The organism is Microbacterium sp. CR_7 (genome assembly GCF_041954755.1).
Classification (GTDB): Bacteria; Actinomycetota; Actinomycetes; order Actinomycetales; family Microbacteriaceae; genus Microbacterium.
In genome coordinates, this window is the sequence record NZ_JAVAYF010000002.1 from 112,441 (window position 1) to 169,142 (window position 56,702).

Annotated in this window: 51 protein-coding genes and 1 pseudogene (1 of these 52 running past the window's edge); 30 read left to right on the plus strand and 22 right to left on the minus strand. The window is 69.7% G+C overall.

Going from position 1 to position 56,702, the window contains the following annotated elements; genetic code table 11:
- Positions 1-32: 32 nt before the first annotated feature.
- From RAC81_RS03810 to RAC81_RS03825, 4 genes and pseudogenes are all read left to right on the plus strand, one after another.
- Positions 33-950 (plus strand): annotated as a pseudogene (locus RAC81_RS03810) (carbohydrate ABC transporter permease).
- 1 nt (position 951) lies between these two features.
- Positions 952-1,842, plus strand: coding sequence for a carbohydrate ABC transporter permease (locus RAC81_RS03815; RefSeq protein ID WP_375081090.1), 891 nt, complete (start codon positions 952-954; stop codon positions 1,840-1,842).
- A 65-nt stretch (positions 1,843-1,907) separates the two neighbouring features.
- The gene (locus RAC81_RS03820) at positions 1,908-3,263 is read left to right on the plus strand and encodes an ABC transporter substrate-binding protein (RefSeq protein WP_375081091.1); all 1,356 of its coding nucleotides are present in this window, start codon (positions 1,908-1,910) and stop codon (positions 3,261-3,263) included.
- 61 nt (positions 3,264-3,324) lie between these two features.
- Positions 3,325-5,073 (plus strand): beta-galactosidase family protein, encoded by a 1,749-nt coding sequence (locus RAC81_RS03825; RefSeq protein WP_375081092.1) that lies wholly within the window; start codon positions 3,325-3,327, stop codon positions 5,071-5,073.
- Positions 5,074-5,145: 72 nt separating this feature from the next.
- Here the strand turns inward: RAC81_RS03825 and RAC81_RS03830 are convergent, their stop codons facing one another.
- Positions 5,146-5,646: a GAF domain-containing protein gene (locus tag RAC81_RS03830; protein ID WP_375081093.1), complete on the minus strand. Its 501-nt coding sequence runs from the start codon at positions 5,644-5,646 to the stop codon at positions 5,146-5,148.
- Positions 5,647-5,667: 21 nt separating this feature from the next.
- Positions 5,668-6,165, minus strand: coding sequence for a metallophosphoesterase family protein (locus RAC81_RS03835; RefSeq protein ID WP_375081094.1), 498 nt, complete (start codon positions 6,163-6,165; stop codon positions 5,668-5,670).
- Positions 6,166-6,305: 140 nt separating this feature from the next.
- On the opposite strand from RAC81_RS03835, the gene RAC81_RS03840 reads away from it, so the two are divergent.
- Positions 6,306-7,766 carry an MFS transporter gene (locus tag RAC81_RS03840; RefSeq protein ID WP_251586030.1) on the plus strand — a complete coding sequence of 487 codons (1,461 nt, stop codon included), beginning with the start codon at positions 6,306-6,308 and terminating at the stop codon, positions 7,764-7,766.
- Between the two features lie 61 nt (positions 7,767-7,827).
- On the opposite strand, the gene RAC81_RS03845 is transcribed toward RAC81_RS03840, so the two are convergent.
- Positions 7,828-8,454, minus strand: a complete 627-nt coding sequence (locus tag RAC81_RS03845; protein WP_375081095.1) for an HAD family hydrolase — start codon at positions 8,452-8,454, stop codon at positions 7,828-7,830.
- Between the two features lie 119 nt (positions 8,455-8,573).
- Between RAC81_RS03845 and RAC81_RS03850 the strand changes: the two genes are divergently transcribed.
- Positions 8,574-8,780 (plus strand): AsnC family protein, encoded by a 207-nt coding sequence (locus tag RAC81_RS03850; protein WP_375081096.1) that lies wholly within the window; start codon positions 8,574-8,576, stop codon positions 8,778-8,780.
- A gap of 74 nt (positions 8,781-8,854) precedes the next feature.
- Positions 8,855-10,741: an ABC transporter ATP-binding protein gene (locus RAC81_RS03855; protein WP_375081097.1), complete on the plus strand. Its 1,887-nt coding sequence runs from the start codon at positions 8,855-8,857 to the stop codon at positions 10,739-10,741.
- A gap of 239 nt (positions 10,742-10,980) precedes the next feature.
- Here RAC81_RS03855 and RAC81_RS03860 read toward each other — a convergent pair whose 3' ends face one another.
- Entirely contained in the window at positions 10,981-12,843 is a 1,863-nt protein-coding gene (locus RAC81_RS03860) for a phosphoenolpyruvate carboxykinase (GTP) (protein WP_375081098.1), read from the minus strand.
- A 109-nt stretch (positions 12,844-12,952) separates the two neighbouring features.
- On the opposite strand from RAC81_RS03860, the gene RAC81_RS03865 reads away from it, so the two are divergent.
- Positions 12,953-14,395 carry a helix-turn-helix domain-containing protein gene (locus tag RAC81_RS03865; protein WP_375081099.1) on the plus strand — a complete coding sequence of 481 codons (1,443 nt, stop codon included), beginning with the start codon at positions 12,953-12,955 and terminating at the stop codon, positions 14,393-14,395.
- A gap of 107 nt (positions 14,396-14,502) precedes the next feature.
- Here the strand turns inward: RAC81_RS03865 and RAC81_RS03870 are convergent, their stop codons facing one another.
- The 5 genes from RAC81_RS03870 to RAC81_RS03890 all read right to left on the minus strand — a co-directional run bounded on the left by RAC81_RS03870 (position 14,503) and on the right by RAC81_RS03890 (position 19,772).
- On the minus strand, positions 14,503-15,561 hold the full coding sequence (locus tag RAC81_RS03870) for a winged helix DNA-binding domain-containing protein (protein ID WP_375081100.1): 1,059 nt from the start codon (positions 15,559-15,561) through the stop codon (positions 14,503-14,505).
- 47 nt (positions 15,562-15,608) lie between these two features.
- Positions 15,609-17,057: a glyceraldehyde-3-phosphate dehydrogenase gene (locus RAC81_RS03875; RefSeq protein ID WP_375081101.1), complete on the minus strand. Its 1,449-nt coding sequence runs from the start codon at positions 17,055-17,057 to the stop codon at positions 15,609-15,611.
- A gap of 188 nt (positions 17,058-17,245) precedes the next feature.
- A complete protein-coding gene (locus RAC81_RS03880; RefSeq protein ID WP_375081102.1) occupies positions 17,246-17,803 on the minus strand; it encodes a hypothetical protein in 558 nt (185 codons plus the stop codon).
- Positions 17,804-17,872: 69 nt separating this feature from the next.
- Positions 17,873-18,811 (minus strand): N-acetylmuramic acid 6-phosphate etherase, encoded by a 939-nt coding sequence (murQ, locus tag RAC81_RS03885; RefSeq protein WP_375081103.1) that lies wholly within the window; start codon positions 18,809-18,811, stop codon positions 17,873-17,875.
- A 52-nt stretch (positions 18,812-18,863) separates the two neighbouring features.
- A complete protein-coding gene (locus tag RAC81_RS03890) occupies positions 18,864-19,772 on the minus strand; it encodes an N-acetylglucosamine kinase (RefSeq protein ID WP_375081104.1) in 909 nt (302 codons plus the stop codon).
- Between the two features lie 66 nt (positions 19,773-19,838).
- Here RAC81_RS03890 and RAC81_RS03895 point away from each other — a divergent pair, with 66 nt between their 5' ends.
- Positions 19,839-20,699 carry a MurR/RpiR family transcriptional regulator gene (locus tag RAC81_RS03895; RefSeq protein WP_375081105.1) on the plus strand — a complete coding sequence of 287 codons (861 nt, stop codon included), beginning with the start codon at positions 19,839-19,841 and terminating at the stop codon, positions 20,697-20,699.
- 70 nt (positions 20,700-20,769) lie between these two features.
- Here RAC81_RS03895 and RAC81_RS03900 read toward each other — a convergent pair whose 3' ends face one another.
- Positions 20,770-21,954, minus strand: a complete 1,185-nt coding sequence (locus tag RAC81_RS03900) for a DUF998 domain-containing protein (protein WP_375081106.1) — start codon at positions 21,952-21,954, stop codon at positions 20,770-20,772.
- Between the two features lie 79 nt (positions 21,955-22,033).
- Between RAC81_RS03900 and RAC81_RS03905 the strand changes: the two genes are divergently transcribed.
- On the plus strand, positions 22,034-22,687 hold the full coding sequence (locus tag RAC81_RS03905; RefSeq protein WP_375081107.1) for an HAD-IA family hydrolase: 654 nt from the start codon (positions 22,034-22,036) through the stop codon (positions 22,685-22,687).
- A gap of 199 nt (positions 22,688-22,886) precedes the next feature.
- Positions 22,887-24,452, plus strand: a complete 1,566-nt coding sequence (locus tag RAC81_RS03910; RefSeq protein WP_375081108.1) for a DUF222 domain-containing protein — start codon at positions 22,887-22,889, stop codon at positions 24,450-24,452.
- Between the two features lie 19 nt (positions 24,453-24,471).
- Here the strand turns inward: RAC81_RS03910 and RAC81_RS03915 are convergent, their stop codons facing one another.
- Positions 24,472-24,909 (minus strand): Lrp/AsnC family transcriptional regulator, encoded by a 438-nt coding sequence (locus RAC81_RS03915; protein WP_375081109.1) that lies wholly within the window; start codon positions 24,907-24,909, stop codon positions 24,472-24,474.
- 151 nt (positions 24,910-25,060) lie between these two features.
- Between RAC81_RS03915 and pdhA the strand changes: the two genes are divergently transcribed.
- The 8 genes from pdhA (at position 25,061) to paaZ (ending at position 35,320) form a co-directional block, all read left to right on the plus strand.
- On the plus strand, positions 25,061-26,185 hold the full coding sequence (pdhA, locus tag RAC81_RS03920) for a pyruvate dehydrogenase (acetyl-transferring) E1 component subunit alpha (protein ID WP_375081110.1): 1,125 nt from the start codon (positions 25,061-25,063) through the stop codon (positions 26,183-26,185).
- A gap of 61 nt (positions 26,186-26,246) precedes the next feature.
- Positions 26,247-27,275, plus strand: a complete 1,029-nt coding sequence (locus tag RAC81_RS03925; protein WP_375081111.1) for an alpha-ketoacid dehydrogenase subunit beta — start codon at positions 26,247-26,249, stop codon at positions 27,273-27,275.
- Complete coding sequence (locus RAC81_RS03930; RefSeq protein ID WP_375081112.1) at positions 27,272-28,705, plus strand: dihydrolipoamide acetyltransferase family protein; 1,434 nt, start codon at positions 27,272-27,274, stop codon at positions 28,703-28,705. The genes RAC81_RS03925 and RAC81_RS03930 overlap by 4 nt, the downstream gene beginning before the upstream one ends.
- A gap of 182 nt (positions 28,706-28,887) precedes the next feature.
- Complete coding sequence (locus tag RAC81_RS03935; protein ID WP_375081113.1) at positions 28,888-30,207, plus strand: MFS transporter; 1,320 nt, start codon at positions 28,888-28,890, stop codon at positions 30,205-30,207.
- Positions 30,208-30,317: 110 nt separating this feature from the next.
- On the plus strand, positions 30,318-31,508 hold the full coding sequence (locus RAC81_RS03940; RefSeq protein WP_375081114.1) for a thiolase family protein: 1,191 nt from the start codon (positions 30,318-30,320) through the stop codon (positions 31,506-31,508).
- On the plus strand, positions 31,508-32,284 hold the full coding sequence (locus RAC81_RS03945; RefSeq protein ID WP_375081115.1) for an enoyl-CoA hydratase/isomerase family protein: 777 nt from the start codon (positions 31,508-31,510) through the stop codon (positions 32,282-32,284). Before RAC81_RS03940 ends, RAC81_RS03945 begins: the two co-directional genes overlap by 1 nt.
- Positions 32,285-32,340: 56 nt before the next feature.
- Positions 32,341-33,207: a 3-hydroxyacyl-CoA dehydrogenase family protein gene (locus RAC81_RS03950; protein WP_375081504.1), complete on the plus strand. Its 867-nt coding sequence runs from the start codon at positions 32,341-32,343 to the stop codon at positions 33,205-33,207.
- A gap of 31 nt (positions 33,208-33,238) precedes the next feature.
- Positions 33,239-35,320 (plus strand): phenylacetic acid degradation bifunctional protein PaaZ, encoded by a 2,082-nt coding sequence (gene paaZ, locus RAC81_RS03955; RefSeq protein ID WP_375081116.1) that lies wholly within the window; start codon positions 33,239-33,241, stop codon positions 35,318-35,320.
- A gap of 109 nt (positions 35,321-35,429) precedes the next feature.
- Here paaZ and RAC81_RS03960 read toward each other — a convergent pair whose 3' ends face one another.
- From RAC81_RS03960 to RAC81_RS03990, 7 genes are all read right to left on the minus strand, one after another.
- Positions 35,430-36,032: a TetR/AcrR family transcriptional regulator gene (locus tag RAC81_RS03960; RefSeq protein ID WP_375081117.1), complete on the minus strand. Its 603-nt coding sequence runs from the start codon at positions 36,030-36,032 to the stop codon at positions 35,430-35,432.
- A gap of 58 nt (positions 36,033-36,090) precedes the next feature.
- Positions 36,091-37,344 carry a phenylacetate--CoA ligase PaaK gene (paaK, locus tag RAC81_RS03965; RefSeq protein ID WP_375081118.1) on the minus strand — a complete coding sequence of 418 codons (1,254 nt, stop codon included), beginning with the start codon at positions 37,342-37,344 and terminating at the stop codon, positions 36,091-36,093.
- 126 nt (positions 37,345-37,470) lie between these two features.
- Positions 37,471-37,848, minus strand: coding sequence for a hydroxyphenylacetyl-CoA thioesterase PaaI (gene paaI / locus RAC81_RS03970; RefSeq protein ID WP_375081505.1), 378 nt, complete (start codon positions 37,846-37,848; stop codon positions 37,471-37,473).
- A gap of 230 nt (positions 37,849-38,078) precedes the next feature.
- Complete coding sequence (locus RAC81_RS03975; RefSeq protein ID WP_375081119.1) at positions 38,079-38,834, minus strand: HPr family phosphocarrier protein; 756 nt, start codon at positions 38,832-38,834, stop codon at positions 38,079-38,081.
- On the minus strand, positions 38,834-39,478 hold the full coding sequence (dhaL, locus tag RAC81_RS03980) for a dihydroxyacetone kinase subunit DhaL (protein WP_375081120.1): 645 nt from the start codon (positions 39,476-39,478) through the stop codon (positions 38,834-38,836). Before dhaL ends, RAC81_RS03975 begins: the two co-directional genes overlap by 1 nt.
- Before the next feature lie 4 nt (positions 39,479-39,482).
- Complete coding sequence (gene dhaK / locus RAC81_RS03985) at positions 39,483-40,475, minus strand: dihydroxyacetone kinase subunit DhaK (protein ID WP_375081121.1); 993 nt, start codon at positions 40,473-40,475, stop codon at positions 39,483-39,485.
- A 164-nt stretch (positions 40,476-40,639) separates the two neighbouring features.
- Positions 40,640-42,784, minus strand: coding sequence for a DEAD/DEAH box helicase (locus RAC81_RS03990; RefSeq protein ID WP_375081122.1), 2,145 nt, complete (start codon positions 42,782-42,784; stop codon positions 40,640-40,642).
- A 106-nt stretch (positions 42,785-42,890) separates the two neighbouring features.
- Between RAC81_RS03990 and RAC81_RS03995 the strand changes: the two genes are divergently transcribed.
- From RAC81_RS03995 to RAC81_RS04030, 8 genes are all read left to right on the plus strand, one after another.
- Positions 42,891-43,310, plus strand: a complete 420-nt coding sequence (locus RAC81_RS03995) for a pilus assembly protein CpaE (protein WP_375081123.1) — start codon at positions 42,891-42,893, stop codon at positions 43,308-43,310.
- A gap of 106 nt (positions 43,311-43,416) precedes the next feature.
- The gene (gene paaA / locus RAC81_RS04000) at positions 43,417-44,391 is read left to right on the plus strand and encodes a 1,2-phenylacetyl-CoA epoxidase subunit PaaA (protein WP_375081124.1); all 975 of its coding nucleotides are present in this window, start codon (positions 43,417-43,419) and stop codon (positions 44,389-44,391) included.
- Positions 44,391-44,696: a 1,2-phenylacetyl-CoA epoxidase subunit PaaB gene (gene paaB / locus RAC81_RS04005; protein ID WP_375081125.1), complete on the plus strand. Its 306-nt coding sequence runs from the start codon at positions 44,391-44,393 to the stop codon at positions 44,694-44,696. The genes paaA and paaB overlap by 1 nt, the downstream gene beginning before the upstream one ends.
- A 155-nt stretch (positions 44,697-44,851) precedes the next feature.
- Positions 44,852-45,634 carry a 1,2-phenylacetyl-CoA epoxidase subunit PaaC gene (gene paaC, locus RAC81_RS04010; RefSeq protein WP_375081507.1) on the plus strand — a complete coding sequence of 261 codons (783 nt, stop codon included), beginning with the start codon at positions 44,852-44,854 and terminating at the stop codon, positions 45,632-45,634.
- On the plus strand, positions 45,628-46,137 hold the full coding sequence (gene paaD / locus RAC81_RS04015) for a 1,2-phenylacetyl-CoA epoxidase subunit PaaD (protein WP_375081126.1): 510 nt from the start codon (positions 45,628-45,630) through the stop codon (positions 46,135-46,137). The genes paaC and paaD overlap by 7 nt, the downstream gene beginning before the upstream one ends.
- Positions 46,138-46,153: 16 nt before the next feature.
- On the plus strand, positions 46,154-47,356 hold the full coding sequence (paaE, locus tag RAC81_RS04020) for a 1,2-phenylacetyl-CoA epoxidase subunit PaaE (protein WP_375081127.1): 1,203 nt from the start codon (positions 46,154-46,156) through the stop codon (positions 47,354-47,356).
- 9 nt (positions 47,357-47,365) lie between these two features.
- On the plus strand, positions 47,366-48,136 hold the full coding sequence (locus RAC81_RS04025) for an enoyl-CoA hydratase/isomerase family protein (RefSeq protein ID WP_375081128.1): 771 nt from the start codon (positions 47,366-47,368) through the stop codon (positions 48,134-48,136).
- Positions 48,137-48,199: 63 nt separating this feature from the next.
- On the plus strand, positions 48,200-49,723 hold the full coding sequence (locus RAC81_RS04030) for an ATP-dependent DNA ligase (RefSeq protein WP_375081129.1): 1,524 nt from the start codon (positions 48,200-48,202) through the stop codon (positions 49,721-49,723).
- A 19-nt stretch (positions 49,724-49,742) separates the two neighbouring features.
- On the opposite strand, the gene RAC81_RS04035 is transcribed toward RAC81_RS04030, so the two are convergent.
- Positions 49,743-50,252, minus strand: coding sequence for a phosphoribosyltransferase (locus RAC81_RS04035; RefSeq protein ID WP_251586105.1), 510 nt, complete (start codon positions 50,250-50,252; stop codon positions 49,743-49,745).
- A 162-nt stretch (positions 50,253-50,414) separates the two neighbouring features.
- Between RAC81_RS04035 and RAC81_RS04040 the strand changes: the two genes are divergently transcribed.
- The 3 genes from RAC81_RS04040 (at position 50,415) to RAC81_RS04050 (ending at position 53,712) form a co-directional block, all read left to right on the plus strand.
- The gene (locus tag RAC81_RS04040) at positions 50,415-52,151 is read left to right on the plus strand and encodes a thiamine pyrophosphate-binding protein (protein WP_375081130.1); all 1,737 of its coding nucleotides are present in this window, start codon (positions 50,415-50,417) and stop codon (positions 52,149-52,151) included.
- A gap of 80 nt (positions 52,152-52,231) precedes the next feature.
- Positions 52,232-53,083 carry a PhzF family phenazine biosynthesis protein gene (locus tag RAC81_RS04045; protein WP_375081131.1) on the plus strand — a complete coding sequence of 284 codons (852 nt, stop codon included), beginning with the start codon at positions 52,232-52,234 and terminating at the stop codon, positions 53,081-53,083.
- A gap of 194 nt (positions 53,084-53,277) precedes the next feature.
- Positions 53,278-53,712, plus strand: a complete 435-nt coding sequence (locus tag RAC81_RS04050; protein ID WP_375081132.1) for an NUDIX domain-containing protein — start codon at positions 53,278-53,280, stop codon at positions 53,710-53,712.
- A gap of 80 nt (positions 53,713-53,792) precedes the next feature.
- Here the strand turns inward: RAC81_RS04050 and RAC81_RS04055 are convergent, their stop codons facing one another.
- From RAC81_RS04055 to RAC81_RS04065, 3 genes are all read right to left on the minus strand, one after another.
- Complete coding sequence (locus RAC81_RS04055) at positions 53,793-54,173, minus strand: VOC family protein (protein WP_375081133.1); 381 nt, start codon at positions 54,171-54,173, stop codon at positions 53,793-53,795.
- Between the two features lie 358 nt (positions 54,174-54,531).
- Positions 54,532-56,397 carry an FAD-dependent monooxygenase gene (locus RAC81_RS04060; RefSeq protein WP_375081134.1) on the minus strand — a complete coding sequence of 622 codons (1,866 nt, stop codon included), beginning with the start codon at positions 56,395-56,397 and terminating at the stop codon, positions 54,532-54,534.
- Between the two features lie 5 nt (positions 56,398-56,402).
- Positions 56,403-56,702, minus strand: partial view of an MFS transporter gene (locus RAC81_RS04065; RefSeq protein ID WP_375081135.1) — the final stretch only. The gene runs 1,080 nt beyond the window's last position; the window shows 300 of its 1,380 coding nt (coding positions 1,081-1,380); its start codon lies beyond the right edge, outside the window; the stop codon is at positions 56,403-56,405.

Consider the following 56,702-nt stretch of genomic DNA (forward strand, 5'->3'; position numbering starts at 1 on the left):
GTGCGCCCCCGTTTCTCTCAGAAGGCCCGTCGATGACGACTCAGAACTCCGCGGTGATCGCCGATCACGGCATCCGCCGGCGCGAGAAGCGCGACTGGAAGGGATGGGCGTTCGTCGGCCCGTTCATGATCGTGTTCGCGCTGGTGTTCCTCGCCCCGCTCGCCTACTCCGTCTACCTGAGCTTCTTCCAGGAGAAGCTGATCGGAGGCACCGCGTTCGTCGGCCTCGACAACTACGTGCGCGCGCTCACGGACTCGCAGTTCTGGGAAGCGTTCCTCCGCGTCCTGCTGTTCCTCGTCGTCCAGGTGCCGATCATGCTCCTGCTCGCCCTCGCGGCGGCGCTCGCCTTGGACAGCGCACGTCTGCGCGGGGCGTCGTTCTTCCGCATCCTGATCTTCCTGCCGTAGGCGGTGCCGGCCGTCGTGGCCGTGCTGATGTGGGGGTACATCTACGGCGATCAGTTCGGACTCACGAGCAACATCAACGATCTCCTCGGCGTCGACGCCATCACGCCCTTCGCGAAGGAGTGGATGCTGGTCTCGATCGGCAACATCGTCACGTGGGAGTTCGTCGGCTACAACATGCTGATCTTCTACTCCTCGTTGAAGACCATCCCGACCGAGATGTACGAGGCCGCGGCACTGGACGGCGCCGGTGCATGGCGGACCATCTTCTCGATCAAGATCCCCTCGGTGCGCGGCGGCCTGGTGATCGCGACGATCTTCTCGATCATCGGCAGCTTCCAGCTGTTCAACGAGCCGAACATCCTGCGACCGCTCGCCCCCAACGTCATCACCACGTACTTCACCCCGAACATGTACGCGTACAACCTGTCCTTCGCCGGGCAGCAGTTCAACTACGCCGCCACCGTCGCCATCATCATGGGCGTCATCACCGCGGCGATCGCCTACGTCGTGCAGCTGCGCGGCTCGAAGTCGGAGGTGCGCTGACATGGCACTCCCCCTCGCCCGCACCAGCGCGAAGCGCCACGACCCGCTGAACCCGCGACGGTCGAAGATCCTCCTCATCGTGATGATCGGGTACGCGCTGTACACCCTGATCCCGCTCATGTGGCTGCTGTTCAGCGCGACCAAGACGCAATCCGGGCTCTTCAGCTCGTTCGGACTCTGGTTCGCCGACGACTTCGCGTTCGTCGACAACCTCGTGGCGACGCTCACCTATCGCGACGGGATCTTCCTGCGCTGGCTCGGCAACACGCTGCTCTACGTCGTCGTCGGCGCGGGCGGAGCGACGCTGCTCGCGACGATGGCCGGGTACGGGCTGGCGAAGTTCCGCTTTCCCGGCCGCCGCGCGGTGTTCGCGATCGTGCTCGGCGCGGTCGCCGTGCCCGGTACCGCGCTCGCGGTGCCCACCTTCCTGCTCTTCAGCGAGCTCGGGCTGACGAACACCCCCTGGGCCGTGATCATCCCCTCGCTGATCAGCCCGTTCGGCCTCTATCTGATCTGGGTGTTCGCCTCGGAGTCCGTTCCCACCGAGCTGCTCGAAGCCGCCCGCATCGACGGCGCGGGCGAGTTCCGCACCTTCTTCACCATCTCGATGCGGCTGCTGGCACCCGGCATCGTCACGGTCGCGCTGTTCACGGTCGTGGCGACGTGGAACAACTACTTCCTGCCGCTGATCATGCTCTCGGATCCCGACTGGTACCCACTGACCGTCGGCCTGAACCAGTGGAGCGCGCAGGCCATCGGCGCCGGCTCCCAACCGATCTACAACCTCGTGATCATGGGCTCGCTGCTCACGATCATCCCGATCGTCATCGCCTTCCTGCTGCTGCAGCGCTTCTGGCAGTCAGGTCTCACCGCCGGAAGCGTCAAGCAATAGCCTCCGGCACCCTCCGCACCCGAAAGCCGGTCCGACGCTGGACCGCACCCTGAAAGGACACAGCAATGAAGCACCTTCCCTCCCCCGCCGCGCGCCGCACCGTCGCGGTGCTCGCGGCCGGCACCGTGGCCGCGCTCGCACTGGCCGGTTGCAGCACGGGTGGCGACGCAGGGTCCGGCGCAGCCGGCGACGGGTCGTTCGACTCCGTGGAGGCGGCGCTCGAGAAGGGCGGCGAGATCACGTACTGGTCGTGGACGCCGTCGGCCGAAGCCCAGGTCGAGGCCTTCGAGAAGGAGTACCCGAACGTGAAGGTGAACGTGGTCAACGCGGGCACCAACAACGAGGAGTACACCAAGCTGCAGAACGCCATCAAGGCGGGTTCGGGCGCGCCCGATGTCGTGCAGGTCGAGTACTACGCCTTCCCCCAGTTCGCACTGACCGACGCCTTCGTCGACCTCTCGCAGTTCGGGTTCTCCGACTTCGAGGACGACTACACGGCCTCGACGTGGAACTCCGTCACCGACGGCGACGCGATCTACGGCCTGCCGCAGGACTCCGGCCCGATGGCGATGTTCTACAACAAGGCGGTCTTCGACGCCGCCGGCGTCGCCGTGCCGACCACGTGGGACGAGTACTACGAGGCGGCCAAGGCGATCCACGCGAGCAACCCCGACGCCTACATCACGAACGACACGGGCGACGCGGGCTTCGCGACGTCGATGATCTGGCAGGCCGGCGGTGAGCCGTTCGCGACCTCCGGGACCGACGTCACGATCGACCTGCAGGACACCGGTACGAAGAAGTGGACCGAGAACTGGAACCGCCTGGTCGAGGAGGGTCTCGTCGCCCCGACCAGCAGCTGGAGCGACGAGTGGTTCCGGGCCCTCGGCGACGGCAGCATCGCCACGCTCGTGATCGGCGCGTGGATGCCGGGCAACCTCATCTCGGGCGCCCCTGACGGCGCCGGCGACTGGCGCGTGGCGCCGATGCCGACGTACGACGGCACTCCGGCGACGGCTGAGAACGGCGGCGGCGGCCAGGCCGTCACCAAGCAGAGCGAGAACCCGGCGCTGGCCGCCGGCTTCCTGTGGTGGCTGAACAACTCGGAGGAGAGCATCTCGATCTTCCTCGAGTCCGGCGGCTTCCCCTCGACGACCGCGGAGCTCTCCAGCGAGGAGTTCCTCGCCGACGCACCCGAGTACTTCGGCGGCCAGAAGATCAACGAGGTGCTGGCGGCCGCGGCCGGCGACGTCGTCGACGGGTGGAGCTACCTGCCCTACCAGGTGTACGCCAACAGCATCTTCGGCGACACGGTCGGCCAGTCCTACCAGAACGGCACCGACCTGAACGACGGTCTCGCGTCCTGGCAGGAGGCGCTCACGCAGTACGGCGACGAGCAGGGCTTCACCGTCAACAAGTAACACCGCCGAGGGCCGGGCGGGGATCCTCTCCGTCCGGCCCTCCGACCGAAAGCACCGCAACGTGACCTCCTTCTCCATCGGCGAGACCGACTTCCTCCGCGGGGGCGAGCCCCACCGCGTGATCTCCGGCGCCATCCACTACTTCCGCGTCCACCCTGATCAGTGGGCGAACCGCATCCACAAGGCTCGTCTGATGGGCCTCAACACCGTCGAGACCTACGTGGCCTGGAACGCGCACGAGCCTCGGCGCGGTGAATGGGATGCCACGGGGTGGAACGACCTCGGCCGATTCCTCGACCTGATCCAGGCGGAGGGGATGGACGCGATCGTGCGCCCCGGCCCGTACATCTGCGCGGAGTGGCACAACGGCGGGCTGCCCACCTGGCTGACGGCGGGCGAGCGAGAGCTCCGCTCGTCGGAGCCGACGTTCCTCGCGGACGTGAGCGAGTACCTCCGCCGCGTGTACGAGATCGTCGCTCCGCGGCAGATCGACCGCGGCGGACCGGTCGTCCTCGTGCAGATCGAGAACGAGTACGGTGCCTATGGAGCGGACTCCGCCTACCTCGAGGCCCTCGTCGCCCTCACCCGAGAGGCGGGCATCACCGTGCCGCTGACGACGGTCGATCAGCCGACCGATCGGATGCTGGCGGACGGCAGCCTCCCGACACTGCACAAGACGGGATCGTTCGGATCCCGCAGCGCCGAGCGACTCGCGACGCTCCGCGCTCACCAGCCGACCGGCCCGCTGATGTGCTCGGAGTTCTGGGACGGCTGGTTCGACTGGTGGGGCGGCGTGCATCACACGACCGATGTGGCCGCGGCCGCAGCGGACCTCGACGCCCTGCTCGCCGCGGGCGCGTCGGTGAACATCTACATGTTCCACGGCGGCACGAACTTCGGTCTCACGAACGGCGCCAACGACAAGGGCCGCTATCTGCCGATCGTGACGTCGTACGACTACGACGCACCACTGGACGAGGCCGGCGAACCGACGGCGAAGTTCCACGCGTTCCGCGAGGTGATCGCCCGATACGCTCCTGTGCCTGACGAGGTGCCCTCGGGCTCGGCTCCGGCCCCCGAGTTCTCCGCACCGCTCCGCGCGGTCGGTCCATGGACGGATGCCGCGGCGACCGCGGCGCCGACCGGTGCCCCCGCGACGTTCGACGCCCTTGAGCACGCCAGCGCTCTCGTCCGCTACGACGTGCCGCTGCCCGAGGGCCGTGGCGGCCTGTTGACGATCGACGAGGTGCGCGACCTCGCCTGGGTGAGCGTCGACGGGCAGCCGGTCGGCACCCTGTCGCGCACCCGCCACGACCGCGCGATCCGCATTCCGGACGGGCAGGTGCTCAGCATCCTCGTCGAAGATCAGGGGCGGGTGAACTACGACCACAGGCTCGGCGAGGAGAAGGGGCTGGTCGGCGCGATCACGCTCGACGGCGTCGCCCTCGGCGGATGGCGGTCGACTCCCCTCGACGTCGCGGCGATCGCCGCACACGTGGGGCACTCCACCGTCGACGGGATGACACCCGTCGAGCCGTCTGCCGGACCGATGGCGTGGGTCGGCGAGTTCGACCTCGCGTCACCGACCGATCTGTTCCTCGACACGGATCGCTGGGGCAAGGGGTACGCCTTCGTCAACGGTCTCTTCCTCGGGCGGTACTGGCGCAACGGTCCGACGCGGACTCTGTACGTTCCCGCACCCGCCACGACGGCCGGAACGAACCGGGTCGTGGTGCTCGAGCTCGAGCAGCTGCTGGATCCCCGGGTGGAGTCCGTCGCTCGCGCCGAACGGGGCGACGTCGAGGAGTAGGTCTGCACGCACGGTCAGCGGCGGCCGGGACTCTCCGCTCGCTCGACGACCCGTAGAGAGGCAGGCGCCCGCTCAACCGCCGGCGACCGCGTCCCAGACCGCCTGCGTCGGTGCGCTGACGCTCGTGGCGCGGATCCGCTGCCAATTGCGACCGCCTCGGCCGAACGCGGCCCGAACATCCGGCGGCACCATCTCGTCGGCGATGGGTTCCGCGAGCCAGTCGCACGCGCGGACGTGCACGAGGTCCACGGCATCGGCTGCGTCGTCGGTGTCATACGCCCAGGGTCCGACGAGGCGGCCGAGATAGGTCAGACCGTCGACGTCTCTCGTCCAGACGAAAGCACCCATCGGCGCCTTCGCGAACCTCTCGATACGCCACGCCAGTCGGATGCCGGACTGCGCGTCAGCCTCCGTCAGCGCATCCTCCAGCGAGCGGGGAGCAGGGTGCAGCCTGCCGCCGATCCCGCAGACTCCGAGCGCGAGCGCCCGCTCCGTCCCCGCCCCCTGCGGAACCGCATCGTCGCGCGATCTCATCGGCGCGCGGTAGACGGGGGTCTCCTCGATGGCTGCCATGCCCCCGACCCTACGGCTCCCTCACGCGATCGGCACCAGCGTCGCCTCGATCCCGGCCCCGTCGATCGCCACCGTCATCATCGTGCAGACGGGCTGACGACGGCGGTCTGTGGGCGAGCCGGGGTTGAGCAGCCGCATCCCGGAGGGAGCGACCGTGTCCCACGGGATGTGCGAGTGGCCGAAGACCAGCAGATCGGTCTCGGGGAACGCCTCGTCCATGCGCTGCTCGCGTCGCGCGGCCTGACCGGTCTCATGGATCATCGCGACGCGCACCTCCTCGACCTCGAACCGTGCGACCTCGGGGAGCCGCTCGCGCAACTCGGGCCCGTCGTTGTTGCCGTGCACGCCGTAGAAGACGCGCGCCCGCTCCTCGATCAGATCGAGGGTCGGCAGATCGACCCAGTCCCCCGCGTGCGCGACGATATCCGCATCGTCGATCGCCCGCAGGACCGCGTCGGGCAATCGGCGAGCGCGCTTCGGCACATGGGTGTCGGCGAGCAGCAGCATCCTGGTGGTCATCGGCATCCTTCCGCGGGGTGTCCCCCGACTCTACGCACGTCGATCTCGGCAGCCGACCGCCGTGCGCGCCCAGGAAACACTCAGGAAGGCGTAGGATCGCCCGGTGCGCGGTATGCCGTCGCACGGATCTAAGGAGCAGCATGAGTACGTCCACAGCGCCCGCGAATCCACGCTCGCGGGTCATCACCGCCAGCCTCGTCGGCACCACGATCGAGTTCTACGACTTCTACGCGTACGCCACCGCCGCCGTGCTCGTCTTCCCCGTCCTCTTCTTCCCGACGGGCAACGACACCACGTCCCTCCTCTCGTCGTTCGCCGTCTTCGGCGCCGCCATGGTCGCGCGCCCGATCGGCGCCGTGGTGTTCGGCCACTTCGGCGATCGGTTCGGTCGCAAGGCCACGCTGGTCGCGTCGCTGCTGACGATGGGGATCGCGACGTTCGTGATCGGTCTGCTCCCCACCTTCCAGCAGATCGGGTGGTGGGCCGCTCTGCTGCTCCTCATCCTGCGCCTGTTCCAGGGCTTCGCTCTGGGCGGCGAGTGGTCGGGCGCCGCGCTCGTGGCCACCGAGAACGCCCCGGCGGGCAAGCGCGCCTGGTACGGCACGTTCCCGCAGCTGGGCGCTCCACTCGGGTTCATCATCGCGAACTTCCTCTTCCTCGCGATCAACTGGCTGCTCCCGCACGCCGAGAACCCGGCGCTGAAGTCCGAGGCGTTCCTGTCGTGGGGCTGGCGGATCCCGTTCCTGTTCTCGGCCGTCATGGTCATCATCGGCCTGTGGGTGCGTCTCAAGCTCGTCGAGTCCGACACGTTCAAGAAGGCCGAGAAGGTCGGGGCGATCCGCAAGCTCCCGCTCGCGACCGTGTTCCGTCACCACTGGAAGGCGCTGATCCTCGGCACCTTCATCATGCTGGCGACGTACGTGCTGTTCTACCTGATGACGAACTTCACGCTCGCATACGGCACCAAGCCCGCGTCGCTGGAGACGGCATCCGCCGCCGCGCAGGCGGCCGCCGAGGCCGCGGGCAAGGACTTCGACGCATCGGCGTTCGCCGCCCAGTTCTACCCCGGCCTGGGCTTCGGTTACACCGACTTCGTGCTCATGCAGATCGTGGGCGTCGTGTTCTTCGGAATCTTCACGCTGCTGTCGGGTCCGATCGCCGACGCGGTCGGCCGCCGCAAGCTGCTGCTGTGGGTCACGGGGCTCATCATCGTGTTCGGCCTCACGTTCAACGCGTTCCTGCTGCCGGCGATGGACCCGAAGTTCACGGGCGCGCTCGCGCAGGCGTTCCTCGTGTTCGGCTTCATGCTCATGGGAGCCACGTTCGGCCCGATGGGCGCGCTGCTGCCGGAGCTGTTCCCGACGAACGTGCGCTACACGGGGTCTGCGATCTCGTACAACGTGTCGTCGATCCTCGGCGCGGCGGTCGCTCCGCTCATCGCCGTGTGGCTGTGGGAGCTCGGCGACGGCGCTCCCTGGCTCGTCGGTCTCTACCTCTCGGTGATGGGCGTGCTGACGTTCATCGCCCTCGTGCTCTCGCCCGAGACGAAGGACACCGACTACGAGTCCGACCTGGGAGTCGCCGCCGCCGTCGAGCTCTGACGGAGGCTCTCTGCGAACGGCCGCATCCCTGATCGGGGTGCGGCCGTTCCGCGTATCCGGCTCAGTCTCCGGCGAGGAAACCCTCGATCGCCGCGATCGTCGCCGCATTGTCACGGTGCAGGATCCCGCGGATGCCGACGGCGGCTGCCCCGTCGATCGCGAACCGGTGGTCGTCGATGAAGAGCACCTCTGCCGGATCGGCGTCGAGCGCCCGCAGTGCGCGGAGGTACGCCTGCGGCTCGGGCTTGGCCACGCCCAGCTCGTGGCTGTAGCAGATCGGGTCGAAGATCGACGCGAAGCCGAAGCGGCGCCCCTCCTCTTCGCGCGCTCCGTCGGCGGAGTTGGAGAGGATCGCGGTCCTCGCTCTCCCGCGAAGCGAACGGGCGTACTCGATCAGCTCGTGATTGCCCGTGCCGCAGTAGGCATCCCAGAAGTCGGCCCGGATGGCGGAGCGCTGCTCGTCGTCGAGGTCGAGGGCTCGGGCCAGCTCGGCCCAGAATGCGCCCTCCGTGCCGACGGTCAGGTCGATCCGCGGGAGGTCCGCCGTGGCGAGCCGCGCGTCGAGATCGTGCCGCATGAGGCCAGAGACCCCGCGCACGCGCTCCCACCATTGCTCCTGCCAGCTGTCATCGTCCACGACCTCCAGCACTCCCCCGATGTCGAACAGGATCCACGGCTTCTTCGGCATCCGCACACCCTATGCGATGCGTCTGCCAGCCCTCATTCGTCAATGAATGTTGACAATTCATCGCGCGTCAACGAAGATTGACGCTGGCGCCATCCCCACATCACTCGTCGGAGGTTCTCATGTCACTCACGACCGCCCACGCGCTCGAAGACCGCGGCGAGCCGATCGCGGAACTGCACCGACTCGCGACACTCCGCACCGAGATCGCCCGCGCCGAAGAGGCCGAGGTCCGCCGCGCGCGCAACCTCGGTTACTCCTGGCAGGCGATCGCCGGCGCACTCGGCGTGAGCAAGCAGGCCGCCCACCGGCGGTTCGGCAGCCGCTGACGCACAGCCCACCCACAGAATCCCGACCGGCACGAAGTACGGTCGGAGTACCCCCTTTCAGAACGAGGTCACGCATGTCCAGCACGGCGACGTCACGCCGACGCGGACGGGGCGCACCGCAGGACGGTCCGCGCGCCACCTTCCGCCAGCTCCTCCCCTTCCTCTTCGAGCACAAGCGCACGCTCATCGTCGTCGCGATCCTCAGCGTGTTCGGCGCCGCGACGTCGCTCGTGCAGCCCCTCCTCGTCGGCCGGGTCATCGAGGCCGTGCAGTCCGACGCGGGGATCGGCATCCTCGTCTGGCTGCTCATCGGGTTCGTGATCGTCTCGTCGATCATCTCCGGCTACCAGCACTACCTGCTGCAGCGCACCGGCACCGCGGTCGTGTACTCGAGCCGCCGCAAGCTCATCGCGCGCATCCTGCATCTGCCGATCAGCGAGTTCGACGCGCGCCGCACCGGCGACCTGGTCTCGCGCGTCGGCACCGACACGACGCTCCTGTACGCCGTGCTCACTCAGGGACTGGCGGATGCCGTCGGCAGCGCCCTGCTCTTCCTCGGCGCTCTCGTCGCGATGCTCGTGATCGATCCCGTGCTGCTCCTGCTGATCGTCGTGGTCATCGGCACGTCGGTCGTGGGCGTCACGCTCCTCAGCGGGCGGATCCGCACGGCATCCACCGCCCAGCAGGAGAAGGTCGGAGAGCTGGCGTCCGGCGTCGAACGGGCCGTGGGGTCGATCCGCACCGTTCGGGCATCCGGTGCGACCGAGCGCGAGACGGAATCCGTGTCGAACCTGGCCTCCGAGGCGTACGGCATCGGCGTGCGGATCGCGAAGATCTCGTCACTGGTCGTCCCCATCGCCGGTGTAGCCCTGCAGCTGTCGCTGCTCGTGGTGCTCGGCGTCGGGGGCTTCCGCGTCGCCGACGGAGCGATCACGATCGCCTCCCTCATCACGTTCATCCTGTTCCTGTTCATGCTCGTGATGCCGCTCGCGACGACATTCGGCGCGATCACGTCCGTCAATCAGGCGCTCGGGGCGCTCGGCCGCATCCAGGAGGTCCTGGATCTGCCGACGGAGACCCAGCAGGATGCCGAGATCGCCGCCGCCGTGACGCGCGACGAGGCCGACCCGAGCGCGCCCGCGATCGAGTTCCGCGACGTGCGCTTCCGATACCCCGAGAACGTCCTGGCTGCACGCGCTGCCGCAGAGAAGGAGGCACGGACGCTGCTCGCTGACGCTCACCTCGACCCGACGTCCGAGGCGCTCGCGGCGCGCTCGGACCACGAGGTGCTCCGAGGTGTCTCGTTCTCGGTCCCGCGTGGCGCACGCGTGGCGCTCGTGGGGCCCAGCGGCGCCGGCAAGAGCACGATCCTCTCGCTCGTCGAGCGGTTCTACGACCCTACGGGCGGGTCCGTCCGCCTGTACGGGCACGACGCACGCACCTATCCGCGCCACGAGCTGAGGGCCCAGTTCGGCTATGTCGAGCAGGATGCGCCGACCCTCGCCGGCACGCTCGCCGACAATCTGCGGCTCGCCTCCCCTGATGCCTCGGATGCCGATTGCGAGCGGGTCCTTCGGGCCGTCAACCTCGGCGACGTGCTCGAGCGCAGCCCGCTCGGTCTGCAGGCCCCGGTGGGCGAGGACGGCGTGATGCTGTCGGGCGGCGAGAGGCAGCGACTCGCGATCGCACGCGCGCTGCTGACGGATGCACCGATCCTGCTGCTCGACGAGTCGACGTCGTCGCTCGACGGCGTGAACGAGCAGCGGATGCGGGAGGCCATCGGCGCCGTGTCGACCGACCGCACTCTCGTCGTGATCGCGCACCGCCTCTCGACCGTGGTCGACAGCGACCTCATCGTGGTGCTGCAGGACGGCGTCGTGGTGGGCCAGGGCACGCACGCCGAGCTCGTGGAGCAGGTGCCGCTGTACCGCGACCTCGCGCGGCATCAGCTGCTGGCGTAGGGACTTCCCCCGCGCCCGAGATCAGGAACATCGCTCCAGATCAGGATGATCCGCCGAGCATCGTCCTGTCCTCAGGCGATCCTCCTGTTCCCAGGCCGGGGCCGCGCGCAAACGCGAGGGCGGGATGCCGGAGACCACTCAGCCATGGGTTCGTCTCTGACTTCCCGCCCTCGCGGGTCCGGGGTCCTCCTGGGTGGAGGAGTGTAGGACGCCGGCTCCCCCGAACCGGCGCCCGGCTCTCACGCCTTGTCGAGGCGGTAGCGCAGGGAGGCGAGCTCGGCGCGCAGCGCTGCGGGCACCCTGTCGCCGAACGTGTCGTAGAACTCCTCGGTGAGGTCGGCCTCGGTCTTCCACGCCTCCGGGTCGACCGTGAAGAGCTCTTCGAGGTCGGCCTCGGGCACGTCGATCCCGTCGAGGTTCAGGTCCTCGATCCGGGGCAGGCGGCCGATGGGGCTGTCGACGGCGGGCACGTCCCCCGAGATGCGGCGGATGATCCAGTCGACGACTCGCGAGTTGTCGCCGAACCCGGGCCACAGGAACCGGCCGTCCGAGCCACGGCGGAACCAGTTCACCTGGAAGATGCGCGGTGCGCGGTCGAAGCGGAGTCCGCGACCGACCTTGAGCCAGTGTCCGAAGTAGTCGGCCATGTTGTAGCCGCAGAACGGGAGCATCGCGAACGGGTCGCGGCGCAGCTCGCCCACCTTTCCTTCGGCGGCGGCGGTGCGCTCCGACGAGATGTTCGATCCGAGGAAGACACCGTGGGTCCAGTCGGTCGCCTCGACGACGAGGGGGACATTGCTCGCGCGGCGTCCGCCGAAAAGGATGACATCGAGCGGCACGGCCTCCTCCCAGTCCTCGGAGATCTGCGGGCACTGCGCCGCCGACACCGTGAAGCGGGAGTTGGGGTGCGCGGCGGGGCGTCCGGAGTCCGGCGTCCACGCATTGCCCTCCCAGTCGATGAGGTCGGCCGGCGCGTTCTCGGTCAGCCCCTCCCACCAGACGTCGCCGTCGGGACGCAGGGCGACGTTCGTGAAGATCGTGTTGCCCCACAGCGTCTCGACCGCGGTGACGTTGGTCGACTCCCCGGTGCCCGGCGCGACGCCGAAGAAGCCGGCCTCGGGGTTGATCGCCCAGAGGCGTCCGTCCTCGCCGGGGCGGATCCACGCGATGTCGTCGCCGAGGGTTTCGACGCGCCAGCCCGGGATCGTCGGACGCAGCATCGCGAGGTTCGTCTTGCCGCACGCCGAGGGGAACGCGGCGGCGACATGGTACGCCTTGCCGGTCGGGTCGATCACGCGGATGAGCAGCATGTGCTCCGCGAGCCACCCCTCGTCACGGGCGATGACCGAGGCGATGCGCAGCGCGAAGCACTTCTTGGCCAGGATCGCGTTGCCGCCGTATCCGGAGCCGAAGGAGTAGACCTCGAGCGTCTCGGGGAAGTGCACGATGTACTTGTCGTCGTTGCACGGCCACTCGACGTCCGGCTCGCCCGCTGCGAGCGGCGCGCCGACGGAGTGGACCGTCTTGACCCACGGGGCGCCCTCGGCGATCTGCCGGGTGACCGCGTCGCCGACGCGGGTCATGATGCCGATGGAGGCTACCGCGTAGGCGCTGTCGGTGATCTGAACCCCGATGTGCGAGAGGGGTCCGCCGACCGGTCCCATCGAGAACGGCACGACGAACATCGTCCGTCCGCGCATCGACCCTTCGAAGATCTCGGTCATCTTCTCGCGCATCTGCGTGGGGTCGGCCCAGTTGTTCGTGGGGCCGGCATCCTCTTCGCGCTCGGAGGCGATGTACGTGCGACCCTCGGTGCGGGCGACGTCGCTCGGGTGCGAGCGGGCGAGGTACGAGCCGGGACGCCACTCGGGATTGAGCTTGATGAGCTTGCCCTCGCTCACGAGGCCGCGCAGCAGCCAGTCGTTCTCGGCGCGCGACCCGTCGACCCAGTGGATCGAGTCGGGCTGCGTCAGCGCGGCGATCTCGTCGACCCAGGCGGACAGCTCCTTCATCGCGGGGGTGTCATAGGTCGGTGCCGTCCCGAACGTGCGCACGGGTGCGACGGATGCTGCACGAGGGGTGAAGACTTCGGCGATCGCCATGACTGCTCTCCTTATGAAGTGGGCGTTGCATCCATCTTCAGGGGGTTGGCGCGCCACTTTTCGACGATTCATCCGATAAGAATCGATCTTCTTTCGCTAGTATCAAGGAATGGCACCCTCCGGCATTCATCTGGCCACTCTCGGTCACCGCATCCGGCACCACCGGCTCGAGAACGGGTTCACGCTCGACGAACTCGGCGCGCTGGTCGGCGTCGCGGGTTCGCAGCTCAGCCTCATCGAGAACGGCAAGCGAGAACCGAAGCTGTCGCTGCTGCAGGCGCTGGCGCAGGCGACCGGCACAGAGGTGACCGACCTGATCTCCGGCGAGCCGCCCAACCGCCGCGCCGCACTGGAGATCGAGTTGGAGCGGGCGCAGGAGAGCCCGGTGTTCCGACAGCTCGGCGTCGCTCCCGTGCGTGTGACGAAGGGCATGAGCGACGAGACCATCGAATCGCTGCTCGGTCTGCACCGCGAACTGCAGCGTCGAGAGCGCGAGGCGATCGCGACCCCGGAGGAGGCGCGCCGCGCCAACACCGAGCTGCGGCTGAGGATGCGGGCCCAGCACAACTACCTCGGCGACATCGAGAAGCTGGCCGAGAAGCAGCTGCGGTCGGCCGGACACGTGCAGGGCGCTCTCACCCACCGCACGGTGAGCATCATGGCCGAGAAGCTCGGCTTCGAGCTCATCTACGTGAACGACCTCCCCCACTCGACCCGGTCGGTGACCGATCTCGAGAACGGTCGGATCTACCTGCCGCCGGCGTCGATCCCCGGCGGCCACGGCCTGCGCTCGATGGCGCTGCAGGCGATGGCTCATCGCCTGCTCGGCCACACCCCGCCGACCGACTACGCCGACTTCCTGCAGCAGCGGCTGGAGATCAACTACTTCGCCGCGTCGTGCCTGATGCCGGAGACCGCGGCGGTGGCGTTCCTGCAGCAGGCGAAGAAGGACCGCAACCTCGCGGTCGAGGACTTCCGGGATGCGTTCGGAGTGACCCACGAGGCGGCGGGGATGCGGATGACGAACCTCATGACGCAGCACCTCGGCATGTCGCTGCACTTCCTTCGGGTGGACGCGACGGGCGCCATCACCCGCGTGTACGAGAACGACGGCCTCCCCCTGCCGATGGACGTCACCGGCTCGGTGGAGGGGCAGCGGGTGTGCCGTAAGTTCCAGGCGCGGAGCGCATTCACCCAGCAGAACCGCACCACGGAGCATCACCAGTACACCGATACGCCGTCCGGCACGTTCTGGTGCTCGACGCAGACCGGGTCGTCGACCGACGGCGAGTTCTCGGTGACGGTCGGCGTGCCGTTCGACGACGCGCGGTGGTGGCGGGGGCGCGAGACCTCCGACCGGGCCACATCGAGCTGCCCCGACGAGGCGTGCTGCCGCCGCCCTCCGGCCGACCTGGCCGAGCGCTGGAACGGCAAGGCGTGGCCCAGCGCCCGCGTGCACACGCACATGTTCTCGCCGCTCCCCCGCGGCGCGTTCCCGGGCGTCGACGACAACGAGGTGTACTCGTTCCTGGGGCGGCACGCAAGCGAGTGACGGTCCCCTCCGGCGAGCAACTCCGGTACTCGTTCCTGGGGCGGCACGCGAGCGAGTAGTCCCGGGCTCCGCTCGCTGCCCGAGCGCGTACTCCGGGTCCTCCCCCTCTACTTCCCGACGAACCTCGCGAACCGCGCGAGCGCGTCGCGCACGGCATCCTCGTCCACCGACTGCCGACCCGGGTCGTCGAAGAGCTCGGGTGGGGTGCCGAGGGATGCGGCGGCGTGCGTCCAGCATCCGATCACCTGCCCGTCGGCGACGAGGGTCGCGCGCACCATGCCGTTCTTGCCGGGTCCCACTGCCGCGAGGTGCTCGGGGGCGCACACCGCTGTGCGGTCGGCGTAGGAGATGTAGTACTCGTCGAAGGCTCCGAGGGCGATGACGGATTCAGCCCGGCCTGCACGGCGCGGGCGGTCCGCCGCGAGGAAGACCCCCTCCTCGACCTCGGTCACCCGCCCGTCGGCGCGGTCGCGGGCCTCTCGTGACAGGCCGAGGGTCAGTCCCGACCACCACGCGAAATCTGCGACCGTCGCCGGTCCGTGCCCGTCGATGTAGCGGACGAACAGTTCGGCCAGCGGGTCGTCGGGGGCGGCGTGCTCGCGGATGTGACCGTCGACGAGCACGAATCGCTGCTCGCGCGTGATGCCGTCTCGTGCGACGACCGGCCCCTGGCACAGCAGACCGATCAGGGTCAGCTCGCTCAGCAGGTGGATGCCGCGCTGCCCGCTGGGGTCGACCCCGACGCCGGCGAACACCTCGAACATCTCGGACCTCGTGAGTCCGCCGTCGCGCAGCCGCGGCACGACCGCCGCTGTGACGACGTCGATCATGGCGTCGTCGATGCCGAGGTCGCGGCGGCGCCCCGCCGCCTGCTGGCGTTGCCGCTGCGCAGTGACCGACAGCACCCAGCCGAGGTCGCGCGCGGGGATGATGTGCAGGGTGCCGCGCATGGTCCACGCGCGCACAAGCTCGCCTCGGTCGAACGCGGCGTCGACCGCGGCGAGGGTCGGCTCGCCACGGGTGCGTGAGGCGAGCGCCCAGCGTCCTGCCGTGAAGTCCTGGCTCTGCACGGCCAGCATGTGCGCGGCCGCGTCGGTCACGGTGCGCGCCGGGGCCGTGAGGCGATGCGAGCGGAGGCGCTCCGTCAACAGGGTCGCGGTCTTCATGTCCCCATCATGGCCGGGACCTCCCCCGCAATGGGAGAACTCGGGAGTCAGCCGTGCAGCGTGACCTCGCGACGCGCGGGGAGCACGACGGGGTGCGATCCGGCCATGACCTCGAGCACGCGGATGACCTGGCAGGAGTAGCCGTACTCGTTGTCGTACCAGACGTACAGCACGACGTCGTGGTCGTTCGCGATGGTCGCGAGTCCGTCGACGATGCCGGCGCGGTGGGATCCGACGAAGTCCGTCGAGACGACCTCGGGGCTCTCGACGTAGTCGATCTGCTGGCGCAGCTTGGAGTGCAGCGAGACGCGGCGCAGGTAGTCGTTGAGTTCGTCCTTCACGGCAGGGCGCTCGAGCGTGAGATGAAGCACGGCGAGCGAGACGTCGGGCGTGGGCACGCGGATCGCCGATCCGGTGAGCTTGCCCTCGAGTTCGGGCAGCGCACGGGCCACGGCCTTGGCCGCCCCGGTCTCGGTGATGACCATGTTGAGCACGGCCGAGCGTCCTCGACGATCGCCGCTGTGGAAGTTGTCGATCAGGTTCTGGTCGTTCGTGAACGAATGCACGGTCTCGACGTGCCCGCGCACGATGCCGTAGGCCTCGTCGACCGCCTTGAGCACCGGCGTGATGGCGTTGGTGGTGCAGGAGGCCGCCGTGACGATGCGGTCGTCGGACGTGATCGTCTGGTCGTTGATGCCGTGCACGATGTTCTTCAGCGCGCCCTTGCCCGGCGCGGTGAGCAGCACCCGAGCGACGCCGGTCGACTCGAGGTGGCGGCTCAGCCCGGCCTCGTCGCGCCAGCGTCCCGTGTTGTCGACCACGATCGCATCGTGGATGCCGTGGGCCGTGTAGTCGATCGATGCGGGGTCGTCGGAGTAGATCACCTGGATGCGGGTGCCGTTCGCGATGATCTGCTCGGCCTCCTCGTCGACGGTGACGGATCCGGCGAATCGTCCGTGCACGGAGTCGCGCAGCAGCAGCGAGGCGCGCTTGACGAGGTCGTCGGCCGAGCCGCGCCGCACGACGATCGCGCGCAGCCGCAAGCCGCTGCCGCCGCCGGTGTGGGCGATGAGGATGCGGGCGAGCAGCCGGCCGATACGGCCGAAGCCGTACAGCACGACGTCGGTGGGCTCGGCGGCCGTCGCGCCGATCGCGGGGGCGAGCGCCTCCGCGAGGTGGTCGGCGAGCGACGCACCGCTGTCGCGGTGACCCTCGACGAGGCGCGCGACGTCGAGGGAGGATGCTCCGGGCGCGAGCGCGTGGATCGCCTCGATGACGGCGAGCGTGTCCTCCAGCGCGAGCTCCTCGTGGCCGAGTTGGGCGACGCGGTCGTGCATCTCGACGATCCCGGTGGCCGAGAGTCCCACGAGGCGGTGGCCGTGCAGCGAGGTGACCACGTCGCGGTCGCGCTTGAGGGCTCCGATGAGCGGGATCATCCGCTCGGCGAGCTCTTCGCGCGCGGTCCAGGCGTCGTGGGATGCGGCGGTGTCGTTCATCTGCGTCCTTGCATGTGTGAGCGCGCCGAGGTCGCCGGCGCGCGGAATTGCCGGGTGAGCTTCGGGGGATGCCACCAGGGTACGGTGCGGGTGCGAAGTCGGAGAAATCGGGATGCCGGCCGCTGCGCGGTTCACCCGGCTCGGCGGAGTACGCCGAGCAGCAGCTCAGCGACGAGCGCGGCGACCGCTCACATCGCGAGGCAGAGCAGGGCGACGCCCGCGGCCATCGACCACGATTCCACGCCGAGCAGCGTGCGGGTGCGGCGGTCGGAGGACGGGCTGACCACCTGCTGCGACACGATCGTCCAGAGCACGACGCCGATGACGCCGACCACCCCGACGAGGGACAGGATGCCGGTGAACTGCGGGCCGTGATCGTGGTACCCGACGGAGGCGGCGACCTCGCCGGCTCCTGCACCCGCACCCACCCCTGCACCTGCCGTGTCCCACAGGCAGATCGCCAGCACGAGCGAGACCACGGCGCGATGGAAGCACATCGGAGCGGCACGGAGTCCTCGCACTCCGATCGTGCCCGCCATCGCCGACAGCAGTAGCAGCACGCCGAGGATCATGTGCGACAGGGCTCCACCGCCGAGCACGGCCAGTGCGATGAGGGCCGACGCCCGCAGCAGCGCCATCTGGCGCACCTGCCAGGGCACCCGCCGCCACGCCGCGAGGCATGCCGCCCCGGACACGAGTCCCGCCAGGGCCAGCAGCCACGGCGCACCGGGGACGAGGGGATCCACGGGATGATCCTACGGGCGCCGAGCCCCGGTCGCCCCCGCCCGCGCTCTCAATCCACGAGACGCGCGCGATCAGTGGGTCAATGCGGCGATCGCCACACGCAGGATGCCGTCGGCGTTGACAAGCGCGGCGCGCGCGGCATCCGGCTCCGCCCCCGTGGTGAGGATGAGGATGGCGAGCTTGACGGAGCCGTCGGCCGCGGCGAGCGCCGACGACGCCTGGGCGACGTCGGCGCCGGTGAGCTCGGTGACCGTACGGATCGACCGCGCGTGCAGCTTCTCGTTCGTGGCGAGGAGGTCGACCATGACGCCGTGGTAGGTCTTGCCGAGGTTGATCATCGACAACGTCGTGAGCATGTTGACGACGAGCTTCTGCGCGGTTCCCGACTTGAGGCGGGTCGAGCCAGAGATGAACTCCGGGCCGGTGACGACCTCGATCGCGATGTCGGCGACCGCACCGATCGCCGACTCCGCGTTCGAGGCGATCGCGACGGTGAGCGCGCCGATGCCGCGCGCGTACTCCAGTCCGCCGATGACGTACGGGGTGCGACCGGAGGCCGAGATGCCGACCACGGTGTCGCGCTCGGTCACGTTCAGCTCACGGAGCGATTCGCCGGCCGCACGGTCGTCGTCCTCCGCGTTCTCGACGGCGGATCGGATCGCGGTCTCGCCGCCGGCGATGAGGCCGACCACCATCGAGGGGTCGGTGCCGAACGTGGGCGGGCACTCGCTCGCGTCGAGCACGCCGATGCGTCCGGCGGTGCCGGCGCCGATGTAGATGAGCCGTCCGCCGCGGCGGAACCGCGCGGTGATGCCGTCGACGGCCGCGGTGATCTCGGCGCTGCGGTCAGCGACCGCAGTCGCCACGCGCTGGTCTTCGGCGTTCATGCGCCGCACGAGCTCGGCGGTGCCGAGCAGGTCGAGGTCTCCGCGTTCGGTCGACGACGCTTCGGTGCCGAGGGCGGAGAGCTCGTCGAGCAGGGCGGACAGTCGCTGGGCTTCAGTGGGCACGGTGTGCGGACCTCTCGGGGATGGGGTGCGGGAGACTTCGTGGGCCTCGGGTTCAGCCGGCACGGTGCACGTACCTCTCGTGCGGGAGCGGGGCGTCGAGGCCCGTGCGCTCGGCGATGAGCACGGCGCCGTCGAGGGCATCGCCTGCGGCATCGACGGGTTCCCGGCCGGCCGCGCGCAGGGTTCCGTCGAGGCGTTCGCGGAACCAGCGGTGCTGCGTGAGCCCGCCGTGCAGGGCGACCCGGGTGGTGTGTGCGGCAGCCGCGACGGCGGAGTCGACGAGCAGGCGCGCGCCTTCCACGGCGATGTCGCGTGCGACGAGATCACCGTCGGCGGCGGCGTCGAGCACGAGAGGCGCGAGCGTGGCGAGCCTGCGGGCGAGCGGGGAGTCCTGTGCGAGCCACCGCTGAGTCTCGTCGAGGGAGCCGATCGCCGCCGCGACGCGATCGGAGAGGACGGTGGGCGCGATGAGTCCGACCGAGGCGCGGAGCGCGGCGCGCAGGGCCTCGCGACCGAACCAGGATCCGCTGCCGAAGTCTCCGACCTCGGGCCCCCAGCCGTCGACGAGACGGATGCCGTCGGCGTCGACGCCGAGGGCTGCAGCTCCCGTGCCGGCGATCAGGAGCACTCCCACTCCCCCGCCGAGCGCACCGACGTGGGCGGAGACGACGTCGGAGGTGACGGCGACCGGGACGTCGAGCCGAGCGTGCAGCCGCTGCGCGAGCTCGGATGCCGCGGTCGGCGCCGCCCACGCGCCGGCGGCGCCGACCGAGACGGCCTCGTAGCCCGTGATGTCGGAGGTCAGCGGGAGGATGGCGGCGACCGCGGCGTCGAGTCCGCCCGCGGCGGCGAGTCCGGGCGCCCCGACGCCCTCGACCGTCACGCGGCGCTCGAGCCCCGCGAGCACGACTCGGCAGCGCGACTTGCCGAGGTCGACGGCGAGCACGGAGAGGTCAGGCATGAAAATAGTGTACGCATAAGCCGTTAGTCATGAAAGAATTGTTCACGAGTTGGTTGGCGGAGAGACATGAGCATTCAGACGCGCATCGCGGGAGCGGCCGAGACGCTGCCCCCTTCCCTCGCGCGCATCGCGCGTGCCGTGAGCGACGATCCGGGCGTCGTCGTCGACAGCACCATCACCGAGCTGGCGGCGATCTGCGAGACCTCGGTCGCATCCGTCGTGAGATTCTGCCGCTCGGTGGGCGTCGACGGGTACGCGGCGCTGCGCATGGCACTGGCCGCCGAACTCGGCCGCGAGTCGGTGCAGTTCAGCGCCTCGACGGGCTTCGGCTCGGAGATCCCGCTCGACGATTCGCTGCGGGAGGCGACGGCGAAGGTCGCCGCGCTCGAGGTGCTGGCGATCGAGGAGACGGTCGCCGGACTCGACGACGAGCAGCTCGACGAGGCGGTGGCCGCGCTCGACGGCGCGCAACGGATCCTCCTCTTCGGCATTGGAGCCAGCGGACTCGTCGCAGCGGATTTCGGACAGAAGCTGCTCCGGATCGGGCGCGCGGCGGTCATCCTCACCGACGCGCACGTGGCGAGCGCCGCGGCCGCGCTCTCCGCCGACGACACGGTCGCGGTGGGGATCTCGCAGTCGGGCACGACGATCGAGACCCAGCGCTTCCTGGAGGCCGCGCGCGCCGCGGGCACCAGGACCATCGCGATCACGGGCGTGGCGGAGTCGGACGTCGCGGCGTCGGGCGACGTCGTGCTGCTCACGCACGCGAGGGAGCCACGCCTCCGCGCCGGGGCGATGGTCAGTCGGATCGCGCAGCTCGCCCTCGTCGACTGCCTGTTCGTGGGGGTCGCGCGTCGGCGTCGAGCGGATGCCGTCGAGGCGCTGCAGCGCACGGCCGAGGCCACGCAGGCGTTGCGCGCGGAGTGAGCCGCGGGACGGGGCGGGACGGCATCCCTTCGTGCGCGGGCGAATCTCGCGTCGGTGGGTCTCAGCCCTGTCACTGAGTGTCGTGCCGATGCGTGCCGACCGAGCCGGCCGTGCGGAGGAACACGATGATCCAGCTGAAGATGAGCACGGCGGCGATCAGCTCGACCGCGGTGAGGTTGTAGTAGCCGACCGCGAAGAAAGCGGCGAGCAGCACGATCACGAGCACGTAGGCCCAGCCGAAGGCCACGAACACCCGAGGGATGCTCCGAAGGAACCAGGGGAGCCCGACGACCACCACGGCGAAGACCACCGCCATCCCGGTCGCGACGGTGTTGTGCAGGAGGAAGAACTCGTCGACGGGGAAGATGCCGACGCAGGCGAGGAAGATCCCGAGGAGGATCAGTCCGGTGCGCACGATGAGGCGTCCTCGCCGGTCGATCGGGTCGTCGACGGGCAGGCCCGCTGTCGCATACCGGGCGATGGTCGTGACCATGACGCCCGCGATGATCAGCGTGACGTTGAAGGCGATCGAGGCGCTGTTCGTGCTCATCCCGAGCGCGGAGAGGTTGTCGCGCCACCAGTGCACGTCGCTGGAGGCGAGCATGCTGGCGAACGCTCCCACCACGAGGAACACGGCGAGGACGAGCGAGAGGACCATCGGAGTCAGAGCGACCGCGCTGAGAAAGGCCACATAGGCCGTGAGCCCGAAGGCGACGGCGACGAGCACCGCACCGGGGAAGGCGAAGACCGGCGCGTCGGTGAAGCTCCGCTCGAGCAGTTCGGCGATCCCCAGCCAGCCGAGATATGCGATGGCGGCGTGCGCGAACGCGATCGCCGCGAGGTCGTACCAGCGGAGCCGGTCGCCCGGCACGCTGAACCCGTCACGGGTGCCGTCGACGCTCGGCTCGTCGGGGCGGACCGCGAGGCGTCCGACGACGAAGGCGAGCGCCGCGGTGATCGCTCCCCCGTACGCCGCGAACACCCCGATCGATCCGGGACCGCTGATCGGAAGCTCCCGGCCCCAGAACATCGGGAAGGCGACGAGGAATCCGACGAGGAGCACGACCGCGCCGACGATGAGCGCGGTCGCCTCGAAGACGGCATCCGACGTCGCCGGCCCTCGCAGCTGACCAAGCACACCGCTGATCCCGTCGCGGATCCGGCCGAGGGCGCTCGTGTCGTTCCCGGCGTCCTCGGTGCTGTCTGGGCTCGTCCGGCCCGCGCCGTCTGCGTTGCCGCCCTCCGCGAATCGCATGCTGCCTCCTGCGCACATCCTAGGTCCGCGCGACGCAGCGTCGAAGGATGGATGTTCCGGGCGGCAGTAGCCTGGAAAGATGACCGAGATCGTCCCCGCCCGCGCCGTCCTGCTCGACATGGACGGCACCCTCGTCGACTCGACCGCGGTCGTGGAGAGGCTCTGGCTCGCGTGGGCGGAACCGCACGGCCTCGACCCGGCGACCGTACTGAGCGTCGTCCACGGGCGTCAGGGTCATCAGAGCATGGCCATCATGCTTCCCGAACGCGATCACGCGGTGAACCTGGTCGAGAACGAACGGATGCTGGCGACCGAGGCGAGCGACGTCGACGGCGTCGTCGAGATCCGCGGGGCGGGCGCTCTGCTGGAGGCGCTCGCCGACGTGCCGCACGCGATCGTGACCTCGGCCAACGTCCCTCTGATGAACGCCCGGATGGGAGAGGCGGGGCTCACGGTCCCGCAGCTCGTCGTGACGGCGGAGAGCGTCTCGGCCTCGAAGCCCGATCCCGAGGGGTTCCTGCTGGGCGCGAAGCTGTTGGGCGTCGACCCGGCGGACTGCGTGGTGTTCGAGGATTCCGGCGCCGGCATCCAGGCCGCGCACGCGGCGGGCATGCGGGTGATCGGGATCGGCGCGCACGCCGCGACCCACTCCCCCGAGTACCACGTCGCCGACCTCACGCAGGTCTCCGTGCGAGCGGGCGCCGACGGGGGTTTCGAACTCGTCGTGGAGTGAGGCTGCGGCTCTTTTGGGCCCGCAGTCCGCGCGCTGAATTCCCCGGCGGGGTTTCGAACTCGTCGTGGAGTGAGGCTGCGGCTCCTTGGGCCCGCAGTCCGCGCGCTGAATTCCGGGGTTCCGGAGTACTAGATCTGATCGTCCGATTTCAGCGCTGATCTGGGCCCCGAATGTCGGTGGTCGCTGATTCAGTGTGGGTATGACAGCACTGGCGGACGCGACGGTCGAGCAGGTGGCAGCCATGGACGCGCTCACCGGAACGCTCGTGGCTGTCGACCGCGCGATCAGCTCCCTGATGGCCTGCCGCGACGGGCTCCTCGCCTCCGGCGCACGGATCGCGCTCGAAACGGTTCAGGATGCCGAAGAGCGCGACGCCCGAGATGGCGACAGCCGCATCCACGATGTCGGCGAGATGGCCCAGCGCGCGGTGGCAGCGGAGTTCGCGGCCGCCCTGCGCCTCAGCGATCGCACCGTGCAGCGCCGCATGGCCGACGCCGAGCTGCTCGTTCTGCAGTTCCCCCTGCTGTGGCAGGCGCAGGGAGACGGTCGGGTGAGCGCCGCTCAGTCGAGGGTCATCATCGACGCAGGGTTGCACCTCGACGACGCCGATGACCGCGACGCCTACGCCGCGGAGATGCTCGAGTGGACGCAGACCGAGTCCCCGAACCGCCTGGCCCGCCGAGCTCGGCGCGTGGCCGACCGGATCCAGCGTCGCACCATCGATGAGCGTCACCAGAGCGCCCGCGAACAGCGCGCGGTCTGGGTGAAGGATCGAGCCGACGGCATGGCCGAACTTGGACTCCTCGGGCCGGCCGCGCTCGTTCACGGCGCCTACGACCGGATCACTGCGATGGCGAAGTCCGTCGCGCACGAGGAAGCGGAGGGAACGACCCTGGAAGAGGAGCGCGCGACCCGGGAGGCGGACGCCTCGACGCAGAAGGCGGACGCCTCGACGCAGAAGGCGGACGCCTCGACGCAGGCGGCGGACGCTCGAGGCGGAGGGCGCGGCGGCGAGGGTGACCTACCCTCGGCCGGCTCGATTCGTGATTCGTTCGGAGTTCCTCGTGAGGGCGGGCCCGAGGCCGATCCCGCCCCCAGGACCCTCGCTCAGATCCGATGCGACCTCACCCTCGACCTCGTTCTCACCGGGGCGCCGGCCGGTCACGGTTCCGCCGACGGGATGCTGGCAGCCATCGCCGGATCGGTGAGTGTCACGGTTCCCGTTCAGACGTTGATGGGGACGAGCACGGTGTCGGCGGAACTCGACGGACGCATTCCGATCGACGCCGCCACGGCGCGACGTCTCGCCGGCGACGCGGGCGGATGGGATCGGATCCTCACCCACCCCATCAGCGGACGGCTCCTCGCCGTCGACCGGTACCGTCCGTCGGCGGAGCTGAAGCGCCATCTCAGAGCGCGCGATCAACGATGTCGGTTCCCGGGATGCGGTCAGCTGCCTCGCGACTGCGACATCGACCACACGCAGGATCATGCGCTCGGCGGCTCCACCGACGTGGGCAACCTCGGCACCCTCTGCCGCCGCCACCACAGCCTCAAACATCACACGCCCTGGCACGTCGAGCACCTGGGCGACGGTGTGTACGCCTGGACCAGCCCCACCGGACGCACCTACGTCGACATGCCTCCCGAGCAGAACACGGACACGAACACCGACACGAACATCGACACGAACACGAACACGAACACGAACACCGACACGAACACCGCTGGCTCGGCGCCGCCTGCGACAGTGCCGCCGTTCTGACGCCTCGCGGCGACGCCACTCAGACCAGCGCGAAGTCCTCGAAGATCAGGGTCGTCCTCGTCGACCGGATCGACGGGATCGCCTGGATGTCCTCGAGCACGATCCGCCGCAGGTCACGGGCATCGTTGGCGCGCACGAGGAGGATCACGTCGAAGTCGCCGCCGACGAGCGCCATGTGCTCGATCTCGGGAATGGCGCGCAGCCGTGCGCTGACGTCCTGCCACGTCGCCTGCTCGATCGCCAGCGTCACGTAGGCGCTGGCGTGGTGCCCGAGCAGAACCGGATCGGTCCGCACGGTGTATCCGGTCACGACTCCGGCATCCGTCAGCCGCTTGATCCTCGCGTGCGCGCCGGCTCGCGAGATGTGCACCGCGTCGGCGATCGCCGTCATCGACACCCGCGCGTCACGGCGCAGCTCCTCGAGGATCGCGTGATCGACGTCGTCCAGCGTTGTCATGGCACCCCTTTGTCCCGTGCTGGAATTCTGACACTTCGATCGCTCAGACGACAACCATCGACCACTCATCCACGAATCACCTCCAACCCTTGGACGAGTGTCGATTGCGATGCATCCTGTCTTCATCGGGTTCGGCAAGGAGGGCGAACGGATGAATCACGCAGAACTGCTCCCGCGCGACGAGGCGGTGCAGCTGATCGACGCGACAGGCACGCTGGTCGCCGCCGACGATGACTACCGTCTGCCCGACAGCACAGCGCTCCTGACCGCCTATCGCGGACTGGTCGAGGGTCGCCGCATCAACGACCAGGCCAGCGCCCTCGTGCGTCAAGGGCGGCTCGCCGTGTACCCGTCGTCGCACGGGCAGGAGGCCTGCCAGGTCGGCGCCGCCCTCGCTCTGCGCGACACCGACTGGCTCTTCCCCACCTACCGCGACTCCGTCGCAGTGATCGCCCGAGGAGTCTCCCCCGCCGAAGCCATGGTCCTGCTCAAGGGCGACTGGCACTCCGGCTACGACGTCCGGGAACACCGCGTCGCCCCTCAAGCGACGCCGCTCGCGACTCAGCTGCTGCACGCGGTCGGCTTCGCGTACGCCGCGAAGCAGCGCGGCGAAGACACCGTCGTGCTCGCTCTCTGCGGCGACGGTGCGACCAGCGAGGGCGACTTCCACGAAGCTCTGAACTTCGCCGCCGTGTTCCACGTGCCGGTCGTCTTCTTCGTGCAGAACAACGAGTTCGCGATCTCCGTGCCCCTCAGCCGACAGACCGCCGCGCCATCGCTCGCGCACAAGGCGATCGGATACGGGATGCCCGGTCAGCGCGTCGACGGCAACGACGCCGCCGCCGTGCTCTCGGTGCTCGGCGAGGCCGTCGAACGCGCTCGGAGCGGCGGCGGCCCCACCCTCGTCGAAGCGCACACCTACCGGATGCAGGCGCACACCAACGCCGACGACGACACCCGCTACCGCGAGCGCGAGGAGGTGCAGGCCTGGGTCGCACGAGACCCGCTCACCCGCCTGCGCACCCACCTGACGACGAGCGGCGCGCTGACCGACGAGCTCGAGAAGGAGATCGCGATGGGAGCGGAGGAGATCGCCGCGGCCATGCGTGCCGCCCTCAACGCCGACGCCGACCTCGACCCCGAAGACCTCTTCCGCTTCGTCACCGCCGAACGCTCGCCCCAGCTGCAGGAGCAGTGGCACCAGCTGCGCGACGAGATAGAACGCGACGCGCTCGGAGGCGACCAGGAAACCCGCTCCGCAGGAGGCGTGCGATGACCATCACCCACGACCGCATCGACGTCGACCGAGCGACAACCCACCTCTCAGGAGGCGTGCGATGACCATCACCTACGACCGCATCGACGTCGACACCCCTGCATCGACCGTCCATACGCTCAGCATGGCGGCCGCCCTCAACCTCGCCCTCGCCGACGCCATCGCCGAAGATCCGGCCGTCGTCGTGTTCGGCGAAGACGTCGGCGCCCTCGGCGGAGTCTTCCGCATCACCGACGGACTCACCGCCCGCTTCGGCGAAGACCGCTGCTTCGACACCCCGCTCGCAGAATCGGGCATCGTCGGCACCGCGGTCGGCATGGCCATGAACGGCCTCCGTCCGGTCGTCGAACTCCAGTTCGACGCGTTCGCCCTGCCCGCCTTCGAGCAGATCGTCAGCCACGTCGCGAAACTCTCCAACCGCACGCGCGGCGGCGTCCGCATGCCGATGGTCATCCGCATCCCCTTCGGCGGAGGCATCGGCGGCGTCGAACACCACTGCGACTCCTCCGAGGCCTACTACGCTCACACGCCGGGCCTCACGGTCGTGAGCCCCGCCACACCGCAGGACGCCTACTCGCTGCTCCGCGCCGCGATCGCCTCACCCGACCCCGTCGTCTTCCTCGAACCGAAGAAGCTGTACTGGTCCAAGGGCGAGGTCGACACCGCCGCCACCGTCGACATCGGCTCCGCCCGCATCGCGCGCGACGGCACCGACGTCACGCTGATCGCCTACGGCGCATCCGTCCCGCTCGCCCTCGACGCCGCCGAAGCCGCGGCCGCGGAAGGACGCAGCGTCCAGGTCGTCGACGTGCGCTCGCTCACGCCCTTCGACGACGAGACCGTCACCGCCGCCGTGCGCTCGACGGGACGCGCCGTCGTGATCGCCGAGGCACCGGGCTTCGCGAGCGTCGCCTCCGAGATCCAGGCCCGCGTGTTCGAGCGCTGCTTCGAGTACCTCGAGGCCCCCGTGCGCCGGGTCTCCGGATTCGACACCCCGTTCGCACCGCCGAAGCTCGAGCACTGGTACCTGCCGGACGTCGACAGGATCCTGGATGCTGTCGACTCGCTGCACTGGGAGGACCGACCATGACCACCGACACCCAGAGCACAGCGACAACGACACCCGCCGGCACCAGGACCTTCCGTCTGCCAGACCTCGGAGAAGGACTCACCGAAGCCGGACTCGTGCAGTGGCTCGTCTCGGTCGGAGACACCATCGCCACCGACCAGCCGATCGCCGAGGTCGAGACGGCGAAGAGCATCGTCGAACTCCCCTCTCCCTACGCCGGAGTCGTGACCGCCCTGCACGGAGCAGCAGGCGACACCATCGACGTCGGCGCACCGGTGCTCGACGTCGCAGAAGAGGGCGCAGCCGAGCAGAGCGAGAAGAAGACGGATGCCGAGGGCGCTCGCCCCGCCCCATCCGTCGAGCACGAGGCGTACCGTGCTGAAGAGCGAGCGGGGTCGGGCAACGTCCTGATCGGCTATGGGACATCGGGACGCGCGATGTCGGGACGCCGACGTCGCCCGGCCACGGCGAGCGATCACCGACAGATCGCTCGCGTCGAGGCGGAGACTCCGTCCGAGCCGCCCGTCCGCAGGCCCATAGCCGTGCGCTCCCCTCTCGTGCGGCGCCTCGCGCGGGACCTCGGACTCGACGTGCACGAGATCGTCCCCACAGGTCCGGATGGCGCCATCACCCGCGCCGACGTCCTCGCCGCCGCGGTCGACAGCGCCGTGGACGGGATCGGGAAGAACCCGGATCGAGCGAGTCTCGACACCACCGGCACACCGGGCGACCGCGAGTACGAGACCGTCGACGGCCTCGCCATCCGCTCTCGGGAACGCCTGTCACCTCTGCGCAAGGCGGTGAGCGCGCGACTCTCGCGCAGCCGCTCCGAGATCCCCGAGGCGACCGTCTGGGTCGACGTCGACGCGACGGACCTCTGGAATCTCCGCCCCGACATGGCTCCGGCCGGCGGCACGGCGCCGTCGATCACCGCGATCCTCGCCCGCTTCGTGCTGCTGGCTCTCGCCGAGCACCCGATCCTGGCCTCGCGCCTCAGCGACGACGGATCGGAGCTCGTCTCGTTCGACGGCGTGAACCTCGGCATCGCGGTCGACACCGACCGCGGCCTCCTCGTACCGGTCGTCCCGCGGGCGCACGCCCTCAGCGTCGATGAGCTCGACTCCGCCCTGCGCGAATTGTCGACCACCGCCCGCGAGGGCCGCATGCCGCCGGAGCGGCTGCGTGGCTCGACCTTCACCCTCAACAACTACGGCGGCCTGGGCGTGGACGGCTCCGCGGCGATCATCAACCATCCCGAGGTCGCGATCCTCGGCATCGGCAGGATCATCGAGCGCCCCTGGGTCGTCGACGGTCAGATCGCGCCTCGACGCATCGCCCAGCTCTCGCTGGTCTTCGACCACCGCGTGTGCGACGGCGGCTACGCCGCGAGCTTCCTCCGCCGCGTCACGGAACTCATCGAGCATCCGCTGCGCGCCTTCGGCAGGGTGTGACCGCGCAGGGGTTTCGCATCGCATCAGGCGTCCGGAGAGGTCTCGATTTCGCTGTCGCCATGCGCTACGCTCGGCAATTACTGACCGAGCGATCAGTTAGGAATGCGCGTCGATGACCGCCGCGCACGCTCGACCAGTACCGAATCACCTCAGTCCCGAATCGCAGAACAACGGAGTTCGCCATGACGTCAGCAGTCTCGGAACCGACCTCGACCGGACGGATGCCCGCCGAAGAACGCCGCGTGCTCGCGAGCACGCTCGTGGGCACCTCGATCGAGTGGTACGACTTCTTCATCTACGCGCAGGCAGCCGGCCTCGTGCTCGCGCCGCTGTTCCTCGCCCCGATCGCCGAGAGCAGCCCCGGCCTCGCGCAGGTGCTCTCCTTCGCCACGATCGGCATCTCATTCCTCTTCCGCCCGCTGGGCGCGATCATCGCCGGCCACCTCGGCGACAAGCTCGGCCGCAAGAGGATGCTGGTCTTCACCCTCATCCTCATGGGGCTCTCGACCTCCCTGATCGGAGTCCTCCCGACCTACGCCGCGATCGGCGTCGCCGCGCCGATCCTCCTCATCATCCTGCGCATCCTGCAGGGCTTCTCCGCGGGCGGCGAGTGGGGCGGAGCCGCGCTCATGGCCGTCGAGCACGCGCCCCGCGGACGCCGCGGACTCTTCGGCGCCTTCCCACAGATCGGTGTCCCCGTCGGCATGATCCTCGCCACCGCGACACTGTGGGTGCTCACGACCTCGATGTCGCCCGAGGCCTTCCTCGAGTGGGGGTGGCGCATCCCGTTCCTGCTGTCGATCGTGCTGATCGGCGTCGGCTACCTCATCCGCCGCGCCGTCGACGAGAGCCCGATCTTCGAGGAGCTGCAGCGCCGCCGCAAGGAGGCGTCCGCACCCCTCGGCATCCTCTTCCGCAAGAACACGAAGCAGGTCGTGCTCACCGCGCTCATCTTCATCGCGAACAACGCCGCCGGCTACCTCCTGATCGCCTTCTTCGCGACGTACGCGGTCACCGCCCTGGGCATGGAACGCCCTCCCGTGCTGCTCGCCACGACCCTCGCCTCGTTCGGCTGGCTGATCTTCACCCTGTGGGGCGGACACCTGTCCGACCGCCTCGGACGCGTGCGCACCTTCCAGATCGGCTACGTCGCGCTCGCGGTCTGGGCGATCCCGATGTGGTTCCTCATCGACACCGGCAACATCGTCTGGTACTTCGTCGCGCTGTTCGTCATGACCTTCGCGCTCGGACTCTCCTACGGCCCGCAGGCCGCGCTCTACGCGGAGATGTTCCCCGCGAACGTGCGCTACTCGGGCGTCTCGATCGGGTACGCGCTCGGCGCCATCCTCGGCGGAGCCTTCGCCCCGATGATCGCCGAAGCGCTGCTGAACACGTTCCAGGCGGCATGGACCATCGGCCTCTACATCGCCATCGCGTCGGTGATCTCGCTCATCGCCGTCTCGCTCGTGAAGGAGACGAAGGGCGTCGACCTGCTCGGCTGAAGCAAGGTCGCCTCGATGAGACGGGCCGACCTGTGCCATAATTACCATACGATCGGTCAGTAATTCGGGCCGGTTCGCACGAGCCTAGACGACGCAGTCAGGAGATCCGCATGACCGAGGCCTATCTGGTCGGTGGAGCCCGTACCCCGGTGGGTCGCTACGGCGGCACCCTCGCCTCGGTACGCCCCGACGATCTGGCCGCGATCGTCGTCGGCGAGGCCGTGCGTCGCGCGGGCATCGACCCGGCCGAGGTCGACATCGACGAGGTCATCCTCGGCGCCGCGAACCAGGCGGGCGAGGACAACCGCAACGTCGCCCGTATGGCCGTGCTGCTGGCCGGGCTTCCCGACTCGGTGCCCGGCATCACCGTGAACCGCCTGTGCGCCTCTGGCATGTCGGCAGTGACCATGGCCGCCCAGGCCATCCGCGCCGGCGACGCCGACCTCATCGTCGCCGGCGGCGTGGAGTCGATGACTCGCGCACCCTGGGTCCAGGCCAAACCCGAGAAGGCGTGGGGCAAGCCGGGAGCCGCCTACGACACCTCGATCGGATGGCGGTTCCCGAACCCCCGTCTCGCCGCGCGCGACAAGGCGACGTTCACGATGCCCGAGACGGCCGAGGAGGTCGCACGCCTCGACGGCATCGGACGGGAGGAGGCGGATGCGTTCGCTGTGCGCTCCCAGCAGCGCGCCGCGGCCGCGATCGCCGCCGGCCGGTTCGAGGACGAGATCGTCGGCGTTCCCATTGGCGACGATCTCGTCGTGGTCGACGAGGGACCACGACCCGACACCACCCTCGAGGTCCTCGCCCGGTTGCGGCCGGTCGTGGCCGGCGGACAGGTCGTCACGGCCGGAAACTCGAGCGCGCTCAACGACGGCGCATCGGCGCTCGTCGTCGCCAGCGGCGACGCCGTCGAACGCTACGGCCTGGTCCCGCGCGCTCGCATCGTCGTCGGCACGAGCGCGGCGCTCGCGCCCGAGATCATGGGACTCGGCCCCGTACCGGCGACCGAGAAGGCGCTGCGGCGCTCCGGACTCCGGATCGACGACATCGGATCCGTCGAACTCAACGAGGCGTTCGCGACACAGTCACTGGCCTGCATCCGCCGCCTGGGGCTGGACGACGCCATCGTGAACGCCGACGGCGGCGCGATCGCGCTCGGACACCCGCTGGGATCATCGGGCTCGCGGCTGCTCGTCACCCTGCTCGGTCGCATGGAGCGCGAGGGATCGCGCTACGGCCTCGCCACGATGTGCGTGGGCGTCGGGCAGGGCGCGGCCATGATCCTGGAGAAGGTCTGATGACGCCCACCGCCGACGGCGACTCTCCTCTGCTCGTCGAACGCTCCGACGACCGGGTCCTCGCCACGCTCAACCGCCCCGACAAACGCAACGCCATCGACCAGGCGACGATCGATGCCCTGCACGAGCTCTGCGCGGAACTGGAGGCGGAGCCGCGCACGCTCATCCTGACCGGCGCCGCGGGCGTCTTCGCCGCGGGAGCCGACATCGCGGAACTCCGCGAACGACGGGCCGCCGATGCGTTGCGCGGCATCAACGCACACGCCTTCATCCGCGTCGCCGAACTGCCCATGCCGGTGATCGCGGCGATCGATGGCTACGCCCTCGGCGGCGGCGCCGAGCTGGCCTACGCCGCGGACATCCGCATCGGCACGCCCTCGCTCGCGATGGGGAACCCTGAGACCGGACTCGGGATCCTCGCAGCAGCGGGCGCGAGCTGGCGACTCAAGGAGATCGTCGGCGATGCCCAGGCGATCGAGCTCCTGCTCACCGGCCGCACCGTGACGGCCGAGGAGGCGCTGCGGATCGGACTCGTGTCAGCGCTGCACGACAGCCATGACCTGCTGACGGCGGCCCACGCGATCGCCGACCGCATCGCCCGCAACGATCGCGCAGCGACGATCGCGACCAAGCGCGTGTTCCGCGCGCCGCGTGACCGGCATCCGTCCGTCGATCTCGAGGCGCAGGCGGAGCTGTTCGAGAGCCCCGAGAAGTTCCGGCGCATGACCGAGTTCCTCGAACGGCGGGGCCGGTCGAAGACAGGAGAACGGGTATGACGGCAGCAGGTAACGCACATGCACCCGCACACGTCGGAGTCCTCGGCGGCGGACGCATGGGCGCAGGCATCACACACGCGCCCGCACACGTCGGAGTCCTCGGCGGCGGACGCATGGGCGCAGGTATCGCGCATGCGTTTCTTCTCGCCGGCTCGCACGTGACCGTCGTCGAACGCGACGAGGAGGCCGCGCGCGCGGCATCCGATCGCGTCGTGAACTCACTCGAGGCGTCGATCACGCGCGGCTCCGCGGGCGAGACCTCCGAGGCGTATCGTGCACGGCTCTCGTCCACGGCCGACATCACCGGATTCGCCTCGTGCGAGCTCGTCGTCGAGGCCGTGCCCGAGGACATCTCGCTCAAGGTCGACGCCCTCACCCGGGTCGAAACGCAGATCGGCCCGGACGCCGCCATCGCCTCGAACACGTCCTCGATCTCGATCGACGAGCTGGCCGCAACGCTCGACCGCCCCGCGCGCTTCCTCGGGATGCACTTCTTCAACCCCGTGCCCGCCTCGACCCTCGTCGAGATCGTGCGGGGCGCGGCCACCGCTCCCCCGCTCGTCGATCAGGCCCGCGAATGGGTCCAGTCCATCGGCAAGACGCCCATCGTCGTCGCAGACGCCCCCGGCTTCGCCTCGTCTCGCCTCGGCGTCGCGCTGGGACTCGAGGCGATCCGCATGGTCGAAGAGGGCGTCGCCTCCCCCGACGACATCGACGCCGCCATGACCCTCGGCTACAAGCATCCCGTCGGGCCGCTGCGCCTCACCGACATCGTCGGACTCGACGTGCGCCTCGGCATCGCCGAATACCTCGCCGCCCACCTCGGCGAGCGCTTCGAACCGCCCGCACTGCTGCGCCGTCTCGTCGCCGAAGGACACCTCGGCCGCAAGACCGGCCGGGGCTTCTACGAGTGGGATGCCTGATGGAGGAGAGCAACAGATGGAAGGACGAGAGATGACCGACATCCTGCCCAGCTACGTGCAGGGCGCGTGGTGGACCCCCACCGACGCGACCGACGCCGCCGAAGTGCGCGACGCGTCGACCGGCGAGGTCGTCGCCCGCGTCTCGACAGACGGACTCGACCTCGGCGCCGCCCTCGCCTACGCCCGGAGCACCGGTCAGGAATCCCTCGGCGAACTCACCTTCCACCAGCGCGCCGTGCGGCTCAAGCAGCTCGCCCTCGCACTCACCGAGCGCAAGTCCGAGCTGTACGAGATCTCCAGCCGCACCGGCGCGACCTCGCAGGACTCCTGGGTGGACATCGACGGCGGCATCGGCGTGCTCTTCGCCTACTCGAGCAAAGGCCGCCGCGAGCTGCCGAACGCGAAGGTGTACGTCGACGGACCTGTCGAGAATCTCTCCCGCGACGGGTCGTTCATCGGCCGCCACATCTACACGCGCCTGCGTGGAGCGGCCGTGCAGATCAACGCCTTCAACTTCCCCGTCTGGGGCTCGCTCGAGAAGTTCGCCCCCGCGTTCCTCGCCGGAGTACCCACGATCGTGAAGCCCGCGACGCCGACCGGGTACCTCACCGAGGCCATGGTGCGGATCATGGTCGAGTCGGGGCTGCTCCCCGAGGGCTCGCTGCAGCTCGTCTCCGGCAGCGTCCCGACCCTGTTCGACGAGCTGCGGCTCGGCGATCTCGTCGCCTTCACCGGTTCCGCGTCCACCGCCGAGCGCCTCCGCGCGCACGACGCCGTGCAGACCGGCGGCGTGCGGTTCACCAGCGAGACCGACTCGATCAACGCCTCGGTCCTCGGAACGGATGCCGTCAGCGGCACCCCCGAGTTCGACGCCTACGTGCGCCAGCTCGTCACCGAGATGACGAGCAAGGCTGGCCAGAAGTGCACCGCGATCCGCCGGGCGATCGTCCCGTCGGCCCTCGTCGACGACGTGATCGGGGCAGTCCGGACGCGTCTGTCGGAGCGGGTGGTTGTCGGTGATCCTCGCGCCGAGGGCGTCACCATGGGGCCGCTCGCCTCGACGGAGCAGCGCGACGAGGTGCTGCGCCAGGTGGAGCGCCTGCGCGCCGGCGGCGGCGAACTCGTCGTGGGATCCACCGAAGCGCCGACCGTGCGCCTCGCTGACGGCAGCGAGGGAACGGCTCGCGACGGAGCATTCGTCGCGCCGATGCTCCTGCGCTTCTCGGATGCCGAGAGCGCGGCCGTGAACGAGATCGAGGCGTTCGGACCGGTGTCGAGCATCATCGGGTACGACTCGCTCGACGAGGCCAGCGCCCTGGTCGCGCGTGGAGGCGGCTCGCTCGTCACCAGCGTCGCCACGCACGACCCGGAGGTGGCCGTCGCGCTGGCATCGGGCATCGCCGCGTACAACGGCCGAGTCCTGTTCCTCGACCGCGACGACGCCCGCAGCTCGACCGGTCACGGATCCCCGCTGCCCAACCTCGTGCACGGCGGCCCGGGGCGCGCGGGCGGTGGCGAGGAACTGGGCGGCATCCGTGCGGTGCTGCACCACATGCAGCGCACGGCAGTGCAGGGGTCGCCGGCGATGATGACCGCGCTCACCGGGGTCTGGCATCAGGGCGCGGCAGCGCGTCCGTACCAGGACAGCGACGGCGTGCATCCGTTCCGCAAGTCGCTCGCCGAACTGCACATCGGCGACCAGGTCGCCAGCGGCTCGCGCACCGTGACGCTCGACGACATCGAGACGTTCGCGGCGTTCACCGGCGACACCTTCTACGCGCACATGGACGAGGCTTCCGCCGCTGCCAACCCCTTCTTCCCCGGACGCGTGGCGCACGGATACCTGCTGGTGTCGTGGGCCGCCGGACTCTTCGTCGACCCCGCGCCCGGCCCCGTGCTGGCGAACTCCGGCCTCGAGAACCTGCGGTTCGTGACGCCCGTGTCGCCGGGCGACGAGATCCGCGTCGAGCTCACCGCCAAGCAGATCACCCCTCGCGAGACCGATGAGTACGGCGAGGTTCGATGGGACGCCGTGCTCAAGAACCAGGACGATGAGATCGTCGCGACATACGACGTGCTGACGCTGGTGGCGAAGGAGCGCGAGGCGGCGTAGCGGGAGCTGGCGCTGGCGCGGGCGCCGGGTCAGCGCTTGCCGGCGCTGTCGACGGTCAGCGCTTGGCAGCGTTGGTTCCCGGTCCGCGCTTGAGGGCGCTGGGTTCCGGTCAGCGCTTGCGCAGCCCGTCGAGCGCGATCGCGACGACGTCGTCGGCCAGGCGGTCGGCGCCCTCCCGCCCGCCGGGGCGGTACCACTCCACGATCGAGTTGATCATGCCGAACGTCAGGCGCGCGGCCACGCTGGCATCGATGTCGTCGCGCAGAGCCCCCTCATCCTGTGCGGCCGACACGAGCGCCGTGATGCGGCGGTCGAAGGTGCGCCGACGCGAGAGCGCCGTGCGCTCGACCTCGGTGTTGCCCCGCACCCGCAGGAGGAGGGTCACAGCGGGCAGCTGATCGACGAGCACGTGCACGGCGCCTCGGAGCACGCGCTCCAGCCGCTCGGCGGCTCCCCCACCGGCATCCCTAGGCTGATCCTCCACGACCGCCTCCAGGCTGCTCAGCGCGGAGTCGAGCGCCCGATCGAGGATCTCGTCCTTCGAGCCGAAGTGGTGGTAGATCGCGGACTTCGACAGGCCCAGGCGTTCGGCGAGCATGCCGATAGAGGTCGCGTCGTACCCGTACTCGTTGAACGCCGCAACCGCGACCGCGAGGATCCCCTGCTGGTCGTAACCCGGGCGACCTCGTCGCGCACTCTGCATCTCAGACATCAGAACACAGTGTGGCAGGTGGAAAGGGCGACAGGTGGAAAGGGCGGCAGGCGGGAGATCACCGGAGGTCGTAGACGCGCTTGTACTTGCCCTCGCTCCGCGGTAGCACTCCCGGCTCCTCGAGTCGCACGTGGACCGTCGACCCGATGAACACCTTGATGCGCTGGGCGAGCACCTCCGCCGCGCTCTGGCAGACCTCGACCGACAGATCAGGATGCCGCTCGATGCGCACCGTGAGAGCATCCATCCGCCCGTCCTTGCTGAGTTCGAGGATGAAGTGCGGCGTGAGCTGCTCGATGCCGAGCACCAGCTCCTCGATCTGGGTCGGGAAGAGGTTGACGCCACGCACGATGATCATGTCGTCGTTGCGCCCGGTGACCTTCTCCATGCGCCGCATGCCGGGGCGCGCGGTGCCGGGAAGGAGCCGCGTGAGGTCGCGCGTGCGGTAGCGGATGACCGGGAACGCCTCCTTGGTGAGCGACGTGAACACGAGCTCGCCGAGCTCGCCGTCGGGCAGCGCGGCGCCCGTCGCGGCGTCGATGACCTCGGGCAGGAAGTGGTCCTCCCACAGGTGCGGGCCGTCCTTACCGTCGAGGCATTCGCTCCCCACGCCCGGACCCATGACCTCGCTTAGACCGTAGATGTCGAGCGCGTCGATGTCGAGCCGCTGCTCGAGCTCGCGTCGCATCTCGTTCGTCCACGGCTCCGCGCCCAGCACCGCCACCTTCAGCGAGGTCGAGCGCGGATCGATTCCCTGAGCCACCATCGCGTCGGCGATCGTCAACAGATAGCTCGGCGTGCAGAGGATCGCATCGGGCTCGAAGTCCCGGATCAGCTGAACCTGCCGCGCCGTCTGACCACCCGAGACGGGGATGACCGTGGCACCGAGTGCCTCGATACCCGCGTGAGCGCCGAGCCCGCCGGTGAACAGTCCGTAGCCGTAGGCGTTGTGCACCTTCATACCGGGGCGGATGCCCGCTGCGCGCAGGGATCGCGCCACCAGGGTGCCCCAGCGCTCGAGGTCGCCCTTCGTGTAACCGACGACCGTCGGGCGCCCCGTCGTCCCGCTGGACGCGTGGATGCGGGCGACCCCGGTCATCGGCACCGCGAACATCCCGAACGGGTAGGTCTCGCGCAGATCGGCCTTCGTCGTGAACGGCAGCCGCTCGACGTCGGCGAGCGTGCGGATGTCGTCGGGATGCACACCGGCCTCGTCGAACTTGCGGGTGTAGAGCGGCACGTTCGCGTACGCGTGGCGGACGGTCTGCTGCAGCCGCACGAGCTGGAGGGCTTCGATCTCCTCGCGACTCATCCGCTCTTCGGGATCGAGGCAGTCGGGAGTAGGCGGCTGAACGCGCGAGGCGCGTACATGTGCGGAGGCGGTGGAGGGTTCGGTCGTCGTCGACATGAGTGCTCCGGAGGGAATCGGAAGGTGTGGTCAGAAGGTCTGCGAGGTGGTGCGCGAGCGTCCGCGGAACTCGGCGACCGTGTCGCCCAACTCGTCGACGACGGTCACGTCGTAGATGCCGGAGCGCCCCGATCGGGAGCGTCGCACGGCGGTCGCGGTCAGGGTCTGACCGGCTGCCGTCGGCTTGAGGAACGAGATGTCGGCACCCGCGGCGACCGTCACCCGATCGTCCTCGTTACAGGCGATCGCGAACGCCGTGTCGGCGAGGGCGAAGACGAAGCCTCCGTGCGTGATGCGGAATCCGTTGGTCATGTCGTCGCGCACGAACATCGACACGACCGCGTGCCCCGGATCGTCTCGTTCGACGACCAGCCCGAGGGATGCCGAGGCGCGATCGCGCTGCATCATCGCACGGTTCGGGGGCAGATCTGGTCCCGGGACGGGCGGTGCCCCTGCCGCGGTCTGCTCAGCGGTGCGCGTCTCTGCCATGTCGACCTCCTCGTCGAGTCGGATGCCGCAGCATCCGACCCGACCATACTAACTGAACGATCGGTTAGTAAAGAGGTTCCCGCGATGTGAAGTGCACGCCTCTGCGGCATTCATCGCGTTCGCAGGCGCAGAGACCGCGATCATCGGCCTCAAGGGGACGAAGATGTCATCTCACCGAACCCCTCGTCGAATAGCGCCACCACGCGATCCAGTGCGTCAGTGGCGCCCGACCCCGTTGCGGTCAACGCGATCTCATCCCCCTCTCTGGCACCGAGAACGAGCACGCGTGTCAGGCTCGCCGCCGAGGCTTCGGGACCGTCGGGCAGCCGTCGCAGGATCACCTGTGCACCGGCCGAGGCCTTGGCGATCAGTGCCGCCGGACGCGCGTGGATGCCGAGCGGGTTGCGCACCCGGACGATGCGAGTCAGGCCGCGCGCAGCGCTTTCGTCCTCCGCAATGGAAGCGCTACCGACGGCGCTCGCACGGTCTTCACCCAACTGCTCCGTCTTGGCGGCGAGCGCTGCCATCGCCTCCGCGGCGACGGTATCCAGCGCCCCGCCGGCCGAGGCCGACACGACGGCGGCGAGCAGCCCCTCGACGAAGGGCGCAGGGGCCAGCCGCACGGGCACGTCGCTCGTGCGCAGCTCGAGCGCGAGCTCGGCGCTCAGCACGGCCGAGCCGAGATCCATGAGCACGAGCACGCCGTCGCAGTCGGCAGCGAGCTCGTCGATCGCCGCCGCCACGGCGACGGCGTCGGTGCCGAGCACCGGCGCACCATCGGCATCCGTCCCCGCGCCCGCCGCGACGCGCACCTGCGCCCCTCCGGATGGGACCATCTGCAGGGCGAGTTCGAGTGCCGCCTCCCCGAGCCGAGAGCTGTGGGAGACGGCGACGACGCCGATCATCAGGACGAGCCGGCGACCGCGTCGGCGAGCGTCTCGAAGAGCAGAGTCACGGAAGCCGCGCCGGGATCGAGGTGCCCGGCGCTCCGTTCCCCCAAGTAGCTCGCGCGCCCCTTCCGGGCGACCAGCGGGGTGGTGGAATCACGGCCGACCGCCGCTGCCTTCGCTGCGGCGCGCGTCGCATCGGCGAGCCCTGCGCCTCGCTCGACGCCGGCCTCCACAGCATCCACCGCTGGCGCCATCGCATCGAACAGCGTCTTGTCCCCCGCCTCGGCCTTGCCCCGCGCGACGATGCCGTCGAGCCCTGCCCGCAGCGCGGCGGCGAGCGCCGCGGCATCCAGCTCGGTGACGGCACCCGCCGTCATACCCATGCGCAGGAACAACGTGCCGTACAGGGGCCCGCTCGCTCCGCCGACCGAGCTGACGAGCGTCATCCCGACGCTCTTGAGCAGTTCGTCCATCGTGGCGGGCGAGGCGGATCCGAGCTTCTCGACGACCGCCGCCATCCCGCGGGTCATGTTCGCCCCATGGTCGGCGTCGCCGATCGCCGAGTCGAGCTCGGTGAGCCAGTCGCGCTTCTCGGTCACGGCGTCGCGGAATCGCGTGATCCAGTCGACGACGGTCGCGGTGCTGATCGTCTCCGCCATCGCGTCACACCCCCCAGCGCAGGCCGGGGGTGTTCACGGGGGCGTCCCACAGCCGGAGGATCTCGTCGTCGGCGGCGAGCACGGTGACCGAGCACCCGGCCATGTCGAGCGAGGTGATGTAGTTGCCGACGAGGTTTCGGGCGATCTGGATCCCGGCCTTCTCCAGCAGCGTCGCGACCTCCCCGTACATGAGGTAGAGCTCGATCTGCGGCGTCGCGCCCATGCCGTTGAGCATGACGATCGCGGGACCGGTGCGATCGAGGTCGGCAAGGATCGGCTCGACGAGCTGCCGCGCGATCTCGGATGCCGGAGCGAGCGGTTCGCGGTGCCTGCCGGGCTCGCCGTGGATGCCGATACCGATCTCCATCTGGTCTTCGGGCAGGTCGAAGGTCGGCTTGCCCGCGGCCGGCACCGTGCAGCTCGTCAGGGCCATGCCCATCGAGCGGCCCTGCCCGTTGATGCGTTGCGCGAGCGCGACGACCGAGGCGAGGTCCTGCCCCTCCTCGGCCGCGGCACCGACCAGCTTCTCGAGCAGCACCGTGAGTCCGCCGCCTCGGCGACCGGCGGTGTAGAGCGAATCCTGCACCGCGACGTCGTCGTCGACGACCACGGTGCCGACCTCGATGCCCTCCATGGACGCGAGCTCGGCAGCCATCTCGAAGTTCAGCACGTCGCCCGTGTAGTTCTTCACGATGTGCAGGACTCCGGCACCTCGGTCGACCGCCTTCGTAGCGGCCTGCACCCGGTCGGGGGTCGGCGACGTGAAGATCTCTCCCGCCACGGCCGCGTCGAGCATCCCCTCGCCGACGAATCCGCCGTGGAGCGGTTCGTGCCCGGAGCCGCCGCCGGACACCACGGCGACCTTGCCCTGCGCCTTCGGCGTCGCGCGCGTGATGACGTGCGTCTCGAGATCGACGGCGAGTTCCGGATACGCGAGGGCCACCCCCCTGAGCGACTCGACGAGCACGTCCTCCGGCGCGTTGATGAGCTTCTTCATGCTGGATCTCCCTTGATCTCGACCGCGTGATTCCTCTGGCGAACCCCCGACGAATGATCCGCGGAATCCGAGAGTCGTCCGTCTCTGTCGAATGTGCTCGGGCCGGGACCCGATGTCAAGAGAGAGCTGCTCACGGCCCGAACGCGGCCGGAAGCGCGCGCCCCTCAGCCGCGCAGTGCCAGCACGAAGGGCAGCACCGCGGTCGCACCGGCACGTCGGAGCTCGCGGGCAGCGACCGTCACGGTCCACCGGCTGTCGACGAGATCGTCGACGAGCAGCACCGGTCCGGACGGCAGGTCGAGCCGCTCGGCGCTGAGCCTGTCCCAGAGGCCGGCGAGGCGGAACACGCTGTTCCCTCCGGACTCGCCACTCGGACCGCCGTCGACCGGCTCCAGAGCGCCGAGATAGGGCAGCCTCCCCACCTCGGCGAGACCGCGGGCGAGGGAGTCGACGAGCAGCGGACGCGACCGTGACGGCATGGCCACGACAGCGACCGGCCGCTCGGCCCACTCCCAGCGCGCGAGCACGCGAATGCAGGCGTCGAGCAGCTGCGGCGTGACGACAGCATCCGGGGCACCCGCAGCGAACACCTGGCGGAGCGTGCCACCCCACCCGAGGTCCGTCAGGCGAGCGAGAGCGCGACCCTCGTCCGCCTGCTCCTCGGCGGCGATCCGACCTCGGACCGGGACGTCGAGCCGGTCGGCGCCGGTCGGCCAAGCGCGCCGTGGTTCGATCGGCACCCCGACCCGGTCGAGCGACTCGGCCGCCTGGGCTCCGGCCTGCATGGTGATCTCCTGCGGGAACCACACCCCCGCACAGTTGTCGCATCGGCCGCAGGGCGCCGCCGTGTCGTCGTCGAGCGCACGCTGCAGGAACTCCATGCGGCATCCGTCGGTCTGCTCGTAGTCGAGCATGTGCTGCTGCTCGGCCACGCGCTCCGCGGCGATCCGTTCATAGCGCGCCGCGTCGTACGTCCACGGTTCGCCGGTCGCGATCCAGCCGCCCTGCACCTTCCGGACCGCCCCGTCGACGTCGAGCACCTTGAGCAGCAGCTCCAGCGGCGTACGCCGGATGTCGACCATCGCCTCGAGTGCCGGTGTCGAAATCGGCGCGTCGCCGAGCGCGGCGATCACGCGCTCGGCACGCTCCCGATCCGGCATCGAGGCCGTCGCGAAGTAGTGCCAGATGTCGCGGTCCTCGACGCCGGGCAGCAGCAGCACGTCGGCGCTGTCACTGGCTCGTCCGGCGCGACCGACCTGCTGGTAGTAGGCCACAGGCGACGAGGGCGCGCCGAGATGCACGACGAACCCGAGATCCGGCTTGTCGAAACCCATCCCCAGAGCGCTCGTCGCGACGAGCGCCTTCACCTCGTTGCGCTTGAGCATCCCCTCGGACTCCTCGCGCTCCTCGGCATCCGTCTGTCCCGTGTACGCGCGCACGTCGTGCCCGTGCTCACGCAGGAGCCTCGCGGTGTCGACCGCGGCTGACACCGTGAGGGTGTAGATGATGCCCGAGCCCGGCAGGTCGTCGAGATGGCTGAGCAGCCACGCCAGCCGACTCGCGGAGTCGCGCAGCCGCAGCACGCCGAGGCGCAGCGAGGTGCGGGCGAGCGGCCCGCGGATCGTCAGGACCGGTTCCGACGCGGGAGACTCCTGCGTCAGACTGCCAAGCTGCTCGGCCACGTCGGCCACGACACGGCTGTTCGCCGTGGCCGTGGTCGCCAGCACCGGCACCCCGGGCGGCATCTGCGCGATGAGGTCGCGCAGGCGCCGATAGTCGGGACGGAAGTCATGCCCCCAATCGCTGATGCAGTGCGCCTCGTCGACCACCAGCATGCCGATGCGCCGCACGAGGGCCGGCAGCTGCTGCTCGCGGAAGGACGGATTGTTCAGCCGTTCGGGCGACACCAGCAGCACATCGACCTCGTCGCGGTCGAGCTGCGCGAGCACATCGCTCCACTCGTGGGCGTTGGTCGAGTTGATCGCGACTGCCCGCACCCCCGCGCGCTCGGCCGCGGCGATCTGGTCGCGCATCAGCGCGAGCAGCGGTGACACCAGCACCGTCGGCCCCGCGCCCTCGCGTCGCAGCAGCAGCGTGGCGACGAAGTACACCGCGGACTTGCCCCACCCTGTGCGCTGCACGACGAGCGCGCGACGACGGCCGCCGACCAGCGCCTCGACCGCCTCGAACTGCCCGTCGTGGAAGTCGGCGTCCGAACGGCCGACGAGCTCGCGGAGCGCGGCCAGAGCCTGATCTCGGATGCCGTCGCTCGTCGAGCTCGGATGCGCGGTCTCGGCGGGGGAGGTCATGCCTCCACTCTGCCCGAGGCGTCGGACATCCGCGTCGCGGTTGTGCACAGCTCCCCGCGTGGCTCCCGACGAGCCCGACGCTTCCCAGCGCCGGTAGCGTGAAGGGATGATCTCCCGCGAACTCGCCGTCCGCCTCCGAGACGCCGGGCTGGGCTGGCACCCCGCTGAGGGCGACCGCTTCCAGCTCGACCTGCCCGAGGAGATCGAGCTCGAGGCCGAGGCCGACGTCTTCACCGTCAGCGCGATGACGATCGAGGCGCGACAGACGCCGAGCGGCACCGATCTCGCCTTCAACGGCACGACCGAGTGGGCGCTGGACGCCGTGACACTGGCCGACGCCGTCTGGCTGCCGCGCGAGGATCAGCTCCGCGACCTGCTTCGAGGAACCTTTCGCGCGCTGATGCGCCTCGAGGATTCGTTCCGCGTCGACGTCGAGATCGCGGGCGAGACGCTCTCGTTCGAGCATCCGGAGCCGTCCGAGGCGTACGGACGAGCGCTCCTCGAGCTCGTGTCACGCTCTCGCTGACCCTCGCTCGGCGCGATGCCTTGAAGACGTCGGGGACGTGTGTCAGAATAACCTAACGATCGGTCAGTAAAGCCGATCCGCAGACCGCCACACGGAGGAGTCGATGATGACCAGCCCCGCAGACCTCTCCCTCATCGAGGAGACGTCGGAGCAGCAGCGCCTCTTCGACGAGCTCATCGCGAACGAGCAGCGCATCGAGCCCCGCGACTGGATGCCCGACGCCTACCGCAAGACGCTCATCCGCCAGATCTCGCAGCACGCGCACTCCGAGATCATCGGCATGCAGCCGGAGGGCAATTGGATCACCCGCGCGCCGAGCCTCAAGCGCAAGGCGATCCTCATGGCGAAGGTGCAGGACGAGGCCGGCCACGGTCTCTACCTCTACTCGGCCGCCCAGACGCTCGGCATCACGCGTGACGCCATGATGGACCAGCTCATCAGCGGCAAGGCGAAGTACTCCTCGATCTTCAACTACCCCACGCCGACCTGGGCCGACATGGGCGCCATCGGCTGGCTCGTCGACGGCGCGGCGATCTGCAATCAGGTGCCGCTGTGCCGCGCCTCGTACGGCCCCTACGGCCGCGCGATGGTGCGCATCTGCAAGGAGGAGTCGTTCCACCAGCGCCAGGGGTTCGAGATCCTGCTGTCGCTGATGCGCGGCACCGACGAGCAGCGCGAGATGGCACAGGATGCCGTGAACCGCTGGTACTGGCCGAGCCTGGCGATGTTCGGGCCGCCCGACGACCAGTCCCCCAACTCCGCGCAGTCCATGGCATGGAAGATCAAGCGCTTCTCGAACGACGAGCTCAGGCAGCGATTCATCGGGATGCTGGTGCCGCAGGCCGAGATCCTCGGTGTCACGCTGCCCGACCCCGACCTCCGATGGAATGACGAGGCGGGGCGCTACGACATGGGCGAGATCGACTGGGACGAGTTCTTCGAGGTCCTGCGCGGCAACGGCCCCTGCAACGCCGAGCGCCTCGAACGACGCCGCACCGCCCACGAGGAGGGCGCGTGGGTGCGGGAGGCCGCCGCGGAGTACGCCCGCAAGCAGGCCGCAGCAGATCGCGCGGTGGCGTGATGGCGACCCCCGGGCACGACGAGCACGAGCCCTGGCCGCTCTGGGAGGTCTTCGTGCGAGCGAACCGCGGACTCAGCCACGTGCACGTCGGCTCGCTGCACGCCCCTGACGCCGACATGGCGATCCGCAACGCCCGCGACCTCTACACGCGGCGGGGCGAGGGCGTCTCGATCTGGGCGGTTCCCGCCGACGCGATCACCACGAGCGACCCCGACGCGAAGGGCGCCTATTTCGAGAGCCCGGCGGGCAAGAACTACCGGCACGCCGTGTACTACACGGCTTCCGAGGGGGTGCCGCACCTGTGAGCACGGAACCGGACACCACCCTCCCGGTCGTCGAGCGAGCGGAGCGAGACGAAACGCACCAGCATGACATCCACGGTGACGTGTCGGTCGAGGAGCGAGCGCAACGAGACGAAACGCACCACGATGACATCCACGGTGACGTGTCGGTCGACGAACTGCGCCTGAGCACCGAGATCTCCGGAAGCGGCGCGGTCGCGGCATCCGCCGACGTCGCCGAGTACGCGCTCCGACTCGGCGACGACGCCCTCATCCTCTCCCAGCAGCTCGGCGCCTGGATCTCCCGCGCGCCCGAGCTCGAGGAGGACGTCGCGCTCGGCAACATCGCGCTCGACCTGCTCGGCCATGCGCGCTCCTTCCTGCACTACGCCGGCTCGTACGACGGACGCAGCGAGGACGACCTCGCGTTCTTCCGCGACGAGCCGGAGTTCCGCTGCGCGTGGATCGTGGAACAGCCCAACGGCGACTTCGCGCAGACCATCGCGCGACAGTTCGTCGTCTCCACCTACATGTTCGAGCTGTACTCGGCTCTCCGCGCGAGCGCCGACGAGACGTTCGCCGCCATCGCCGAGAAAGCACTGAAGGAGGTCGACTACCACCGCGACCACTCCGTGCAGTGGGTGCTGCGGCTCGCCGGAGGCACCGACGAGTCGCGCCGTCGCATGATCCGCGCGATCGGCGACGTCTGGCCGTACGTCGACGAGCTGTTCCGCGACGACGACCTCGTCGAGCGCCTCGGCGACGCGGCCGTCCGGCCGTCGAGCCTGCGCGCCGGTTTCGACGCGGTCGTCGACACCGTGTTCGCCGAAGCGCAGCTGGAGACGCCGACCATCGCCGCCTCATCAGCGGGCGGGCGCCGCGGCGCTCATGCGACGCCGTTCGGGCACATGCTCGCCGAGATGCAGGTGCTCGCCCGACGGCATCCGGGGGCATCGTGGTGACCGTACGAGACGCGCGACCCCTCTCCCGCGACGACGCGTGGACGATCGCCGCGGGCGTCCCCGACCCCGAGGTGCCGGTGCTGACGATCGAGGACCTCGGCGTGCTGCGCGCGGTCGAGATCGACGGCGAGATCGTGCGCGTCGACATCACGCCCACCTACAGCGGCTGCCCGGCCATGGACACGATCCGTGACGACGTCATCCTCGCGCTCACCGCGGCGGGAGCCGCCCGCGTCGACGTCCGACTCGTGCTCTCCCCCGCGTGGACCACGGACTGGATGTCGGATGCCGGCAAGCAGAAGCTCGAGCGCTACGGCATCGCCCCGCCCTCCGGACGCGCGGCCGTCTCGTCCGGACCCATCCGCCTCGCGATCAGCGTGCGGTGCCCGCGCTGCGGATCGCTCGACACCCGCGAGGTCTCCCGCTTCGGATCGACCTCGTGCAAAGCGCTGTTCGAATGCCGCGCCTGCCTCGAACCTTTCGATCACTTCAAGGTGCACTGATGAGCGGGGTGCACTGATGGGATTGTTCACGACGCGTCCTGCATCGAACGAAGCGCAGCGGACCGATGCGGCGCTGGGTCCGGCATCCGCAGACCGGCGCCCTGCTCGCCGGCGCGCGACGTTCCACACTCTCGCGGTCGAGAGCGTCCGCCCGCTCACCGACGATGCCGTCGAGGTGACGTTCGCCGTCCCCGCCGAGCTGGCCGACGACTACGACCACCTCCCCGGCCAGTACGTGGCTCTGCGGACGACGCTCGACGGCGTCGACGTGCGACGCTCGTACTCGCTGTGCCGACCACCGGAGCAGCGGACGCCCGAACAGGTGGCCGCCGGCGCACCGACCCGGCTGAGCGTCGCCGTCAAGCGCGACGAGGGTGGCCTGTTCTCCACGTGGGCGCAGACCGGACTGCATCCGGGATTCGAGATCGACGTGATGAGCCCGCAGGGCACGTTCACCTCGGGCCTCGACGACCTCGATCACCGGCACGTCGTCGGGATCGCCGCCGGCTCCGGCATCACCCCGCTCATGGCGCTCGCGCACACCGTGCTCGGCAGGTCGGACACGGCGCGGTTCACCCTGCTGTACACGAACCGCGCGACGGTCGACGTCATGTTCCTGGAAGATCTCGCCGACCTCAAGGACCGCTATCCGACCCGCCTGACGCTGCATCACGTGCTCTCGCGCGAGCAGCGCACCGCGCCGGTGCTCTCCGGACGACTCGACGAGGAGCGGCTGCGCACCATCCTCTCCTCGCTCATCGATCCGACCGATGTGGACGAGTGGTTCCTGTGCGGCCCGCTCGCGCTCGTCGACCTCTGCCGAGACGTGCTCGCCGACGTCGGGGTCGCGAAGGAGCACGTGCGATTCGAGCTGTTCACGACCGGGGACGAGTCGGTCCGCACCGCGCGGCCGGTCGACGTGCGCGCCGGAGAGAAGACGGTGCGCATCGAGGTCACCCTCGACGGGGTGTCGTCGACGGTGGAGAGTCCGGTCGACGCGCACGAGTCCGTCCTCAACGCGGCGCTGCGGGTGCGCCCCGACGCACCGTTCGCGTGCGCGGGCGGCGTGTGCGGCACGTGCAGGGCGCGCGTGCTGGAAGGCAGCGTCACCATGACCGAGAACTACGCGTTGGAGCCCGACGAGCTCGAGCGCGGCTACGTGCTGACCTGCCAGTCCCACCCCACCAGCGACCGCGTCGTCGTCGACTACGACGTCTGAGGAGTTCCGATGATCGATCTCGCGATCGCCGACGACGTCGCCACGGTCGTCCTGAACGCACCGTCCAGGCTCAACGCGCTCGACGAGCAGGCGTTGCGCGACCTGGGGCGCGCCTACGACGACGCCGAGCGAGCGGGCGTCCGCGCGCTCGTCCTGCGCGGCGACGGGCGGGCGTTCTGCGCCGGCCGCGACATCTCGGGCGTCGACCCGCGTGACGACGACGTGAGCGGATACCTCGACGGCCTCGTCACGCCGCTGCTGCAGCGCATGTCGCGGTTCCCTGCCCCGACCTTCGCGGTGGCCCACGGCGCGTGCCTCGGCGTCGGTCTCGGGCTCCTCATCGCGACCGACGTCGTGTACGTCGCCGAGTCCGCGAAGATCGGGTCGCCGTTCGCCGCACTGGGGGCGACGCTCGACTCCGGCGGCCACGCGCTCTTCGTGGACCGCCTCGGCGCTCACCGCACGCTCGACCTCATCTACACGGGCCGTCTGATGAGCGGAGCGGAAGCCGTCGGAGCCGGACTGTTCTCGCGCGTCTTCCCCGACGACGAGGTCGTGGAGGCCACGACGGATGCCGCGGTCGCAGCCGCCCGCGGCGCCACCGCCGCTTTCCTCGCCAGCAAGCAGCTCGTCGCCCGCATCCGTGACGAGCGCCTCGCGCTCTGGGAGTCCGTCGAGGTCGAGAACGCCGCCCAGGCCGCCCTCTGCGACACCGACGACTACCGCGAGGGGTTCGCCGCCTTCCAGGAGAAGCGCCGCCCGGAGTTCCGGGGGCACTGACGACGGGGATGATCGCGCGCAAGGGCCTGGGCGAATGTCCGACCCCGGTGCCAGACTGCGGGGATGAAGCTCGCTGACGCGGTCACCACCGCCGAGACGGTGACGTCGACATCGTCCCGCCTCGCGAAGATCGACGCCCTCGCGACCCTCCTCTCGACGGCGGATGCGGAGGAGCTGCCCGTCCTCGTGGGGTTGCTGCTCGCCTCGCCTCGCCAGGGCAAGCTCGGCGTCGGATGGCGCGGGCTGTCGGCGCTCGACGTCGTGCATGCCGCAGCCCCGGGTCTGTCTCTGTCAGACGTCGACGCTGCGCTCGACGAGCTCGCGGCGTCGTCCGGGTCAGGATCCACGGCGGCTCGCACCCGCCTCCTCACCGGCCTCGCCTCGCGCGCGACGGCGACCGAGTGGGACTTCCTCTCCCGCTCCATGCTCGGCGAACTCCGCACGGGCGCGCTCGCCGGCGTGCTGCTCGACGCGGTCGCCAGGGCATCCGATCGCCCCGCCGACATCGTGCGTCGCGCGGCGATGCTCTCGGGAGACCTCGGCGAGACCGCCGTGGTGGCGCTCACCCGAACCGAAGAGGAGCTCGACGCGATCGGACTCGCCGTCGGACGTCCCGTGCTGCCCATGCTCGCGCGCACGGCGGCGACCCCGACCGCTGCTCTCGAGATCACCGGCGAGGCGTCGGTCGAGTACAAGCTCGACGGCGCGCGCATCCAGGTTCACCGGCACGGCGACGACGTTCACGTCTACACGCGCAGCCTGGCCGACGTGACGCACCGCGTGCCCGAGCTGGTCGAGATCGTCCGCGGCCTGCCCGTCGACGACGTCATCCTCGACGGCGAAACCCTGTCGCTCGACGAAGACGGCGGGCCCCGCCCCTTCCAGGAGACCATGTCGCGCTTCGGGGCAGACGCCGCCCGAGAGCTCGCATTGCGCCCCTGGTTCTTCGACGTGCTGCACGTCGACGGTCGCGACCTCATCGACGAGCCCTTGTCGGTGCGGCTCGCCGAGCTCGAGCGGGTGGCGGCTGAATGGCGGATGCCCGGGATCGTCACCGCCGACCCGGAGGCTGCGGAGCAGCTGTCACGCGACGCGCTCGCCGCCGGCCACGAGGGGGTGCTCGTCAAGGGCATCGACTCGACCTACACCGCCGGCAGGCGCGGCAAGGCCTGGATCAAGGTCAAGCCGGTGCTGACCTACGACCTCGTCGTGCTCGGTGCCGAGTGGGGATCGGGACGCCGTCAGGGATGGCTGTCGAACCTGCATCTCGGGGCGCGCGACCCCGACGGGGAGTTCGGCGAACCGGGCGGGTTCGTGATGGTGGGCAAGACGTTCAAAGGACTCACCGACGAGCTTCTGCGGTGGCAGACCGAGCAGTTCCCCGCGCATGAGACCCGCCGCACCCAGGGCACCGTCTTCCTCGATCCGCACTTCGTGGTCGAGATCGCGATCGACGGCGTGCAGCGGTCACCGCGCTACCCGGGCGCGATCGCGCTGCGCTTCGCGCGGGTGAAGAGCTACCGCGCCGACAAGACCCCGGCCGAGGCCGACACGATCCAGACGCTGCGGGGATTGTTACGCGGGTGACCGACCGGCACCTGCTCGGTCACGCCGTCGGCGGCAGACCCAGGTCCTCCTCGCGCACCGTGCCCTGGAACGACCACGGGAAGTTGATCCACAGGTCCGTGTCCTTCCAGGCGTAGTCCGGCTGGATGATGGTCGACGGCTTCGTGTAGATCGTGACCGACCGCACGTCGGCACCCTTGTCCTTCAGCAGCTGCACGGCGAGCGCGAGCGTGCGACCCGAGTCGGCGACGTCGTCGACGAGCAGCACGCGGCGCCCGTCGAGGTAGTCCATGTCGAGTGCGGGCGGCAGCACCTCCGGCGCATCCAGCACCGTCCCGATCCCGGTGTAGAACTCGACGTTGATCGCGCCGCAGTTCTTCGCGCCGAGCCCGTAGGCGATGGCCCCCGCCGGCAGCAGCCCACCGCGGGCGATCGCCACCACGACCTCCGGCTCGAAACCGCTGTCGAGGATCGACCGCGCGAGGTCCCGCGTCGCCGAACCGAATCCGTCCCAGGTGAGCGTCTCGCGCTCGATCGAAGCATCCGTCACCGACTCATTCTCCACGACAACCGCCCCTGGCCAGCACTAGAATCGAGGAGTCCGGCCCCGAGCCGGTGCCTGAAAAAGAGGCACGAAGCCCCTCGCAGCGACGCGGCGGCGAGACACATACGGAACGCATCTCTCTCCGTCACTGTCTCGAAAGGCCCTCGCATGCCCACCGTGTCCGCGCACGTCGCCCTCACCCTCGCCCAGCACATCGACGCCGTCTTCGGCGTCATGGGCAACGGCAACGCCTACTTCCTCGATGCGCTCGAGACTCAGACGGATGCCGTCTTCACCGCCGTCCGCCACGAACAGGGCGCCGTGGTCGCCGCCGATGCCCACTTCCGCGCCTCAGGGCGAATCGCGGCCGGCACGTCCACGTACGGCGCCGGGTTCACGAACACCCTCACCGCGCTGGCCGAGGCCGTGCAGGCGCACGTGCCTCTCGTGCTCGTCGTCGGCGACGAGCCGACCTCGGGCCCCCGGCCGTGGGATGTCGATCAGATCGCCCTCGCCTCCGCGGTCGGCGCCCGCACCTACACAGTCGGACGAGCGGATGCCGCGGCCACCACCGTCATCGCCATCGAGCACGCTCTGACCTATCGGGTGCCCGTCGTGCTCGCGATCCCCTACGACGTCGCGGCCCTGGAGGCCGGCCCCGTCCCCGCAGCGCCGGAGCCCCGCATCCCCGCCCCACTCGCCCCGCGCGGGGAGTTCGCCGACGGCATGCTCGACGAGATCGCGGACGCGCTTCGGAGTGCCGAGCGTCCGTTCCTGCTCGCGGGTCGCGGAGCGTGGCTCGCCGACGCGGGCGCGGCACTGGGCGACCTGGCGGACCTGACAGGTGCGCTCACCGCCTCCTCGGCGCTCGGCCGCGGTGTCTTCCCCGCCGCGGAGTACGACCTCGGCGTCACGGGCGGTTTCGGGGCGGACGGAGCCATGGAACTCGTGCGCTCGGCCGATGTCGCGGTCGTGTTCGGCGCGTCACTCAACCAGTTCACGATGCGCTTCGGCGAGCTGTTCGCGCCCGGTACCCGGGTGTTCCAGATCGACACCGCACCGACGGCGACGCACCCGCACGTGGGCGGCTTCGTGCGCGCCGACGCCCGGCTCGCCGCAGAGGAGATCGTCGCACGACTGCGCGCGAACGATCTCGAGCACAGCTTCGGACCTGGCGACCGACACTCCGGGGGTTCGGACGATCCGGACGGCGTGTCGGCCGCGGCATCCGAAGTCGGGTCCGCACGGGCGTGGCGCGAAATCGTCGACGTGACGGCGGCGCGCGCGTACGAGACAGGCGACGAACTCGCGCCCGACGGCCGGCTCGACCCGCGGTCGGCCGCGAAGCGCATCGGCGAGCTGCTGCCGGAGGACCGCGTCGTCGTCTCAGACGGCGGACACTTCATCGGCTGGGCGAACATGTACTGGCCGGTCGCGGCTCCCGACCGCATGATGATGGTGGGCACGGCGTTCCAGTCGATCGGCCAGGGGTGGCCCAGCGTCGTCGGCGCCGCGCTCGCCCGCCGCGACTCGACGATCGTGCTCACCTCGGGCGACGGCGGAGGGCTCATGGCGATCGCCGACCTCGAATCCGCCGTGCGGGCAGCCGGCGGCCGAGGCATGGCCGTGATCTGGAACGACGCCGCCTACGGTGCCGAGGTGAACCTGTACGGCCTCAAGGGCCTGGCCGAGGCGCCGATGCGCATCCCCGAGGTCGACTTCGCCGCGTTCGGTGCCGCAGTCGGCGCGGAAGGCGTCGTCGTGCGCACCCTCGCCGACCTGGAGCGCCTGCGCACCTGGGCGGCCGAAGATCCGGCTGATCGTCGCTTCCTCCTCCTCGACCTGCGGATCTCGGGCGACGTGATCGCGCCGTACCAGCAGGAGATCATCCGCGTGAACTCCTGACGGGAAGAGCCGGCGCAGCCGTCCGACCGCTGGCCCCCACGTGGTCCGGACGACGCCGATCCCCTCGATAGGCTCGCGATATGGACTCCCACCCCGAGGTGCTGCGCTACAGCGCCTTCGCCGCCACGCCCGACGGAGGAAACCCCGCCGGCGTCGTCCTCGACGCCTCCGGTCTGACAGACGAGCGGATGCAGGACATCGCCGCCAAGGTGGGATACTCCGAGACCGCCTTCCTCATCGCGCGGGCGGCCGATGCGCCGACGCCGCGATACCGGGTGCGCTACTGGTCGCCCGCCGCAGAGGTGCCGTTCTGCGGACACGCGACCGTGGCCACAGCCGTCGCCCTCGCCGAGCGCGACGGCGTGGGCGAGGTCATCTTCGACACGGACGCCGGGCCGGTGACCCTACGATCGAGCATGGGTGAAGACGGGGCGGTCACGGTGTCGTTCACCAGCGTCGAGCCCCAGGTGCGCGACCTCGACGACGATGTGCTCGACCGGCTGCTCGCGCTACTCGGAGTCGCCCGCGACGATCTCGACCCGCGGTTCCCGCCGAAGGAGTCTTTCGCCGGCAACTGGCACCCCGTCGTGACGATCGCCGACCGGGAGCTCTTCGACCAGTTCCGGTTCGCGCCACCGGAAGTGGCCGCACTCATGCGCGAACAGGGGTGGCTCGGCACGGTGACCGTGCTGCACGCCCCTGGGCCGACCGACTTCGACGCGCGGAACCTGTTCCCCGTCGGACGCATCACCGAGGACCCGGCGACCGGCTCCGCCGCGGCATCCGTGGGCGCGTACCTCCGCGATCTGGGCTATCCGGAGCGCAGCATCCGGATCCATCAGGGCGCACACGTGCGCCGACCGAGCCTGCTCACGGTGACGATCCCCGACGCCGGCGGCATCGAGGTGTCGGGCGGTGCGACCCGGTTGTAGGGCTGACTGTCGTCGGTCGGCAGGCATCCTCTGTCCACAGTCCGGCCCCAGCCCGACCTCCGTCTTCCCCGCAACTTCTGCGGCCACGGGTGATTTCTGCGGCCACGGCGAGCGCAAATGGCCGCAGAACTGACCGACCACCGCAGAACGTGAACCAGAAGGTGAAGGTGCGGTCGCTGCGCTAATCTGCCGGGATGCCTGCCATCCGCAACATCGCCGTCGGCCTCCCCGTCAAGCAGGGCCACGTGCTCGCGCTCGAGGGATACGACGGCTCCCGCGACCTCCACTTCCTTCGTGCGATAGGCGGGGGCATCGAGTTCGGCGAGACCGCCGTCGAGGCGCTCCATCGCGAGTTCATGGAAGAACTCGGCGTCGAGATCGACAGCGCCGAATCGCTGGGCGTCTTCGAGAATATCTTCACCTACAAGGGCGAACCGGGACACGAGATCGCCCACGTCTTCGCCCTGACGAGCAGCGCGCTGGATGCCGTGCCGCTCGATGCCGTGCTCGAGATCCTCGACCAGGGCAGCCCGGTGCGGTGGATCCCGATCGCCGACGTCGCCTCCGGCACCCGCGTGCTGTTCCCCTCCGGCGCCCCGGAAGCGCTGCTCGCCCTCGCGGAACGATGACGAGCCGCGCCTGACAGGGCCCGGAACGACGTAGACCCGCAGACAGGTCCAGACTGCACGCAGACCAGACTGCGAGGCCGTCAGGACTGTGCGCTGTAGTCCGGGAGCTCCTGCAGAGTCCACGTGTTGCCGTCCGGGTCGTCGAACCAGACGAACCGCCCCCAGCCGAGGTCTTCCACTCCCCTGGCCTCGACGCCCTGGGCGGTCAGCTGGGCCTTCGCCTCTTCGGCGTTGGGAACCACGACCTGGATCGTGTTCTGCTGGCCGGGCTCGAGCGGGATGTCGAGTCCGGTGCCGAACGCGATCGAGCACGCCGACCCGGGAGGGGTCATCTGCACGAACCGCAGCCCCTCGGTCGGTGTCTGATCGTGGTCGGGATTGAACCCGATCTTCGTATAGAACTCTTTCGCACGGTCGACATCACTCACCGGCACGAAGATGAGCTCGATCTTCCACGACATGGTGTCACCCTCCTGGCGGGCATCGGCGCCCACACGCGACTCACCGTACGCGGGGTCACCGACATCGCACCAGAGTTCCCACCCCACTCAGCCGGTATATCGGAATGGCACTGGCATCCCGATCCGTACCGACGGAGATCGCACGCAACGAAGGACCGGATCCCGGAGAACTCCTTCATTGCGTGTGATCTCCTGCAATACGTGTGAGCTCCTGCGATACGTGTGATCTCTGCAATCCGCGTGATCTCCTGCAATCCGCGTGATCTCCTGCAATCCGCGTGATCTCCTGCAATACGTGTAAGCGCCCACGCGAGCCCGCGCACCCGCCGCGTGATCTCCGGCAGGAAGGGCGAGCAGTTCAGGATGCCGGCAGCAGCATCCCCTCCAGGAACGCACCGAGCTCGTCGACCGCATCGAGCGACAGCACCGCGGCGACGTACTGATCGGGCCGCACGACCACGACGACCCCGTCGCGCGACAGCTCTCGAGCCTCGAAGATGTCGACCTCGGTCCACTTCGAGGGTCCGGTCGCATAGACCTTCTCCCAGTCGGTGAGCCCGAGCGGACCGGTCTTGGGCTGAAACAGCGCCGGCGCGGTCGTGACCTCGACCTCCTCGTAGGGCTGCTGGTACACGGCCTTCACGTCGAACACAGCGTCGACGTCGGCATCCGACGGGGTGTAGCGCGCGAACACGGGAGCGGCCGCGGCCGCCCACGCGGCGAGCGCCGACCCGTCGCGGTCGCCGAACGCGTAGACACGCCACCGCCCGTCGGCGCGCGCGTGGTGCCCGAGATGGACGACGTTGCCGTCGGCGACGCGCACGACCTCGGCCGACTTGAAGCGCTTGCCGATCGGGAAGCCCTCAGCGAGCGCCTGATATGCGTCGGAGGCCGTGATCATCGACTCGCTGTACTGCGTCATGAAGCCGGATGGGAACTCGGCGGTCGCGAGGTAGTAAGTCGCGAGGTCGCCGGGGTCGGTGATCTCCGAGGGCTTGCGCGCCATGAGTGACGACCACTCCCGGTCGAAGTCGATGAGCTGCTGCGCGACCGGCCGCCGCTCGGCCGAGTACGTCGAGAGCAGAGACTCCGGCGCCAGCCCGGTGAGTACCGATCCGAGCTTCCAGCCGAGGTTGAAGCCGTCCTGCATCGACACGTTCATGCCCTGCCCGGCCTTGGCGCTGTGCGTGTGGCAGGCATCTCCCGTGAGGAACACCCGGGGTGTGCGACCCGACCCGTCGATCACATCGTCGAAGCCGTCGGTCACCCGGTGCCCGACCTCGTAGACGCTGTGCCAGGCGACCTCCTTCACGTCGATCGAGTACGGATGCAGGATCGCGTTGGCCTTGCGGATGATCTCTTCGATGGGCGTCTGCCGCACGCGGTGGTCGTCATCGGCGGCGACCTCGCCGAGGTCGATGTACATGCGGCTGAGGTAGCCGCCCTCGCGAGGGATGTGCAGGATGTTGCCGGCCTCGGAGTTGATCGCGCACTTGGTGCGCCAGTCGGGGAAGTCGGTGTTCACGAGCACGTCCATGACACCCCACGCGTGCGCCGCACTCGCCCCGACGTGTGTGCGGCCGATGGCCTGGCGCACCCCGCTCCGCGCGCCGTCGCAGCCGACGACGTACTTCGCGCGGATCGTGCGCTCCTCCCCCGCACGGTCCCCGGCCGCGTAGCGCACGCTGACCTCGACCGGATAGGCGCCCTCCTCATGCACGGTGAGCCCCGTGAACTCCACGCCGTAGTCCGGCGCGATGCGCGCCGGACCGTGTGCTGCAGCCTCGGCGAAGTAGTCGAGCACGCGCGCCTGATTCACGATCAGGTGCGGGAACTCGCAGATGTCGTACGCGTAGTCGGCCGTGCGCGACGTGCGGACGATCTCCTCGGGCTTCTCTGGGTTCGGCCCCCAGAAGTTCATCCAGCCGATGTTGTAGGCCTCGGCGATGATCCGCTCCGCGAACCCGAACGCCTGGAAGGTCTCGACGCTGCGCGGTTGGATGCCGTCGGCCTGCCCCAGCACGAGGCGGCCGTCGCGCTTCTCGATGATCCGGGTGGTCACGTCGGGGTACTGCGACATCTGCGCGGCGAGCAGCATGCCCGCCGGTCCGGAGCCGACGATCAGGACGTCGATCTCATCGGGCAGGTCACCAGGGTGCTCGGCGACCTGCGCCGGGAGGACCCGCGGGTCCCCCGACACGTAGCCGTGGTGGTGGAACTGCATCGGGGTCACACCCTCGCCAGGCCGTACACGGGACTCACCGACTGCTCCTCCTCGTGGTCCGGTCCGAGAGGGATGCCGGAGCGGTCGCGCAGCAGCAGCGTCGCGACGAGGCCCAGCACGGTCATGCCGGCCAGATACCACGTGACGGCCTGCGTCGATCCGGTCGCCTGTACGATCGCGGTCGCGATGGTCGGGGCGAACGCGCCACCCGCGATCGCGCCGATCGCGTACGAGATCGAGACGCCCGAGAAGCGGATGCTGGCGGGGAACAGCTCCGTGTACAGCGCCGCCTGCGGGCCGTACGT

Bases quoted from the DNA above. Each gene is read 5' to 3' on its own strand.
- RAC81_RS03815 (WP_375081090.1), top strand. From the start codon at position 952: ATGGCACTCCCCCTCGCCCGCACCAGCGCGAAGCGCCACGACCCGCTG.
- RAC81_RS03820 (WP_375081091.1), top strand. From the start codon at position 1,908: ATGAAGCACCTTCCCTCCCCCGCCGCGCGCCGCACCGTCGCGGTGCTC.
- RAC81_RS03830 (WP_375081093.1), bottom strand. From the start codon at position 5,646: ATGGCAGCCATCGAGGAGACCCCCGTCTACCGCGCGCCGATGAGATCG.
- RAC81_RS03835 (WP_375081094.1), bottom strand. From the start codon at position 6,165: ATGACCACCAGGATGCTGCTGCTCGCCGACACCCATGTGCCGAAGCGC.
- RAC81_RS03840 (WP_251586030.1), top strand. From the start codon at position 6,306: ATGAGTACGTCCACAGCGCCCGCGAATCCACGCTCGCGGGTCATCACC.
- RAC81_RS03845 (WP_375081095.1), bottom strand. From the start codon at position 8,454: ATGCCGAAGAAGCCGTGGATCCTGTTCGACATCGGGGGAGTGCTGGAG.
- RAC81_RS03850 (WP_375081096.1), top strand. From the start codon at position 8,574: ATGTCACTCACGACCGCCCACGCGCTCGAAGACCGCGGCGAGCCGATC.
- RAC81_RS03855 (WP_375081097.1), top strand. From the start codon at position 8,855: ATGTCCAGCACGGCGACGTCACGCCGACGCGGACGGGGCGCACCGCAG.
- RAC81_RS03860 (WP_375081098.1), bottom strand. From the start codon at position 12,843: ATGGCGATCGCCGAAGTCTTCACCCCTCGTGCAGCATCCGTCGCACCC.
- RAC81_RS03865 (WP_375081099.1), top strand. From the start codon at position 12,953: ATGGCACCCTCCGGCATTCATCTGGCCACTCTCGGTCACCGCATCCGG.
- RAC81_RS03870 (WP_375081100.1), bottom strand. From the start codon at position 15,561: ATGAAGACCGCGACCCTGTTGACGGAGCGCCTCCGCTCGCATCGCCTC.
- RAC81_RS03875 (WP_375081101.1), bottom strand. From the start codon at position 17,057: ATGAACGACACCGCCGCATCCCACGACGCCTGGACCGCGCGCGAAGAG.
- RAC81_RS03890 (WP_375081104.1), bottom strand. From the start codon at position 19,772: ATGCCTGACCTCTCCGTGCTCGCCGTCGACCTCGGCAAGTCGCGCTGC.
- RAC81_RS03895 (WP_375081105.1), top strand. From the start codon at position 19,839: ATGAGCATTCAGACGCGCATCGCGGGAGCGGCCGAGACGCTGCCCCCT.
- RAC81_RS03900 (WP_375081106.1), bottom strand. From the start codon at position 21,954: ATGCGATTCGCGGAGGGCGGCAACGCAGACGGCGCGGGCCGGACGAGC.
- RAC81_RS03905 (WP_375081107.1), top strand. From the start codon at position 22,034: ATGACCGAGATCGTCCCCGCCCGCGCCGTCCTGCTCGACATGGACGGC.
- RAC81_RS03910 (WP_375081108.1), top strand. From the start codon at position 22,887: ATGACAGCACTGGCGGACGCGACGGTCGAGCAGGTGGCAGCCATGGAC.
- RAC81_RS03915 (WP_375081109.1), bottom strand. From the start codon at position 24,909: ATGACAACGCTGGACGACGTCGATCACGCGATCCTCGAGGAGCTGCGC.
- pdhA (WP_375081110.1), top strand. From the start codon at position 25,061: ATGAATCACGCAGAACTGCTCCCGCGCGACGAGGCGGTGCAGCTGATC.
- RAC81_RS03925 (WP_375081111.1), top strand. From the start codon at position 26,247: ATGACCATCACCTACGACCGCATCGACGTCGACACCCCTGCATCGACC.
- RAC81_RS03930 (WP_375081112.1), top strand. From the start codon at position 27,272: ATGACCACCGACACCCAGAGCACAGCGACAACGACACCCGCCGGCACC.
- RAC81_RS03935 (WP_375081113.1), top strand. From the start codon at position 28,888: ATGACGTCAGCAGTCTCGGAACCGACCTCGACCGGACGGATGCCCGCC.
- RAC81_RS03940 (WP_375081114.1), top strand. From the start codon at position 30,318: ATGACCGAGGCCTATCTGGTCGGTGGAGCCCGTACCCCGGTGGGTCGC.
- RAC81_RS03945 (WP_375081115.1), top strand. From the start codon at position 31,508: ATGACGCCCACCGCCGACGGCGACTCTCCTCTGCTCGTCGAACGCTCC.
- RAC81_RS03950 (WP_375081504.1), top strand. From the start codon at position 32,341: ATGGGCGCAGGCATCACACACGCGCCCGCACACGTCGGAGTCCTCGGC.
- paaZ (WP_375081116.1), top strand. From the start codon at position 33,239: ATGACCGACATCCTGCCCAGCTACGTGCAGGGCGCGTGGTGGACCCCC.
- RAC81_RS03960 (WP_375081117.1), bottom strand. From the start codon at position 36,032: ATGTCTGAGATGCAGAGTGCGCGACGAGGTCGCCCGGGTTACGACCAG.
- paaK (WP_375081118.1), bottom strand. From the start codon at position 37,344: ATGAGTCGCGAGGAGATCGAAGCCCTCCAGCTCGTGCGGCTGCAGCAG.
- paaI (WP_375081505.1), bottom strand. From the start codon at position 37,848: ATGATGCAGCGCGATCGCGCCTCGGCATCCCTCGGGCTGGTCGTCGAA.
- RAC81_RS03975 (WP_375081119.1), bottom strand. From the start codon at position 38,834: ATGATCGGCGTCGTCGCCGTCTCCCACAGCTCTCGGCTCGGGGAGGCG.
- dhaL (WP_375081120.1), bottom strand. From the start codon at position 39,478: ATGGCGGAGACGATCAGCACCGCGACCGTCGTCGACTGGATCACGCGA.
- dhaK (WP_375081121.1), bottom strand. From the start codon at position 40,475: ATGAAGAAGCTCATCAACGCGCCGGAGGACGTGCTCGTCGAGTCGCTC.
- RAC81_RS03990 (WP_375081122.1), bottom strand. From the start codon at position 42,784: ATGACCTCCCCCGCCGAGACCGCGCATCCGAGCTCGACGAGCGACGGC.
- RAC81_RS03995 (WP_375081123.1), top strand. From the start codon at position 42,891: ATGATCTCCCGCGAACTCGCCGTCCGCCTCCGAGACGCCGGGCTGGGC.
- paaA (WP_375081124.1), top strand. From the start codon at position 43,417: ATGACCAGCCCCGCAGACCTCTCCCTCATCGAGGAGACGTCGGAGCAG.
- paaB (WP_375081125.1), top strand. From the start codon at position 44,391: ATGGCGACCCCCGGGCACGACGAGCACGAGCCCTGGCCGCTCTGGGAG.
- paaE (WP_375081127.1), top strand. From the start codon at position 46,154: ATGGGATTGTTCACGACGCGTCCTGCATCGAACGAAGCGCAGCGGACC.
- RAC81_RS04025 (WP_375081128.1), top strand. From the start codon at position 47,366: ATGATCGATCTCGCGATCGCCGACGACGTCGCCACGGTCGTCCTGAAC.
- RAC81_RS04030 (WP_375081129.1), top strand. From the start codon at position 48,200: ATGAAGCTCGCTGACGCGGTCACCACCGCCGAGACGGTGACGTCGACA.
- RAC81_RS04040 (WP_375081130.1), top strand. From the start codon at position 50,415: ATGCCCACCGTGTCCGCGCACGTCGCCCTCACCCTCGCCCAGCACATC.
- RAC81_RS04045 (WP_375081131.1), top strand. From the start codon at position 52,232: ATGGACTCCCACCCCGAGGTGCTGCGCTACAGCGCCTTCGCCGCCACG.
- RAC81_RS04050 (WP_375081132.1), top strand. From the start codon at position 53,278: ATGCCTGCCATCCGCAACATCGCCGTCGGCCTCCCCGTCAAGCAGGGC.
- RAC81_RS04055 (WP_375081133.1), bottom strand. From the start codon at position 54,173: ATGTCGTGGAAGATCGAGCTCATCTTCGTGCCGGTGAGTGATGTCGAC.
- RAC81_RS04060 (WP_375081134.1), bottom strand. From the start codon at position 56,397: ATGCAGTTCCACCACCACGGCTACGTGTCGGGGGACCCGCGGGTCCTC.